53 protein-coding genes and 1 tRNA gene (1 of these 54 running past the window's edge) are annotated in these 56873 nt (G+C 70.9%); 15 read left to right on the forward strand and 39 right to left on the reverse strand.

Translation table 11 applies throughout. From position 1 onward, the window contains the following. Nucleotides 1-255: 255 nt before the first annotated feature. Both meaB and ACGFW5_RS32415 read right to left on the reverse strand, forming a co-directional pair. Nucleotides 256-1215 (reverse strand): methylmalonyl Co-A mutase-associated GTPase MeaB, encoded by a 960-nt coding sequence (meaB, locus tag ACGFW5_RS32410; protein ID WP_393837909.1) that lies wholly within the window; start codon nt 1213-1215, stop codon nt 256-258. A 72-nt stretch (nt 1216-1287) separates the two neighbouring features. Then, complete coding sequence (locus ACGFW5_RS32415) at nt 1288-2487, reverse strand: acetyl-CoA C-acetyltransferase (RefSeq protein WP_393837910.1); 1200 nt, start codon at nt 2485-2487, stop codon at nt 1288-1290. Between the two features lie 137 nt (nt 2488-2624). On the opposite strand from ACGFW5_RS32415, the gene mce reads away from it, so the two are divergent. The 7 genes from mce to ACGFW5_RS32450 all read left to right on the forward strand — a co-directional run bounded on the left by mce (nt 2625) and on the right by ACGFW5_RS32450 (nt 12883). Next, nucleotides 2625-3074: a methylmalonyl-CoA epimerase gene (gene mce, locus ACGFW5_RS32420; protein ID WP_393837911.1), complete on the forward strand. Its 450-nt coding sequence runs from the start codon at nt 2625-2627 to the stop codon at nt 3072-3074. Between the two features lie 199 nt (nt 3075-3273). Continuing rightward, nucleotides 3274-7464 (forward strand): polarized growth protein Scy, encoded by a 4191-nt coding sequence (scy, locus tag ACGFW5_RS32425; protein WP_393837912.1) that lies wholly within the window; start codon nt 3274-3276, stop codon nt 7462-7464. 114 nt (nt 7465-7578) lie between these two features. After that, nucleotides 7579-8517, forward strand: a complete 939-nt coding sequence (locus ACGFW5_RS32430) for a cellulose-binding protein (RefSeq protein WP_329462994.1) — start codon at nt 7579-7581, stop codon at nt 8515-8517. Between the two features lie 106 nt (nt 8518-8623). Then, nucleotides 8624-9625 carry an ABC transporter ATP-binding protein gene (locus ACGFW5_RS32435; protein ID WP_393837913.1) on the forward strand — a complete coding sequence of 334 codons (1002 nt, stop codon included), beginning with the start codon at nt 8624-8626 and terminating at the stop codon, nt 9623-9625. A gap of 3 nt (nt 9626-9628) precedes the next feature. Then, nucleotides 9629-10408: an ABC transporter permease gene (locus ACGFW5_RS32440; RefSeq protein ID WP_393837914.1), complete on the forward strand. Its 780-nt coding sequence runs from the start codon at nt 9629-9631 to the stop codon at nt 10406-10408. A gap of 394 nt (nt 10409-10802) precedes the next feature. Further along, nucleotides 10803-12005 (forward strand): ATP-binding cassette domain-containing protein, encoded by a 1203-nt coding sequence (locus ACGFW5_RS32445; RefSeq protein WP_393837915.1) that lies wholly within the window; start codon nt 10803-10805, stop codon nt 12003-12005. After that, a complete protein-coding gene (locus ACGFW5_RS32450) occupies nt 12002-12883 on the forward strand; it encodes an ABC transporter permease (RefSeq protein ID WP_393837916.1) in 882 nt (293 codons plus the stop codon). The genes ACGFW5_RS32445 and ACGFW5_RS32450 overlap by 4 nt, the downstream gene beginning before the upstream one ends. A gap of 77 nt (nt 12884-12960) precedes the next feature. Here ACGFW5_RS32450 and ACGFW5_RS32455 read toward each other — a convergent pair whose 3' ends face one another. Then, nucleotides 12961-13293 (reverse strand): ATP/GTP-binding protein, encoded by a 333-nt coding sequence (locus ACGFW5_RS32455; protein ID WP_393837917.1) that lies wholly within the window; start codon nt 13291-13293, stop codon nt 12961-12963. A 216-nt stretch (nt 13294-13509) separates the two neighbouring features. Between ACGFW5_RS32455 and ACGFW5_RS32460 the strand changes: the two genes are divergently transcribed. Then, nucleotides 13510-14547, forward strand: coding sequence for an LLM class flavin-dependent oxidoreductase (locus ACGFW5_RS32460; RefSeq protein WP_393837918.1), 1038 nt, complete (start codon nt 13510-13512; stop codon nt 14545-14547). 315 nt (nt 14548-14862) lie between these two features. On the opposite strand, the gene ACGFW5_RS32465 is transcribed toward ACGFW5_RS32460, so the two are convergent. Next, on the reverse strand, nt 14863-15255 hold the full coding sequence (locus ACGFW5_RS32465; protein WP_100577461.1) for an SCO5389 family protein: 393 nt from the start codon (nt 15253-15255) through the stop codon (nt 14863-14865). A 228-nt stretch (nt 15256-15483) separates the two neighbouring features. Here ACGFW5_RS32465 and nucS point away from each other — a divergent pair, with 228 nt between their 5' ends. Further along, on the forward strand, nt 15484-16155 hold the full coding sequence (nucS, locus tag ACGFW5_RS32470; RefSeq protein ID WP_393837919.1) for an endonuclease NucS: 672 nt from the start codon (nt 15484-15486) through the stop codon (nt 16153-16155). Between the two features lie 158 nt (nt 16156-16313). Here the strand turns inward: nucS and ACGFW5_RS32475 are convergent, their stop codons facing one another. The 4 genes from ACGFW5_RS32475 to ACGFW5_RS32490 form a co-directional block, all read right to left on the reverse strand. Further along, nucleotides 16314-18890, reverse strand: coding sequence for an ATP-binding protein (locus tag ACGFW5_RS32475; RefSeq protein ID WP_393837920.1), 2577 nt, complete (start codon nt 18888-18890; stop codon nt 16314-16316). Between the two features lie 330 nt (nt 18891-19220). Then, nucleotides 19221-19544, reverse strand: a complete 324-nt coding sequence (locus ACGFW5_RS32480) for an STAS domain-containing protein (protein ID WP_393837921.1) — start codon at nt 19542-19544, stop codon at nt 19221-19223. Between the two features lie 134 nt (nt 19545-19678). Then, the gene (locus tag ACGFW5_RS32485; RefSeq protein ID WP_393837922.1) at nt 19679-20527 is read right to left on the reverse strand and encodes a 3-hydroxyacyl-CoA dehydrogenase family protein; all 849 of its coding nucleotides are present in this window, start codon (nt 20525-20527) and stop codon (nt 19679-19681) included. Nucleotides 20528-20662: 135 nt separating this feature from the next. Continuing rightward, nucleotides 20663-21304, reverse strand: a complete 642-nt coding sequence (locus ACGFW5_RS32490; RefSeq protein WP_393837923.1) for a TetR/AcrR family transcriptional regulator — start codon at nt 21302-21304, stop codon at nt 20663-20665. 82 nt (nt 21305-21386) lie between these two features. Here ACGFW5_RS32490 and ACGFW5_RS32495 point away from each other — a divergent pair, with 82 nt between their 5' ends. The 3 genes from ACGFW5_RS32495 to ACGFW5_RS32505 are packed head-to-tail and all read left to right on the forward strand — an operon-like array spanning nt 21387 to nt 23537. After that, a complete protein-coding gene (locus ACGFW5_RS32495) occupies nt 21387-22169 on the forward strand; it encodes an ABC transporter ATP-binding protein (RefSeq protein WP_393837924.1) in 783 nt (260 codons plus the stop codon). 8 nt (nt 22170-22177) lie between these two features. Continuing rightward, nucleotides 22178-22951, forward strand: coding sequence for an ABC transporter permease (locus ACGFW5_RS32500; protein WP_393837925.1), 774 nt, complete (start codon nt 22178-22180; stop codon nt 22949-22951). Between the two features lie 13 nt (nt 22952-22964). Continuing rightward, nucleotides 22965-23537, forward strand: a complete 573-nt coding sequence (locus tag ACGFW5_RS32505; protein WP_393837926.1) for a cob(I)yrinic acid a,c-diamide adenosyltransferase — start codon at nt 22965-22967, stop codon at nt 23535-23537. Nucleotides 23538-24011: 474 nt separating this feature from the next. On the opposite strand, the gene ACGFW5_RS32510 is transcribed toward ACGFW5_RS32505, so the two are convergent. From ACGFW5_RS32510 to ACGFW5_RS32530, 5 genes are read right to left on the reverse strand one after another with little or no spacing between them, the layout of a single operon-like run. Then, on the reverse strand, nt 24012-24236 hold the full coding sequence (locus ACGFW5_RS32510) for a hypothetical protein (RefSeq protein WP_393837927.1): 225 nt from the start codon (nt 24234-24236) through the stop codon (nt 24012-24014). Then, the gene (locus ACGFW5_RS32515) at nt 24203-24619 is read right to left on the reverse strand and encodes a hypothetical protein (protein WP_393837928.1); all 417 of its coding nucleotides are present in this window, start codon (nt 24617-24619) and stop codon (nt 24203-24205) included. Before ACGFW5_RS32515 ends, ACGFW5_RS32510 begins: the two co-directional genes overlap by 34 nt. A 42-nt stretch (nt 24620-24661) precedes the next feature. After that, nucleotides 24662-26125, reverse strand: coding sequence for a sensor histidine kinase (locus tag ACGFW5_RS32520; protein ID WP_393837929.1), 1464 nt, complete (start codon nt 26123-26125; stop codon nt 24662-24664). After that, the gene (locus ACGFW5_RS32525) at nt 26122-26817 is read right to left on the reverse strand and encodes a response regulator transcription factor (RefSeq protein WP_393837930.1); all 696 of its coding nucleotides are present in this window, start codon (nt 26815-26817) and stop codon (nt 26122-26124) included. The genes ACGFW5_RS32520 and ACGFW5_RS32525 overlap by 4 nt, the downstream gene beginning before the upstream one ends. A 23-nt stretch (nt 26818-26840) precedes the next feature. Further along, nucleotides 26841-27071, reverse strand: a complete 231-nt coding sequence (locus tag ACGFW5_RS32530) for a hypothetical protein (protein ID WP_393837931.1) — start codon at nt 27069-27071, stop codon at nt 26841-26843. Between the two features lie 210 nt (nt 27072-27281). Here ACGFW5_RS32530 and ACGFW5_RS32535 point away from each other — a divergent pair, with 210 nt between their 5' ends. Continuing rightward, on the forward strand, nt 27282-29135 hold the full coding sequence (locus tag ACGFW5_RS32535; RefSeq protein ID WP_393837932.1) for a glycosyl hydrolase family 18 protein: 1854 nt from the start codon (nt 27282-27284) through the stop codon (nt 29133-29135). 95 nt (nt 29136-29230) lie between these two features. Next, nucleotides 29231-29371 (forward strand): hypothetical protein, encoded by a 141-nt coding sequence (locus ACGFW5_RS32540; RefSeq protein ID WP_393837933.1) that lies wholly within the window; start codon nt 29231-29233, stop codon nt 29369-29371. 482 nt (nt 29372-29853) lie between these two features. On the opposite strand, the gene ACGFW5_RS32545 is transcribed toward ACGFW5_RS32540, so the two are convergent. The 25 genes from ACGFW5_RS32545 to ACGFW5_RS32665 form a co-directional block, all read right to left on the reverse strand. Then, nucleotides 29854-30300, reverse strand: coding sequence for a DUF2550 domain-containing protein (locus ACGFW5_RS32545; protein ID WP_393837934.1), 447 nt, complete (start codon nt 30298-30300; stop codon nt 29854-29856). Between the two features lie 125 nt (nt 30301-30425). Beyond that, nucleotides 30426-30800 (reverse strand): F0F1 ATP synthase subunit epsilon, encoded by a 375-nt coding sequence (locus tag ACGFW5_RS32550; protein ID WP_356613137.1) that lies wholly within the window; start codon nt 30798-30800, stop codon nt 30426-30428. Between the two features lie 122 nt (nt 30801-30922). Continuing rightward, on the reverse strand, nt 30923-32365 hold the full coding sequence (atpD, locus tag ACGFW5_RS32555; protein ID WP_393837935.1) for a F0F1 ATP synthase subunit beta: 1443 nt from the start codon (nt 32363-32365) through the stop codon (nt 30923-30925). Continuing rightward, complete coding sequence (locus ACGFW5_RS32560) at nt 32365-33306, reverse strand: F0F1 ATP synthase subunit gamma (RefSeq protein WP_393837936.1); 942 nt, start codon at nt 33304-33306, stop codon at nt 32365-32367. Before ACGFW5_RS32560 ends, atpD begins: the two co-directional genes overlap by 1 nt. Nucleotides 33307-33329: 23 nt before the next feature. Then, complete coding sequence (atpA, locus tag ACGFW5_RS32565; RefSeq protein WP_393837937.1) at nt 33330-34922, reverse strand: F0F1 ATP synthase subunit alpha; 1593 nt, start codon at nt 34920-34922, stop codon at nt 33330-33332. Nucleotides 34923-35061: 139 nt separating this feature from the next. Then, on the reverse strand, nt 35062-35877 hold the full coding sequence (locus tag ACGFW5_RS32570; RefSeq protein ID WP_393837938.1) for a F0F1 ATP synthase subunit delta: 816 nt from the start codon (nt 35875-35877) through the stop codon (nt 35062-35064). Beyond that, nucleotides 35874-36419 (reverse strand): F0F1 ATP synthase subunit B, encoded by a 546-nt coding sequence (locus ACGFW5_RS32575; protein WP_393837939.1) that lies wholly within the window; start codon nt 36417-36419, stop codon nt 35874-35876. Before ACGFW5_RS32575 ends, ACGFW5_RS32570 begins: the two co-directional genes overlap by 4 nt. A gap of 41 nt (nt 36420-36460) precedes the next feature. Then, nucleotides 36461-36712 carry a F0F1 ATP synthase subunit C gene (locus ACGFW5_RS32580; protein WP_393837940.1) on the reverse strand — a complete coding sequence of 84 codons (252 nt, stop codon included), beginning with the start codon at nt 36710-36712 and terminating at the stop codon, nt 36461-36463. A 77-nt stretch (nt 36713-36789) separates the two neighbouring features. Further along, nucleotides 36790-37611, reverse strand: a complete 822-nt coding sequence (atpB, locus tag ACGFW5_RS32585; protein WP_393837941.1) for a F0F1 ATP synthase subunit A — start codon at nt 37609-37611, stop codon at nt 36790-36792. A gap of 225 nt (nt 37612-37836) precedes the next feature. After that, a complete protein-coding gene (locus ACGFW5_RS32590; protein ID WP_393837942.1) occupies nt 37837-38274 on the reverse strand; it encodes a hypothetical protein in 438 nt (145 codons plus the stop codon). Nucleotides 38275-38540: 266 nt separating this feature from the next. Then, nucleotides 38541-39881, reverse strand: coding sequence for an MraY family glycosyltransferase (locus tag ACGFW5_RS32595; protein ID WP_393837961.1), 1341 nt, complete (start codon nt 39879-39881; stop codon nt 38541-38543). A gap of 244 nt (nt 39882-40125) precedes the next feature. Continuing rightward, on the reverse strand, nt 40126-41367 hold the full coding sequence (gene glyA / locus ACGFW5_RS32600; protein WP_393837943.1) for a serine hydroxymethyltransferase: 1242 nt from the start codon (nt 41365-41367) through the stop codon (nt 40126-40128). A gap of 66 nt (nt 41368-41433) precedes the next feature. After that, the gene (locus ACGFW5_RS32605) at nt 41434-42084 is read right to left on the reverse strand and encodes a protein-tyrosine-phosphatase (protein WP_393837944.1); all 651 of its coding nucleotides are present in this window, start codon (nt 42082-42084) and stop codon (nt 41434-41436) included. After that, nucleotides 42081-42728, reverse strand: a complete 648-nt coding sequence (locus ACGFW5_RS32610; protein ID WP_393837945.1) for an L-threonylcarbamoyladenylate synthase — start codon at nt 42726-42728, stop codon at nt 42081-42083. Before ACGFW5_RS32610 ends, ACGFW5_RS32605 begins: the two co-directional genes overlap by 4 nt. 46 nt (nt 42729-42774) lie before the next feature. Further along, nucleotides 42775-43656, reverse strand: coding sequence for a peptide chain release factor N(5)-glutamine methyltransferase (gene prmC, locus ACGFW5_RS32615; RefSeq protein WP_393837946.1), 882 nt, complete (start codon nt 43654-43656; stop codon nt 42775-42777). A gap of 33 nt (nt 43657-43689) precedes the next feature. Then, nucleotides 43690-44769, reverse strand: a complete 1080-nt coding sequence (prfA, locus tag ACGFW5_RS32620; protein ID WP_393837947.1) for a peptide chain release factor 1 — start codon at nt 44767-44769, stop codon at nt 43690-43692. A gap of 105 nt (nt 44770-44874) precedes the next feature. After that, nucleotides 44875-45102 carry a 50S ribosomal protein L31 gene (gene rpmE, locus ACGFW5_RS32625; protein WP_053726981.1) on the reverse strand — a complete coding sequence of 76 codons (228 nt, stop codon included), beginning with the start codon at nt 45100-45102 and terminating at the stop codon, nt 44875-44877. 169 nt (nt 45103-45271) lie between these two features. Beyond that, complete coding sequence (locus ACGFW5_RS32630; RefSeq protein WP_393837948.1) at nt 45272-46384, reverse strand: LCP family protein; 1113 nt, start codon at nt 46382-46384, stop codon at nt 45272-45274. A 413-nt stretch (nt 46385-46797) separates the two neighbouring features. Further along, a complete protein-coding gene (gene rho / locus ACGFW5_RS32635) occupies nt 46798-48909 on the reverse strand; it encodes a transcription termination factor Rho (RefSeq protein ID WP_393837949.1) in 2112 nt (703 codons plus the stop codon). A 403-nt stretch (nt 48910-49312) separates the two neighbouring features. After that, entirely contained in the window at nt 49313-50230 is a 918-nt protein-coding gene (gene thrB / locus ACGFW5_RS32640) for a homoserine kinase (protein ID WP_393837950.1), read from the reverse strand. A 280-nt stretch (nt 50231-50510) separates the two neighbouring features. Beyond that, the gene (gene thrC, locus ACGFW5_RS32645; RefSeq protein ID WP_393837951.1) at nt 50511-51569 is read right to left on the reverse strand and encodes a threonine synthase; all 1059 of its coding nucleotides are present in this window, start codon (nt 51567-51569) and stop codon (nt 50511-50513) included. Between the two features lie 6 nt (nt 51570-51575). After that, complete coding sequence (locus tag ACGFW5_RS32650) at nt 51576-52868, reverse strand: homoserine dehydrogenase (protein WP_393837952.1); 1293 nt, start codon at nt 52866-52868, stop codon at nt 51576-51578. Between the two features lie 97 nt (nt 52869-52965). Continuing rightward, nucleotides 52966-54357, reverse strand: coding sequence for a diaminopimelate decarboxylase (lysA, locus tag ACGFW5_RS32655; protein WP_393837953.1), 1392 nt, complete (start codon nt 54355-54357; stop codon nt 52966-52968). A 93-nt stretch (nt 54358-54450) separates the two neighbouring features. Next, nucleotides 54451-55437, reverse strand: a complete 987-nt coding sequence (gene nrtL / locus ACGFW5_RS32660; RefSeq protein ID WP_393837954.1) for an ArgS-related anticodon-binding protein NrtL — start codon at nt 55435-55437, stop codon at nt 54451-54453. A gap of 213 nt (nt 55438-55650) precedes the next feature. Beyond that, nucleotides 55651-56085, reverse strand: coding sequence for a response regulator (locus ACGFW5_RS32665; RefSeq protein ID WP_393837955.1), 435 nt, complete (start codon nt 56083-56085; stop codon nt 55651-55653). Nucleotides 56086-56242: 157 nt separating this feature from the next. Here ACGFW5_RS32665 and ACGFW5_RS32670 point away from each other — a divergent pair. After that, a tRNA-Arg gene (locus tag ACGFW5_RS32670) sits at nt 56243-56314 on the forward strand. A 158-nt stretch (nt 56315-56472) separates the two neighbouring features. On the opposite strand, the gene ACGFW5_RS32675 is transcribed toward ACGFW5_RS32670, so the two are convergent. Beyond that, nucleotides 56473-56873 carry the 3' portion of an SDR family oxidoreductase gene (locus ACGFW5_RS32675; protein WP_393837956.1) on the reverse strand. It continues 325 nt past the right edge of the window, so only the last 401 of its 726 coding nucleotides appear in the window; the start codon falls outside the window, past its right edge — the gene reads right to left on this strand; the stop codon is at nt 56473-56475.

Raw genomic sequence — 56873 nt, forward strand, 5'->3', positions numbered from 1 at the left:
GCCGCCGCGATCTGGCACAACCACAAGACCCGCCAGCCCATCACGCGGTCACTGATCGCTTACGACCACTGATCACATCGGAATGACTCGTCTAGCGGCCGGGCGGCGCCGGCTCACGGCCCCGTTGGCCAGACCTCCCACCGCGCTGCCCACCGACAGCGCGGCGAGCGCCCACGCGGCGCCGAGGGCCTGTTGGAGCAGCAGGGCCCGTGCAGGAGCGGGGCCCGTGCAGGTGGGGCTGGTGGTGGGGTGGGGCTAGGTGGTTTCGGTCAGGCTTGTCACGAGTTCGTCGGCGGCGGCGTACGGGTCGAGTTCGCCGTCCACGATGCGCTGGGCCAGCGCATCGAGGCGGCGGTCGCCGTGCAGGGAGCCGATGCGCTCGCGCAGGGCGGTGACGGCGATGGTCTCGACCTCGCGGGCCGCGCGGGCGCGGCGGCGCTCCGCGAGGACGCCGTGCTCGGCCATCCACGCGTGGTGCTTCTCCAGGGCCTCCACGACCTCGTCGATGCCCTCGCCGCGGGCGGCGACCGTCTTGACGATGGGCGGGCGCCAGTCGCCGGGGCCGCGCGATTCGCCCAGGCCCAGCATGTGGTTGAGCTCGCGGGCGGTGGCGTCCGCGCCGTCCCGGTCCGCCTTGTTGACGACGTACAGGTCACCGATTTCGAGGATGCCCGCCTTGGCCGCCTGGATGCCGTCGCCCATGCCGGGGGCCAGCAGCACCACCGAGGTGTCGGCCTGCGAGGCGATCTCGACCTCGGACTGGCCCACGCCCACCGTCTCGACCAGGATCACCTCGCAGCCCGCCGCGTCCAGGACACGGATCGCCTGCGGCGCCGACCAGGCGAGGCCGCCGAGATGGCCCCGGGTCGCCATCGAGCGGATGTAGACGCCGGGGTCGGACGCGTGGTCGGACATCCGGACCCGGTCGCCGAGCAGGGCGCCGCCCGAGAAGGGCGACGACGGGTCGACGGCGAGCACGCCGACCCGCTTCCCGGCCCTGCGGTAGGCGGTGACGAGGGCGGACGTGGAGGTCGACTTGCCGACACCGGGCGAGCCGGTCAGACCCACGACGTACGCGTTGCCCGCGAGCGGGGCCAGCGCCGCCATCACCTCGCGCAGCTGCGGGGACGCCCCCTCGACCAGCGAGATCAGCCGGGCGACGGCCCTGGGCCGGCCTTCCCGGGCCTGGGCCACCAGTTCGGGGACGTCCACCATTGCCGCTCCGTTCACTCGCGTACGCACCGCAGGGTCAGGAATCGCTTCCGGGGTTGCTCGCCCGGACCGCGCTTACTTGGGAACGCGCACGATCAGGGCGTCGCCCTGGCCGCCGCCACCGCACAGGGCGGCCGCGCCGACGCCGCCGCCGCGGCGCTTCAGTTCGAGGGCGAGGTGCAGGACGACACGGGCGCCCGACATGCCGATGGGGTGGCCGAGCGCGATGGCGCCGCCGTTGACATTCACCTTTTCCGGGGACACCCCGAGGTCCTTCATTGACTGCACGGCGACCGCCGCGAAGGCCTCGTTGATCTCGATGAGGTCAAGGTCCTCGACCGTGATGCCCTCCTTGCCGACCGCGTGCTTGATCGCGTTGGAGGGCTGCGACTGGAGCGAGCTGTCGGGGCCCGCCACATTGCCGTGGGCGCCGATCTCGGCGATCCACTCAAGGCCCAGCTCCTCGGCCTTGGCCTTGGACATGACGACGACCGCGGCCGCGCCGTCCGAGATCTGCGAGGAGGTGCCGGCCGTGATCGTGCCGTCCTTGGCGAACGCGGGACGCAGCCTGCCCAGGGTCTCGACGGTCGTGTCGGCGCGGATGCCCTCGTCCTTGGCGAACAGGACCGGGCCGCCCTTGCGCTGCGGGATCTCGACCGGGGTGATCTCGGCCTCGAAGATGCCGTTCTTCTGGGCGGCCGCGGCGCGCTGGTGCGAGGCCGCGGCGATCTCGTCCTGCTCGGCGCGGGCGATGCCGAGGCGCGTGTTGTGCTTCTCGGTCGACTCCCCCATCGGGATGTTGTCGAAGGAGTCGGTCAGGCCGTCGTACGCCATCGAGTCGAGCATCTCGATCGCGCCGTACTTGAAGCCCTCGCGGGACTTGGGCAGCAGGTGCGGGGCGTTGGTCATGGACTCCTGGCCGCCCGCCACCACGATGTCGAACTCGCCGGCGCGGATCAGCTGGTCGGCGAGCGCGATCGCGTCCAGACCCGAAAGGCACACCTTGTTGACGGTGAGCGCGGGCACGTTCATCGGGATGCCGGCCTTCACGGCCGCCTGGCGCGCGGGGATCTGGCCGGCCCCGGCGGTGAGCACCTGCCCCATGATCACGTACTGCACCTGGTCGCCACCGATGCCGGCCCGGTCGAGGGCCGCCTTGATGGCGAAGCCGCCGAGGTCGGCGCCGGAGAAGGACGCGAGGGAGCCGAGCAGGCGGCCCATGGGCGTACGGGCGCCCGCGACGATCACTGAGGTGGTACCGGTCGTTCCAGACATGAGGCACGGCCCTTAGGGAGGTGATGTGAACGAGGGTTTACTTGAATGTACTGAGCGGTACTGCCCCACGTCACCGGTCGGCCGGTGTGATCGCGCGCACGTTGCGTAACCACCCCCGGTGGCGCTGCACTGAGTCCATGCTGACGCGAATCGACCACATCGGAATCGCCTGTCTCGACCTCGACAAGACCGTCGAGTTCTACCGTGCCACCTATGGCTTCGAGGTGTTCCACACCGAGGTCAATGAGGAACAGGGTGTGCGCGAGGCCATGCTCAAGATCAACGAGACCTCGGACGGCGGTGCCTCCTACCTCCAGCTCCTCGAACCCACCCGTGAGGACTCCGCGGTGGGCAAGTGGCTGGCCAAGAACGGCGAGGGCGTCCACCACATCGCCTTCGGCACCGGGGACGTCACCGCCGACTCCGAGGCCATCCGCGACAAGGGCGTACGGGTCCTCTACGACCAGCCGCGCACCGGTTCGATGGGTTCGCAGATCACCTTCCTGCACCCCAAGGACTGCCACGGCGTCCTCACCGAACTCGTCACTTCCGCCCCCAAGGACAGCACGGACACCGCCGCGCACTGAGCCCGCACACATGGAGGCCGGTCCTCCGGATTCTGGGCCCGGTACAGTGGGCGGTTCCGGGCCGGGGTCGGGTCGGGGCCTGGGACCCACGCCCCTGTTTTGATCTGACACCATTCACCGGGGGCCCCGTCCGTCGTGTGCGGTCGGACGGTGCTCGTACGGGCAGTGTTCGCGACCAGGGGACGGATGGGACCGCGCAGTGCGGGGCTACGAACGCCAGGAGACCCAGAGCCACCGGCCTGACGACCACCTCTCGCGGTTCGAGGCCGAGATGGACCGGCTGAAGACCGAGCGGGAGAAGGCCGTTCAGCACGCCGAGGATCTGGGTTACCAGGTCGAAGTGCTGCGCGCCAAGCTCCACGAGGCGCGCCGCAATCTCGCGACCCGTCCCGCCTACGACACGGCGAACGTCGGCTACCAGGCCGAACAGCTGCTCCGCAACGCCCAGATGCAGGCCGAGCAGCTGCGTACGGACGCCGAGCGCGAGCTGCGTGACGCCCGCGCCCAGACGCAGCGCATCCTCCAGGAGCACGCCGAACACCAGGCGCGCCTCCAGGCCGAGCTGCACGCCGAGGCCGTCAACCGCCGCCAGCGCCTCGACCAGGAGCTGGCCGAGCGCCGGGCCACCGTCGAGTCGCACGTCAACGAGAACGTGGCATGGGCCGAGCAACTGCGCGCCCGTACCGAGGCGCAGGCCCGCCGGCTCATGGAGGAGTCGCGCGCCGAGGCCGAGCAGTCCCTTGCCGCGGCCCGCGCGGAGGCGACCCGGATCGCCGAGGAGGCCCGCCAACGACTGGGCGCCGAGGCCGAGTCGGCCCGCGCCGAGGCGGAGGCGACGCTGCTGCGCGCCCGCAAGGACGCCGAGCGGCTGTTGAACGCGGCCTCCACGCAGGCCCAGGAGGCCACCTCCCACGCCGAGCAGCTGCGGACGACCACCACCGCCGAGGCCGACCAGGCGCGTCAGCAGGCGGCCGAGCTGAGCCGCGCCGCCGAACAGCGGATGCAGGAGGCGGAGGCCGCGCTGCGGGAGGCGCGGACCGAGGCCGAGCGGGCGGTCAGCGAGGCGAAGGAGGCCGCGGCCAAGCAGGTCGCGAGCGCCGAGTCCGCCAACGAGCAGCGCACCAGGACCGCGAAGACCGAGATCGCGCGTCTGGTCGCGGAGGCCACCAAGGAGGCCGAAACCCTCAAGGCCGAGGCCGAGCAGGCGCTCGCGGACGCGAAGGCACAGGCCGAGCGGCTGCGCACCGAGGCCGCCGAGTCGGCCCGCACGAGCGCCGCCGAGGACACCGCGGCCCAGCTCGCCAAGGCCGCGCGTACGGCGGAGGAGGTGTTGACCAAGGCGTCCGACGACGCCCGTGAGACCACCCGCAAGGCATCCGAGGAGGCCGAGCGGATCCGGCGCGAGGCGGACGCCGAGGCCGAGCGGCTGCGCGGCGAGGCCGCCGAGCAGGCCGACGAGCTCAAGGGCGCCGCCAAGGACGACACCAAGGAGTACCGGGCCAAGACGGTCGAGCTCCAGGAGGAGGCCCGCCGACTGCGCGGCGAGGCCGAGCAGTTGCGTGCCGAGGCGGTCGCCGAGGGCGAGCGGATCCGGGGCGAGGCGCGGCGCGAGGCCGTCCAGCAGATCGAGGAGGCGGCCAAGACCGCCGAAGAGCTGCTGGCCAAGGCGAAGGCGGACGCCGACGAACTGCGTACCACCGCGGGCAACGAGTCCGAGCGGGTACGCAATGAGGCCGTCGAGCGGGCCAACACCCTGCGCAAGCAGGCCGAGGAGACCCTGGAGCGCACCCGCGCCGAGGCCGAGCGGATGCGCGCCGAGTCCGAGGAGCAGGCGGAGCAGACCACGACGGACGCCGAGACGGCCGCCGTCCGGCTGCGCGAGGAGACCGAGCGGGCGATAGCGGCCCGTCAGGCCGAGGCCGCCGAGGAGCTGGCCCGGCTGCACACCGAGGCCGAGCAGCGCCACGCCGCCGCCGAGCAGGCCCTCGCCGAGGCCCGCGCCGAGGGCGAGCGGATCCGGCGCGAGGCCGCGGAGGAGACCGAGCGGATCCGCACCGAGGCCGCCGAGCGCATCCGTACGCTCCAGGCGCAGGCCGAGCAGGAGGCCGAGCGGCTGCGCGCCGAGGCGGCGGCCGATGCCTCGACCGCGCGTTCGGAGGCGGAGGGCGCGGCCGTCCGGCTGCGGGGCGAGGCGGCCGCGGAGGCCGAGCGGGTCAAGTACGAGGCGCAGGAGGCCGCCGACCGGATGCGCGCGGAGGCCGCGGCCGCCGCCGAGCGGGTGGGCGCCGAGGCGGCCGAAGCACTCGCCGCCGCGCAGGAGGAGGCCGTGCGGCGCCGCCGCGAGGCCGAGGAGACGCTGGGTTCGGCGCGCGCCGAAGCCGATTCGGAGCGTGCTCAGGCCCGCGAGCAGAGCGAGGAGCTGCTTGCCTCCGCGCGCAAGCGGGTCGAGGAGGCGCAGGCCGAGGCGCAGCGGCTCGGCGAGGAGGCCGACCGGCGCGCCACCGAGCTGGTGTCGACGGCCGAGCAGACCGCCAAGGACGTACGGGATTCGGTGTCGGGGCTCCGCGAGGAGGCCGAGGAGGAGATCGCCGGGCTGCGCAGCGCGGCGGAGCACGCGGCCGAGCGCACCACGAGCGAGGCGCAGGAGGAGGCGGACCGGGTCCGCGCCGACGCGCACGCCGAGCGGGAGCGCGCGAGCGAGGACGCGAGCCGGGTCCGGGCCCGCGCCCAGGAGGAGTCCGAGGCCGCGAAGGCGCTGGCCGAGCGGACCGTCACGGACGCCATGGCCGAGGCGGAGAAGGCCCGTTCGGATGCCGCCGAGTACGCGCAGCGCATGCGCACCGAGGCCTCCGACGCGCTCGCCTCCTCCGAGCAGGACGCGGCCCGCACCCGGGCCGAGGCCCGCGAGGACGCCAACCGGATCCGTTCCGACGCCGCGAGCCAGGCCGACCGCCTGGTGAGCGAGGCGACGGCGGAGGCCGAGCGTCTTGCCGCGGAGTCGACCGCCGAGGCCGAGCGCCTGGTCAGCGAGGCCCAGCGGGTACGGGTCGAGGGCCAGGCCGAGGCCGACGCGCTGCGCGCCGAGGCACGCGAGGAGGCCGAGCGGGTCACCACCGCGGCGCTCGCCGAGGCCGAGGCCGCGACGACGGCCGCCCACGAGCAGGCCGAGCGGGTCACGAGCCAGGCGCGGGCGGACGCCGAGCGCACCACCAACGAGGCGAACGCCTATGCCGAGTTGGTCACCACCGAGGCACGCTCGGACGCCGGTTCCACGCTCGGGGCGGCCAACGCCGAGGCCGAGCAGACCATAAGCGAGGCACGCGCCGAGGCCGAGCGGCTGCTCGACGAGGCACGCGGGGCCGCCGACAAGCGGCGCTCCGACGCGGCCACCCAGGCCGACCAGCTCATCGCGGAGGCGAGCGGCGAGGCCGAGCGGCTGCGCGCGGAGGCCGCCGACACGGTGGGCTCCGCCCAGCAGGCGGCCGAGCGGATCCGGGCCGAGGCCGAGAAGAACCGGGCCCGCGCCGAGGAGGCCGCGGAGAAGGCGCGTACCGAGGCCCGCGAGGAGGCGGACCGGCTGCTCGACGAGGCCCGCACCGCCGCGGCCAAGCGGCGCGCGGACGCCGCCGAGCAGGCCGACCAGCTCATCAACAAGGCGCAGGAGGAGGCGCTGCGCGCCGCCACCGAGGCCGAGGAGCAGGCCGACACGATGGTGGGCGCCGCCCGCAAGGAGGCCGAGCGGATCGTCGCGGAGTCGACGGTGGAGGGCAACTCCCTGGTGGAGAAGGCCCGTACGGACGCCGACGAGCTGCTGGCGGGGGCCCGCGCGGACGCCACCGCCATAAGGGAGCGCACCGAGGAGGTGCGTGCGCGTACCGAGGCGGAGATCGAGGAGCTGCACGACCGGGCCCGCCGCGAGAGCGCCGAGCAGATGAAGACGGCGGGCGAGCGCGTCGACAAGCTGGTGAAGGCCGCGACCGAGCAGGCAGCCGAGGCTCAGGCCAAGGCCAAGTCGCTGGTGGCGGACGCCGATTCGGAGGCGCACAAGGTCCGTATCGCCGCGGTCAAGAAGGCCGAGGCGCTGCTCAAGGAGGCCGAGACCAAGAAGGCCGAGCTGGTCCGCGAGGCCACCGCGCTGCGTGACGAGGCGGCGGCCGAGGCGCAGCGCACGGTGGAGGAGGGCAAGCGTGAACTGGACGTGCTGGTCCGGCGGCGCCAGGACATCAATGCCGAGATCTCCCGTGTCCAGGACGTACTTGAGGCGTTGGAATCATTCGAGGCACCGGCCGCGGGCGGCAAGTCCGGGTCCGGCGGAGGTTCATCCGCAGGTGTCAAGGCAGGTGCGGCGGCCGGGGCAACACGTTCGAGTGGCAAGTCTTCGGAGGGCTAGCCACTCAAAAGGCTGGACATTCTCCAGATCAAACGGGCATCCGCTCGATGACACGCCGCCTGGGCCCCTAGGATTCCCCCTATCACCTCACCGGTCTCATTCGACAGGAAACCCATGAGCGACACTTCCTCCCCCTTCGGCTTCGAGCTCGTGCGGCGTGGTTACGACCGCGGTCAGGTGGATGACCGCATTACCAAGCTCGTCGCCGACCGTGACAGCGCTCTGGCACGGATCACTTCTCTGGAAAAGCGCATCGAGGAGCTTCACCTCGAAACGCAGAACGCCCAGGCCCAGGTGAACGACGCGGAGCCGTCGTACGCGGGTCTCGGCGCGCGGGTCGAAAAGATCCTGCGGCTCGCCGAGGAAGAGGCGAAGGACCTGCGCGAGGAGGCCCGCCGGGCCGCCGAGCAGCACCGTGAACTCGCGGAGTCCGCCGCCCAGCAGGTGCGCAACGACGCCGAGTCGTTCGCCTCCGAGCGCAAGGCGAAGGCCGAGGACGAGGGCGTACGGATCGTCGAGAAGGCGAAGGGTGACGCCTCTCAGCTCCGTTCCGAGGCGCAGAAGGACGCGCAGTCCAAGCGCGAGGAGGCCGACGCGCTCTTCGAGGAGACCCGCGCCAAAGCCGCCCAGGCCGCCGCGGACTTCGAGACGAACCTCGCCAAGCGCCGCGAGCAGTCCGAGCGCGACCTGGCGTCGCGTCAGGCCAAGGCCGAGAAGCGCCTCGCGGAGATCGAGCACCGCGCGGAGCAGCTGCGCCTGGAGGCCGAGAAGCTGCGTACGGACGCGGAGCGCCGGGCGCGCCAGACGGTGGAGACGGCGCAGCGCCAGGCCGAGGACATCGTGGCCGACGCCAACGCCAAGGCGGACCGCATCCGTTCGGAATCCGAGCGGGAGCTCGCGGCCCTCACCAACCGCCGCGACTCGATCAACGCGCAGCTGACCAACGTCCGCGAGATGCTGGCGACGCTGACCGGTGCGGCCGTGGCCGCCGCCGGCTCCCCGGTCGACGACGAGCCCGTCTCGCGCGGCGTTCCGGCGCAGCAGACCCGCTAGTGCCCCGCAGCCCCTCCCCCGTGGGCTGCGGAAGGACGCGGAAAAAATCGCGAAGCCCCCTGCCATTCCGGTGGCGGGGGGCTTGGTTCACGTCTAGCGTAGCCGCATGATCGAGCTAGAGGGTCTCACCAAGCGCTATGGCACCAAGGTCGCGGTCGATCATCTCTCGTTCCAGGTCAGACCCGGTGTGGTGACCGGATTCCTGGGGCCCAACGGGGCCGGCAAGTCGACCACCATGCGCATGCTGCTCGATCTGGACAACCCGACCAGCGGCACCGTACGCATCGACGGCAAGCACTATCGCGAGCTCACCGAACCGCTGAAGTACATCGGGGCGCTGCTCGACGCCAAGGCGATGCACGGCGGTCGCACCGCGTACAACAACCTGCTGTGCCTGGCCCAGTCGAACCGGATCCCGGCGTCGCGGGTCTCCGAGGTCCTGGACACGGTGGGGCTGACCGCGGTGGCGAAGAAGAAGGCGAAGGGCTTCTCGCTGGGCATGGGGCAGCGGCTGGGAATCGCCTCCGCGCTGCTCGGCGATCCCGAGATCCTGATGTTCGACGAACCCGTCAATGGTCTGGACCCCGAGGGAATTCACTGGATCCGCAATCTCATGAAGCAGCTCGCGAGTGAAGGACGGACGATCTTCGTTTCGTCTCACCTGATGAGCGAAATGGCCCTGACGGCGGATCACTTGATCGTTATCGGGCAGGGCCGGCTCCTCGCCGATACCTCGATGGCGGATTTCATCCGGGAGAACTCCCGGAGTTTCGTGCGGCTGCGTTCACCGCAGTGGGAACGGCTCCTGGACGTGCTGGGACAGGCCGGCATCTCCTATGTGCAGACCGGCGACGGGGCCATCGAAATCGACAACGGCAGGATCGAGGCACTGGGTGAACTGGCCGCGCAGCACCAGCTCGTCCTGCACGAACTCTCCGGCCAGCAGGCCTCACTCGAAGAGGCGTTCATGCAGATGACGGCGGGCTCGGTCGAGTACCACGCGCACGGCGCCACCACCCCGGGCGGACCGCCCGCGGCGCCGCCCGACTGGGGCGGCGGACAGCCGGTGCCGAACTGGGGCGCGGGCGACCAGCGCAGGGGGGTCTGAGCCATGGCAGCGGTACCCGCGGTCCTCAAGTCCGAGTGGACGAAGATCCGTACGGTCTCCTCCACCGTCTGGACGCTGGCCAGTGCCCTGATCGCGACCGTGGCGATCGGCGCGGCGCTCTGCGCCCTGATGAAGTCGCAGTTCGACGATCTCAAGCCGGCCGAGCAGGCGACCTTCGACCCGACGCTCATCAGCTTCTCCGGGATGATCCTCGGTCAGCTGGCGATGGTCGTCTTCGGGGTGCTCGTGGTCGGCACCGAGTACAGCTCGGGCATGATCCGCTCCTCGCTCGCCGCCGTGCCGCGGCGTGCCACCTTCCTCTTCTCCAAGCTGGCCGTGGCCACCCTGCTCGCCCTGGTCGTCGGCATGGTGACCAGCTTCCTTGCCTTCTTCCTCGGCCAGGCGCTGCTCGGCGCGCACCACACCTCCATCGGCGAGCCCAATGTGCTGCGGGCCGTCTTCGGCGCCGGGCTCTACATGGCGCTGATCGCCCTGTTCTCGATGGGCGTGGCCACGATGCTGCGCAGCTCGATGCTGTCGCTCGGCATCCTGATGCCGTTCTTCTTCCTGATCTCGCAGATCCTGTCCGCCGTGCCGGGCGCCAAGAACGTGGCGCGCTATTTCCCGGACCGGGCGGGCTCGAAGATCATGCAGGTCGTTCCGGACGCCATGAACAGCGATCCGACGCCGTACGGGCCGTGGGGCGGCCTTGGCATCATGGTGCTGTGGGTGATCGCGGCGCTTGCGGGCGGCTACCTCGTCCTGAGGAAGCGGGACGCCTAGGGGGTGTCTGGTGGATCAGGGTCGGTCAGGGTGCGGCGCCTGGTGCGGTGCATCGCAAGGCGCCGGAACGTCGTGATAGCGGAGCTATCGGGGCGTTTCGGCAACGCCGCGAGGTGCCGTGCCAGGCGCCGCACCCCCGGCCCTGGCCCGCCGGACGCCCCTGAGGCCGGCCGTCGTGCGACGAACCTGTACGCCTGTGCCGTACGCCCGTGCCCTACGCCCGTGCCGTACGCCCGTGCCGTATCACCGCCCGGCGCGGGCGACCGGCGTGAGCAGGGCATGACGACTTAGCCGGAACCGTCAAGGCCTGGATAAGCTCCTCACTCATACGGGGGCATGCCGGCCGCGCGCCGGACACCGCCCCGACGACCCAAACCGTCGATGGGGCTGGAGAATGATCGAGGCAGTCGGCCTGACGAAGCGCTACGGCGCCAAGACAGCCGTGCACAACCTTTCCTTTCAGGTGCGACCGGGCATGGTCACCGGATTCCTGGGGCCCAACGGCTCGGGCAAGTCCACCACCATGCGCATGATCCTCGGCCTCGACCAGCCGACCGCCGGCCGTGTCACCATCGGCGGTCACCCCTTCCGTGATCTGCCCAACGCGCCGCGCCAGGTCGGCGCGCTGCTCGACGCCAAGGCCGTGCACGGCGGGCGCAGCGCCCGCAACCACCTCCTCTCGCTCGCCCAGCTCTCCGGCATCCCGGCCCGCAGGGTCGACGAGGTGCTGGGTGTGGTCGGCCTCCAGGACGTCGCCAAGCGCCGCTCCAACGGGTTCTCGCTCGGCATGGGCCAGCGGCTCGGCATCGCCGCCGCCCTGCTCGGCGACCCGCAGGTGCTGCTCTTCGACGAGCCGGTCAACGGCCTCGACCCCGAGGGCATCCTGTGGGTGCGCAATCTGATGAAGATGCTCGCCTCCGAGGGCCGCACCGTGTTCGTGTCCTCGCACCTGATGAGCGAGATGGCGCTGACCGCCGACCACCTCATCGTGATCGGCCGCGGGCAGCTCCTCGCGGACATGCGGATCGCCGACTTCATCTCCCACAACTCCGCGGACTTCGCACGGGTACGCACCCCGCACACCGAGCCCGCCCAGCGCGAGAAGCTGACGGCCGCGCTGACCGAGGCGGGCGGGCAGGTGCTTCCCGAGCCCGACGGCGCGCTGCGCGTCACCGGGCTCGCCCTGCCCCGCATCAGCGACGTGGCCCACGAGGCGGACGTACGGCTGTGGGAGCTGTCCCCGCACCAGGCCTCGCTGGAGGAGGCGTACATGCGGATGACGCAAGGCGTCGTCGACTACCGCTCGACGGCCGACCAGAAGGCCGGCCTCCAGCCCGCGATGCCGCCCGGGTACCTGCCGCCGCCGCAGGCGATCCCCGAGGTGCCGCAACAGGGCTGGTACGCCCCGCCGCCGCCCGGCCAGAACCCGTACGCGGGCGCGCCCGTGCCGCCCGTGCCGCCCGTGCCGCACGTGCCGCAGCAGCCGGTGCACCCGGTGCCACAGCCGCCCGCCGCTCCCCCGGTCCCGCAGGCCCCGCAGGCCCCGCAGGCCCCGGCCGTTCCTGCCGCCCCGACCACGCCCGAGGACGCCCGATGACCACCCCCTACCAGCAGCAGCCCGTCCAGCAGGCGCCGCTCCCGCAGGCGCCGGGCGGCCCGCTCGGCGCGTACACCTCGCCGATCGCCGTGCGGCACGCCACCTTCACCGACGCGCTCGCTTCCGAGTGGACCAAGATCCGGTCGGTGCGTTCCACGATGTGGACGCTGGGCGTGCTCATCGCGCTCATGCTCGGACTCGGCCTGCTCTTCGGCTTCCTGGTGCGGGCCAACGACGACGCGGACGTGAACGACGCTCCGGTGCTGGCGTTCGGTTCGTTCGGCGTGCTGCTCGGCTCGATCTGCGTCATCACGCTCGGCGTGCTGACCATCACCTCCGAGTACGGCACCGGCATGATCCGTACGACCTTGACGGCCTGCCCGAGCCGGGGGCGCATCCTGGCGGCGAAGGCGGTCGTCTTCTTCCTGCTGGCGTTCGTCGTCGTGACGGTCGGCGCCACGGTCGTCGCGTTGCTCCAGAGCGCCCTGCTGCCGGACGCGGCGACGGCGAGCGGCGGCGAGTGGCTGCGGGCCACCGTCGGCGTCGGCGCCTACGTCGCGATGCTGGGGCTGCTGTCACTCGCGGTCGGCGCGCTGATCCGGCACTCCGCGGGCGCGGTCACCATCATGATCGGTGTGGTGCTGCTCCCCCTGGTCCTCGCCCTGTTCATGTACACCGACTCGCTGAGCGGCCTGCGCACCTTCCTCATGGACTACTCGATCCCCAGCCAGCTGATCGGCTTCTACGGCAGCTCGGCCACGGGAGGGATGTCGGGTCCGGCCGGCTGGGACTCGCTGTGGATCATCACCGGACTGGCGGCGGCCGCGCTGGCCGGCGCGTTCCTCCTGCTCAAGAAGCGGGACGTCTGGGGCCGTTGAGCAACCGACGCCCTTGAGCGGCCGGCGCCACTGAGTGCCCCGCTGAGTGCCCCGCGCCCTTGAGCGGCCGGCGCCGTTCAGTACCGCGGCGCGTTCCTGGACCGCTGCACCCTCGTGGTGCGGCGGTCCTTCGCGTTCCAGCACGCCTTGTGCCAGTGCCGGCGCTCGTCCACGCCCGCGTACTCGGGCCAGGCGACCAGGTGCGGCGCGCCGGAGGGGATCTCCTGGTCGCAGCCGGGGCAGCGGTAGCGCTTGCCGGCGGCGCTGGCCCCCGCCACATGGCGTACCGACCACTCCTCGCCCTGCCAGGACTCGGTGCCCTGGAGGCCGAAGCGGTCACCGCCCGCACCCCGGCTCGCGGACTCGGTCGGCTTCTCGCCGCCCTTGGGGCGGTTGCGGCGCGGGGACACGTAGACACCTCACGGGGCGGGCGGACGTTTCTCTCCAGCCTAGGCCCCCACGGTCCGGGTACCCGCCCAGGGCAGGGAGGGCGGCCGTCACCCGTTAGAGGGGCTTTTAGCGGACAATCGCAAGAAGTTGGCGATGGGCCGTGCCCTTGGCACTTGTCAGACGTTCTTGCCAGTAAGAGGGGGAGAGCCGCGTCGGCCGCAAGGAGGCAGAAGGCGATGCGTGTGGGCACTTTTGTACTGGCAGCCCAGTTCCCGGGCCAGGGGCAGGGAGAAACGCTCCACCGGGCGGTCAGGTCCGCCGAGGTGGCCGAGGAGGCCGGGCTCGACTCGGTGTGGCTGGCCGAGCACCACTTCGTACCGTACGGCGTGTGCCCGTCCGCCGTGACGCTCGCGGCGTTATTGCTCGGGCGGACACGGCGGATCAGGGTCGGCACCGCGGTCACCGTGCTGCCGACGGGGCACCCGGTGACGATCGGCGAACAGGCCGCGTTGCTGCACCTCACCTCCGGCGGGCGGTTCTCGCTCGGGGTGGGCCGGGGCGGCCCCTGGGTCGACCTGGAGGTGTTCGGCTCGGGTCTGCCGGCGTACGAGCAGGGCTTCCCCGAAGCACTCGACCTGCTCCTGCGCTGGCTGCGCGAGCCCCGGGTGTCCGCGCTGGGGGAACGATTCACCTTCCGGGAGGTCGCGGTGGTGCCGCGGCCCGCCGAGATCCTGGACGGCGGCCCCGAGGACGCGAGCCCCGAGGTGGTCGTGGCCTGCACCTCCCCGAAGAGCGTGAAGCTGGCCGCGGAGCGCGGGCTCCCGATGCTGCTGGGGATGCACTGCGGGGACGAGGAGAAGGCGGAGATGGTCGCGCTGTGGCGCAGGGAGGCGCTGGCGGCGGGCCACGCGCCGGACCGGGTCGTGACGGCGGGCCATGTGTCGGCCGGCGTCGCCCAGATCGCCGACCGCAGGGCCGAAGCCGCCGAGACGCTTCTGAAGTCGATGCCGGGTTGGCTGAAGCAAGGGCTTGACGCCCATGTGACGGTCGACGGCCGTCGTCGCTCGATGCGCGACCCGGTCGCGTACACCGAACTTCTCTGCGGTCTCCACCCGGTGGGCACGCCCCGGCTGGCCGCGGACCGGCTGGCCGCCACATCCGAACGCACCGGGATCACCCGCTTCGCCCTCCTCGTCGAGGGCTCGGGCGATCTGGCCGCCACGGAGGAGAACGTGTGGAGGCTGGGCACGGAGGTACTGCCGCTGCTCACCTAGGGGGTGTCTGGTGGATCATGGCCGGGGGTGCGGCGCCTGGCACGGCACCTCGCGGCGTTGCCGGAACGCCCCGATAGCTCCGCTATCACGACGTTCCGGCGCCTTGCGATGCACCGCACCAGGCGCCGCACCCTGACCGACCCTGATCCACCAGACACCCCCTAGCGCGTGCCGTACGCGCCGGGCGGCCCGGGACCGAGCTAGCCGGGCCGGCGGCGGTTCGGGACGGGCCGGGCCGAGCGGGGCCGATCTTTCCAACTGGCCGCCGCCCCGCGTCAGTTGCACCTCCCGCGACGCGGAGCGGCGACGAAGCCGTCAGCAGTCCCGAAGCTCCGGAGACTGGTTCAGGAGCTGACCCCTGATCGAGGTGAAGCGGGCCAGCCGCTCATCGGAGGAGGGGTCCAGAGGGAACACCGCGACACGGTGGCAGTTCTGGAACGCCAGACGGACACCGAAGTGCCGCTGGAGCGCACCGCGGATGGCGTCACTCGCAAGAGCACGCAGCAGCTGGCCGCGTGCCTGCTCGTCCGGCGGAGGCGTCTGGTTGTCGGCGAAGGCTCCGCCGTCGACCTTCAGCTGGGCCACCAGAGAGCTGATCATCTCCCACGCGTAGGGCAGGGAGGTCCGGACGCAGTCGACGAAGGCGGCTTCGTCGACCTCGCCTCGCTCGGCCTGTTCGAGTAGGGCCGGTGAGACGTCGAGCGACATGGTTTCTCCTCTCGCGACCCCGGGGAGCGGGGCCTTACGGGCAGGGAAAGGGAGCATGACGGCCGTCTCTTTCGACAACGCAGCGTGCACGGCCGACAACCTCCCGCTTCCACGGTAGGCGCGAAGTCGGGCCCATGGCAGGTACTTGGCACATAACCGGCCAATAACGAACAGTGCACTCCTGGGCGAATCGCGTTCGAAGGGGGGAGTCGAGTAGCGTTGCGCCCCATGCGTCTCGTCATCGCCCGCTGCTCCGTCGACTACGCGGGCCGGCTCACCGCCCACCTCCCCTCCGCCCCCCGTCTCATCCTGGTGAAGGCGGACGGCAGCGTGTCCATCCACGCTGACGACCGGGCCTACAAGCCCCTCAACTGGATGTCTCCGCCGTGCACCCTCAAGGAGGGGACCGGGGAGACCGAGGGCGTCTGGACGGTCGTCAACAAGGCGGGCGAGAAGCTCATCATCACGATGGAGGAGATCCTTCACGATTCGTCGCACGAACTCGGCGTCGACCCCGGCCTGATCAAGGACGGCGTGGAAGCGCACCTCCAGGAGCTGCTCGCCGACCGCATCGACACCCTCGGAGACGGATACACCCTGATCCGCCGCGAATACCCGACGGCGATCGGCCCGGTGGACATCCTGTGCCGGGACGGCGACGGCAAGACCGTCGCGATCGAGATCAAGCGGCGCGGTGAGATCGACGGTGTCGAGCAACTGACCCGCTATCTGGAGCTCCTGAACCGCGACCCGCATTTGGCTCCGGTCCAGGGCGTCTTCGCGGCGCAGGAGATCAAGCCCCAGGCCCGTGTGCTCGCCACCGACCGCGGTATCGGCTGTGTGGTGCTCGACTACGACGCGCTGCGCGGCATCGAGGACGACAAGCTCCGCCTGTTCTGAGCCCGTTGGGTACGTGCCGTCCGCCTGGATGCGTACGGCGCCTGTCCGCCCGGCATGGAGAAGGGGCCCGCAGAGTGCTGCGGGCCCCTTCTCGCGCGCCGCGGGGATGTGCTGCCGCGGGCTCGGTCGTGCGCGGGCCCCGGGGAGACCGGTGAGGTCTACGGGGCGCTCGTGGTGGTCGACGTCGTGGGCGGCGTGGGTCCGGCCGGCACGGTGGACGTCGGGGAGCTGGATGCCGGGCTCACCGGCGGGGGTTTGTCGGAGGGCGAGGTGCCTCCGCCGCCGGACGGGGACGCCGGCGCGGAGGGTGTCGAGGGGGTGTCCGTCGGCGACTTCGACTGCGTCGGACTGCCCGCCGCAGGGCTCGACGGCGTACCCGGCCGGGTGGGCCTGCCCGGTGTGGAGGGCTTCGACGAGCCCGGCTTCGACGACCCGGGTGACGGGTGGCCCGAGGCGCCCGGCCCGCTCGGCGTGGCGCTGGTGCCCGGGAGCGGCTGCCCGGAGGCCCCCGGCTTTCCGGTGGCGCCCGGCCTGCTCGGGCTCACGGGGCCGCCGCTCTTGTGGTGGCCCGGCGCGGCGCTGCCGCTGGGGTCGTCGGGGTCGGCGTCCGGACCGCCGTCGCCGTCGCCGTCGGTGGCCGACTGCTGCTGCGTGACGTCGTCGCCCTGGCCGTCTCCGTCGTGGTTGGAGGTCGCGCCGAGCGTGACGACCGTGCCGAGCACCGCGGCGAGCAGCGCTCCCGCGCCGGCCGCGACGAGGTTGCGCTTGGCACCGCCGAACAGGGCGCGCCGCGCCTTGGGCATGGCGGCGCCCACCGGGATGTCCCGTCGGGTGATCAACGCGCCACCCGCGTCCGGGAGTTGAGCGGTCACCACGGCCGAGGGAGTGCCCATGGGGGGCGACTGGAGTTCCTCGTGACGAGGGCCGGGCGGCTCGTCGCCCATCGGGGTCAGGGGGGTCATGGGGGTCAGGGGGGTGCGCCCGCCCGGCAGGGGGCCGCCGGAGCGGTCCTCGACCAGGGCGAGGGCCCGGCGCCCCGCCACCGTGCCACGCTTGTCGGAGAGCGCGCCGCGCAGCCCGATGGAGGCCTCCAGCTCGGCGCGGGCCCGGTCGAGCCCGCCGTTGCAGAGCGCCAGGACACCCAACTCGTGGTGGAAGTACGCCTCTTCGGCGACCTCGCCGGTCAGCCGGGCCGCCTCGGAGCCGACCCTGAGGGCGCGCTCCCACGCCCCCCAGTGCAGCCCTGCGGCGAAGACGGGCGCGGCGGTGCGGGCCAGCTCGACGGCGGCCGCGGGGTGGTCGGGCCCGTCGCCGGGGAGCAGCGCGCTCATCGAGGCGAGCACCCCGTCCGCCTCCGTGGCCGCCCGTTCCGGGGTGACCGAGGGGTGGCCGGTCCACCAGGTGTAGTGGCGGGCCGCGGTGTGGGCGAGCTCGCCCGCCCCGGTGGCGTACCCGGAGTTCTCCAGCTGGGTGAGGACGCCCGCGGCGAGGCGGTAGCGGGCGCCGACCGGTGACAGGAGTCCGCTGTCGAGGAGTTCGCCGAGGCTGGCGTCCGCGTGGGTGTCGCCGACGAGGGCGGGCAGATGCGCCTGGTGCGGCACTTCGCCGCCGAGCGCGACGGCGAACCGCAGGGTGTCCCGTGCGGCCTCGCTCAGCCGGGAGGCGAGCAGGGCGGCAGGCGCCGCGCCCTCGCCGAGCGTGGGCAGCGCGATGTCGCGGCCCTCGCCCGAGAACACCGAGGCTTCGGCGGGCTCGTCGACCGGAAAACCGTACGGGTCGACGGAGGTGCCCTCGCCGCGCAGCCGGTCGCGCTGGCGCAGCAGGGCGCCCGCCTGGACGAAACGCAGCGGCAGCCCCTCGGATTCGAACCAGAGGTCGCCCGCCCAGTTGGCCTCCTCGTCGGTGAGCGGCCGGTCGACGGCCTGTTCGAGGAGTTCGAGCGACGCGCCGCGGCCGAGGCCGGAAAGGAAGACCTCTTCGACGTGCGAGTCGGTGTGCGGGGCCTGCACGTCCGGGGTGGCGGCGAGCAGATAGGCGCACTCGGGGGTGGCGAGGAGCAGTTCTTCGAGGGTGGCGCCGCCGAATTCGAGGTCGTCGAGCACCACGACGGCGCCGATCTCGTGGACGCGGTCGAGGAGCGTGGCGCGGTCGGGGCGGTGCAGGGGGGCGTCGAAGACCGTGGCGTACAGCTCGTGCAGCAGGTCCGTGGGGCTGCGCCGGTGGCCCGAGAGGCGTACGACGCCGTCGGGCGCGAGCTCGGCGCAGTCACCGGCGACGGTGTCGAGCAGGGCGCTGCGTCCGGAGCCCGCGGGCCCGGTGACCCGCACGGAGCGGCCGCGGCCGAGGAGGCGTACGAGCCTGGCGCGCTCCTCCTTGCGTTCGAGCAGGGCGGGGGCGGGCGTCATGAGGCCGGGCGGCAGGGGCGGCCGGGCGGCCCTTTCGTGCTCGGACCGCTCAACGGGGTCACGCCGCTCCGCGCGCGCGGGTATGCGGCCCGGGGGGCAGTTCTCGATCTCGCTGCCGTCGACCGGGTTGACGGTGAGCAGGAAGTCCCCCGCGACGAGTTGGACGGTGCGGGCGAGTCCCGCCGCGCGCTGTCCGAAGTCGGCGGTGGCGGGCTCCTTGTCCCGCGGCGGGCGCTGCGGTCCGGCGCCCGGTTCCGCGTGTGCGCCCGCAACGCCGACGGTGTCGTCGGCATGGCTGAACTCTTCCGGTCCCCGGCTCTTCGGGTCCATGGTGCAAGCCCCCAGATGCGTGGTGCGTAAGGAATGCCCCTCCCGGCCTTCGCACACTTCGCTCTTCGCTGTCGCTTCTGGTCCGGTGCCCGCCGTGTGGGTTCGTCGATCGGCGGGATGCCGAACCTTAGACCTGCGGACAGTATCCACGAACAGGCGGGGTGGCGCCCCGCCCCAAGACGTCACGATGTCGTGAGGATTGCGTGCGGAGTCCGTTTGTCGCACCCCTGTCACGACAACTCCCGTCTTGGGAGACGGTGGACCCGCTTTTGCCGGCCGTAACGCCTTGCGGGCCCGCGCGTTCACCGGGGCCTACACGCGCGGCAGGGCCTACACCCGCGGCAGGGCCTCCGCCACGATGCCGCCCTCGATCGCGAGGATGCGGTGCAGCCGGGTGGCGACGAGGAGCCGCTGCATCTGGGGCGGCACGCCGCGCAGCACGAGGCGCCGGCCGCACCGGCCGGCCCGGCGGTGGGCCCCCATGATCACGCCGAGCCCCGTGGCGTCCCAGGAGTCCAGTTCGGTGAGGTCGAGCACGAGGTCACCGGCTCCGTCGTCGACCGCCGAGTGCAGGGCCGTACGGGCGTCCGCCGCATTGCGGACGTCGAGGCGGCCCCCGACGACCAGCTCGACGTGGTCGCCCCTGATGTGCATATGCGCTCCCGAGAGTGCTCTGGACTTTCCAACCGACTCAACAACTGACTGCCACACGGCCACAGAAGTTGCCGCCCGTGAGCGAACCGATACCTAATTCACCCCATGGAGTGAGGTCCGGGGCGGTCGGCGGTTCAGTGCTTGTAGAAGCCCTGCCCGCTCTTGCGACCGATGTCACCGGCGTCCACCATCCGGCGCATCAGCTCCGGCGGGGCGAACTTCTCGTCCTGGGACTCCGTGTAGATGTTGCTGGTGGCGTGCAGCAGGATGTCCACGCCGGTGAGGTCGGCGGTGGCGAGCGGGCCCATGGCGTGCCCGAAGCCCAGCTTGCAGGCGAGGTCGATGTCCTCGGCGCTGGCCACGCCCGACTCGTACAGCTTGGCCGCCTCGACGACGAGCGCCGAGATGAGGCGGGTGGTGACGAAGCCGGCCACGTCGCGGTTGACGACGATGCAGGTCTTGCCGACCGACTCGGCGAACTCGCGCGCGGCGGCCAGGGTTTCGTCGCTGGTCTTGTAGCCGCGCACCAGCTCGCACAGCTTCATCATCGGGACCGGCGAGAAGAAGTGGACGCCGACGACCCGCTCGGGGTGCTCGGTGGCCGCCGCGATCTTGGTGATCGGGATGGCGGAGGTGTTGGAGGCGAGCACGGTGTCCGGGCGCACGATCTTGTCGAGCGTACGGAAGATCTCGTGCTTGACCTCCAGCTTCTCGAAGACGGCCTCGACGACGATGTCGGCGTCGGCGCAGGCGTCCAGATCGGTGGTGGTGGTGATGCGCGCGAGCGCCGCCTGGGCGTCCTCGGCGGCCAGCTTGCCCTTGCCCACGAACTTGTCGTACGAGGCCTTGATGCCGTCGGTGCCCCGGGTGAGGGCGTCGTCGGTGACGTCGCGCAGCACGACGTCCCAGCCCGCCTGTGCGGAGACCTGCGCGATACCGGACCCCATGAGTCCGGCTCCGATGACGGCGAGCTTCCTGGCCACGACACTTCCCTCCAACAGGTTTCCACCCAAGCCTTCTTGGCGGAGGCTATCGGCCGGGCGGCGTTCTGGGAGGGCGAAGAGATGCGCGTCACGTCTCAGATGACGGACATCACACCCGCCGGCGTGAGGTGGGTCTCAGCGGGCGCCCCGTACGGCGTAGTTGAGCACCTTGTCCCCCAGGAGCCCCTCCATTTCGTCGATCAGGACCAGCACCTCGCGGGAGACCGCCTTGGGGTCACGGCCGGCCATCATCTCGCGGCTGATCGCGGCCATGGCTGTCTGGTGGACCCAGTTGATCTGACCCGCGATCAGTGAGGGCAGCGGTTCATCGGGGGCCGCGCCGACCTCCTCGCGCAGGGTCGCGTCCAGGTTCTCCAGGACCTCCTGGCCCACCGCCCACAGCCGGGCCTTGAGGGCGGGCGAGTCGTGGATGACCGCCATGAACCGTTTGTACCCCTCCATCAGGCCGACCCGGGGTGACACCGACTCGACCTCGCCGCGCAGCTCACGCAGCACGGCTCCGGCAGCCGACTCCCCGTCGTCACGGCCACGCACCCAGCGCGAGAGCCGGTCGACGATGCCCTTGCTGCGGTCGAGGAACAGGTCCTCCTTGGCGGGGAAGTAGTTGTAGACGGTGTTCACCGAGACGTCCGCCTGCTCGGCGACCTCGGCGATCGTGACCGCCTCGAAGCCGCGCTCCAGGAAGAGCCCGGTGGCCAGATCCGAGATCCGCTGCCTGGTCTCCCGCTTCTTCCGCTCCCTGAGCCCTTCTGCCATGACTCGATTGTAGGCGGCCCGCTGCACTCCCTTAAAACTTGGGGCCATTGCAAATTTTAAGGGACTCTGTTTTTCTGGAGTCATGGCAATCATCAGTACGGCCGGGCTCGCCCGGACCTTCCGGGGCAGGACCGGGCCCGTCGAGGCGGTGCGCAGCGTCGACCTCACGGTGCGGGCCGGCGAGATCCTGGGCTTCCTCGGCCCCAACGGCGCGGGCAAGACCACCACCCTGCGCATGCTCACCACGCTGCTGCCGCCGACCGGCGGCGCCGCGACCGTGGCCGGGCACGACCTCGTGCGCGAGCCCGCCGCGGTCCGCCGGGCCTGCGGTTACGTGGCCCAGTCGGGCGGCACCGACCCGAACGTCTCGGTGCGCGAGGAGCTGGTGACCCAAGGCCGCCTCTACCGGCTCACCAGGCAACAAGCCGCCCTGCGCGCAGGGGAGTTGGCATCGGACCTCGGGCTCGACGACCTCCTGGACCGCAAGACGGCGACACTCTCCGGCGGCCAGCGCCGACGGCTCGACATCGCGATGGGCCTGATGCACCGACCCGCGGTGCTCTTCCTGGACGAGCCGACCACCGGCCTCGACCCGGGAAGCCGCGCCGACCTGTGGAACCTGGTCCGGCGGATCCGCGCCGACCATGGCACCACCGTTTTCCTCACCACGCACTACCTGGACGAGGCCGACGCGCTCGCCGACCGCCTGGTGATCGTCGACAAGGGAGCGGTCGTGGCCGAGGGCACCTCCACCGATCTCAAGACCCGGTACGCGGGCAGGCCCGACGCCTCGCTCCAGGACGCCTTCCTCGCCATCACCGGCCGCAGCGCCACCCCGCAGGAATCCACCCCCGTAGCCGTCTAGGACTCCCCATGGCCGCCTCACCCCAGCTCTCCGCACTGCTCTCCGACACCGCGCTGATCTTCGGCAGATACGCCCGCCAGACCCTGCGCTCGAAGTTCCAGATCCTCTTCGGCGTCCTGATGCCGCTGCTCTACCTGCTGTTCTTCGGACCGCTCCTGACCGGCATGCCGCTGGGCTCGCACGGCAGTTCCTGGCAGGTCCTCGTTCCCGGCCTGCTGCTCCAACTCGCCCTGTTCGGCGCCTCGTTCGCTGGTTTCGCGATCATCATCGAGAACAGCTGGGGCGTCGTGGAGCGGATGCGCGTCACCCCCGTCTCGCGCCTGGCCCTCCTGCTCGGCCGGGTCCTGCGGGATGCCGCGCTCTTCGTCTTCCAGGCGGTGCTGCTCGTGCTCGCCGCCCTGGTCATGGGCCTGCGCGCCCCGCCGGCCGGCGTCCTCATCGGCTTCGCGTTCGTGGCGCTCCTGTCCCTGTCGCTGGCCTCGCTCTCCTACGCCCTGGCCATGAAGGTGACCACTCCTCAGGGATTCGGCCCGGCGGTCAACGCCATCACCATGCCCTCCATGCTGCTCTCCGGCCTGATGCTGCCCATGACGCTCGCGCCCGCGTGGCTGAACGCGCTGTCCCACTTCATGCCGTTCCGCTACCTGGTGGACGCGGTACGGGACGCGTACCTCGGCTCGTACGCCACGCCGACCATGCTGTACGGGGGTCTCATGGCCGGGGGGTTCGCGGTCCTCGCCGTGACAGTGGGCACACGCGTCTTCCGGACGGCCGGGGCGTAACTACTCTGACGGCATGGTCAATCTGACACGCATCTACACCCGCACCGGCGACCAGGGCACGACGGCCCTCGGAGACATGAGCCGGACCGCCAAGACCGATCTGCGGATCTCGGCGTACGCCGACACCAACGAGGCCAATGCCGTCATCGGCACGGCGATCGCGCTCGGGCAGCTGTCCGAGGAGGTCGTGAAGGTGCTGGTCCGGGTCCAGAACGACCTGTTCGACGTGGGCGCGGACCTCGCCACGCCGGTCGTCGAGAAGCCGGAGTACCCGCCGCTGCGGGTGGAGCAGTCCTACATCGACAAGCTGGAGGCGGACTGCGACCGCTTCCTTGAGGACCTGGAGAAGCTGCGCAGCTTCATCCTGCCGGGCGGCACGCCGGGCGCGGCGCTGCTGCACCAGGCGTGCACGGTGGTGCGGCGGGCCGAGCGCTCCACGTGGTCCGCGCTTGAGGTGCATGGCGCGTCCATGAACACCCTGACCGCGACCTACCTCAACCGCCTCTCCGACCTCCTGTTCATCCTGGCCCGGGTGGCCAACAAGGAGGTGGGAGACGTGCTGTGGGTGCCGGGAGGCGAACGCTGAGCCTCCCCGACACCGGTGGCGCGGGCGCGCCGTGAGCGGGAGGTTGCTTGAGCGGGGGGCCTCCCCGCGCCCGCCCCCGAACCCGTCGTCCCCCGCGGACCGTGGCCGCTTCTCGCGCAGTTCCCCGCGCCCCTGGCAGGGTGCGAGCGGAGGCATCCTCAGGTGGAACGGGCGCGCCGTGCGCGGGAGCTCCGCCCCCGAACCCGTCGTCCCCCGCGGACCGTGGCCGCTGCTCGCGCAGTTCCCCGCGCCCCTGGCGGCGCTGGTGCAGGGGCCGTGCCGGCCTGCTCGGGCATCTTCAGCCTGTCCGGCGATTGAGGACGAGCGCCGTTCAGGCGCGTTACGGGGGTGCAGGGGGCGAAGCCCCCGCCCGGGGTCTGGGGCGGAGCCCCAGGGAGCCGCACCCCCAAGTAGCCGCACGGGCGGGAGGGCGGGCAAACCCCCCGGGGTCTGGGGCGCAGCCCACAGGCGGTCCTACTGGTCCGACTGGGCGTCCGCGTCCGCCGCCGCCGCCGCGGACTCCGCGTCGCTGACCTTCTGCTCCATCTGCCGCTCCGTCCCGGAGGACGACGCCCCGGACGGCGCGTGCGCATGGGCGCAGCCCGTGGCGAGCACGCCGGTGAGCGCCACGGCCGCCAAGCCGAAGCGCACCCGACGGCCCCGCATCACTTCGTCCCGTTGTTGTTCGCGGCGCACCACGCGGCCACGTCCTTGAGGTCCTTCTGGCGCTGCTGAAGGGTCGTCACTAGCCCCTTGCGGTACGTGAGCTTGTGGTCGAGCAGGGTGGCGATCGCGGTGTGGCCCTCCTTCTTCGCGTTGTCATCCCGCTGCTGCATGCGCGCCACCGAACCCACCGTGGTGACGCCCCCGTCGAGCCGGTTCAGGGCGCGCTCGACACGTTTGTCCGCCTTGGGCTCCCGCTTGCAGATGCCCTTGGCGCCGTCGGTCGTGGGCGCGGACGCCGTGGCGCCCTTCGAGGGCGTGGAGTCGGCGAAGGCGCTGGGCGCGGTGACGGTCAGCACGGCCGCGGCGGCGAGCGCGGCCGCAGCGACGCGGCGGCGGTTGAAGATCGGGTTGTTCATGACTACTGCCTCCCGGAGGTGGGGACTGGTACGCCCCGGAGGCTAGGAAGGCTCTTTGTGGGAACTCTGTGATCGCTCGGCCGTCACCGTCAACCAGTCCCGTCGCGCCGGGAGTCGGCCCGCGCGGGCCGGGTCCTCGGCGGGCAGCCGCACCGTGCACCGGGTGCCCCGCCCGCCCGGCCCTTCGCCGAGTTCGACGGTGCCCCGGTGCAGTGCGGCCTGCTGGGCGACCAGGGTGAGCCCGAGCCCCGAGCCGGTGCTTGCGGGGCCCCGGTGGAAGCGGCGGAACACCTCCTCGCGGGCGGCCGGCGCGATGCCCGGGCCCCGGTCGTCGACGGTGATCCGCACCTCTGTCCCGCCCCGTGCGACAGTGACCGCGATGTCGGCGTGGCCCTGCGCGTCCCTGCCGTGCGCGAGGGCGTTGCCCAGCAGGTTGTCGAGCAGGATGCGCAGGCCCGGCTCCCAGCCGTGCACCGGCGCGGGCCTCGCGTGCAGGGTGATCACGGCGTCCGGGGCGCGCCGTCGGGCTTCGGCGACGGCCGCGTCGGCGACCTCCGCCACGTCGAGCACCCGGAACGCGTCGGCCTCGACCAGGTCGCCGCGCCCCAGTTCGCGCAGCGCCACCAGCATGCCGAGCAGCCGCCCGTGCTCGCGGCGCAGGTCCTCGACGACCTCGGCGCGCTCGGCGTCCGCGAGGCCGGGGTGGGCCAGGACGTCCAGGTTGGTGCCGATGCTCATGAGCGGGTTGCGCAGCTCGTGCGAGGCGGCCGCGGAGAAGGAGCGGGCGGTGTCCAGGGCCTCGGCGGTGCGGACGGCCTGCTCGTCGTAGCGGGCGAGGACCGTCTGGAGGGTGGCGGCGAGATCGTCGACCTCGGCGACCCTGGTCCGCCGGTGTTCCAGGCGTACCGAAGTGGTCCGGGGATCGAGCCCGGCCGCCGCCCCGCGCAGCCGGCGCAGCGGGCGGGTCGCGCCGCTCGCGATCGCCCAGGCGAGCAGGGCGGACAGCGGCGCCGCGAGCAGCGCGGTCGTCACGACGCGCTTGCGGACGAGGGTGAGCTGGGCGCGGCTCGCGGTGTCCGGCGCGAACACCCACAGGGTGCCGGAGACCTGCGCCCCCTTGACGGGCAGCGCGTACGCCCGCCAGGTGCGGCCCCCGCCGCGCACGGTGACCGGGCTCTTCCCGGGCGCGGGCAGCGCCACCGAGGGGGCGGGCTGGGGTCCGCCGCTGAAGGTGCCGTCGGGGCCGGTGAGCCGTACGCCGACGTCCAACGCGGCGTTGAACAGCCTGCGTTGACGGTTCTCCTCGGCGGTCGGCCGACCGTTGGCGGCGGCTTGCAGCAGGGTGCGGGCGTCCTGGGCGATCGCGGTGGCCCGGGTCCGCAGATGACTGTCCTCGGCGCGGTGCAGATCGCGGGCGACCAGGGTGAGCAGCAGCCAGCCGCAGGCGAGGACCAGGAGCGGGACGGTGAGGCCGACGGCCAGCGCGATCCGGGTGGAGAGCTTCACGGCCGCTCCCGCAGGACGAAGCCGACGCCGCGCACGGTGTGCACGAGCCGGGGCGCGCCGCCGGCCTCCAGTTTGCGGCGCAGATAGCTGACGAAGGTGTCGACGGCGTCGGTGCGTACGTCGAAGTCGTACCCCCAGACCCGTTCGAGGAGCTGATCGCGGCTGAGGACGATCCCGGCGTTGCGGGCGAGCACTTCGAGCAGTTCGTACTCGCGCCGGGTGAGGTCGAGCAGGCGTCCCTCGCGGTGTGCGGTGCGGGCCGCCGGGTCGATGACCAGGCCGCAGGCGCGGACGACGTCGTGTCCGGCGGGCGGGCGGCGGCGCAGCAGGGCGTGCAGGCGCAGCACCAGTTCTTGCAGGGCGAAGGGTTTGACCAGGTAGTCGTCGCCGCCCGCCTGGAGGCCCGCGATCCGGTCGGCGGTCTCGTCGAGCGCGGAGAGCATCAGGACGGGCAGGTCGTGCCCCGACTCCCGGAGCGTCCTGCACACGTCGATGCCGCTCATGCCCGGCATGGACACGTCCAGGACAAGAACGTCCGGCGGTCCCTGGCGCATCGCGGCGAGCGCGGCAGGCCCGCCGTCGGCGGTGCGGACGTGGAACCCGTTGAGCCGCAGACCCCGGTCGAGCGAGCGGCGTACCGCGTCGTCGTCGTCCACGACCAGAACGTCTCCGGCACGGCTCGGCCCGCTCATCCGCGCTCCCTCACTTCATCCGGCTACCGCCGGGTCAGCGTACGGTCCTCGCCTGTGCGCTCCGAGGAACCTCGGTCCGGCGCGGGCCCGAGCAGCCGGCCGAGCACCGTTGGCCTGCCCCCGGCCTCCTCGATCCTCTGCGGGAACAGGGCGTGGCTCAGCGCGACGACCACGTTGTTGCCGATCACGTACAGCATCCGCTGCCGCCGCATCCGCGGCGGGTCGGCGCCCCGGGCGCCTCTCGCCCGCAACACCCGCCGAGCACAACCGGCGGCCCCGGTAAGGGAGTTGGGACGGGGAGCGACAGAACGCCGGAGGTCTGGACCTCTTGACGGTTGGTCCAGACCTTTCTACGCTCACCGCACACTGCTGTGGTGGGCATGCCATCCCCGACGCTCTGCGGCACGCTCACCGGACGGAGCAGGGCTCCACCCCCACCACCGTCGCACCATTCGGGAGCAGCCTTGAGTACCGCACGTCGCATCCGTACGGGCTTCAGATCAAGAGCCGCAGCGGCCCTGACCGCACTCGCCCTCCCTGTGGCCGCACTGGTCGGCCTCGCCTCCCCCGCCCAGGCCGCCACGTCGGCGACCGCCACCTACGCCAAGTCCTCGGACTGGGGCACCGGATTCGGAGCCGCCTGGACCATCAAGAACACCGGCACCACCGCGCTCAGTTCCTGGACCGTGGAATGGGACTACCCCTCGGGTACGTCCGTGACCTCGGCCTGGGACGCGGACGTCACCAATTCCGGCACCCACTGGACCGCCAAGAACAAGTCCTACAACGGCGCCATCGCCCCCGGCGCCAGCGTGAGCTTCGGCTTCAACGGCGCGGGCTCCGGCTCCCCCTCGGGCTGCAAGCTCAACGGCGGCTCCTGTGACGGGAGTTCGACGCCGCCGACCGGCGACACCCCGCCCTCGGCCCCCGGCACCCCGACCACGAGCAATATCACCGACACCGGTGTCTCGCTGTCCTGGTCGGCGGCCACCGACGACAAGGGCGTCAAGAACTACGACGTCTACCGGGGCTCGGCCAAGATCGCCACCGTCACCGGCACGACGTACGCCGACTCGGGCCTGACCAAGGGCACGACGTACACCTACAGCGTGACCGCGCGCGACACCGCTGACCAGACGGGTCCCTCGTCGGGATCGGTCACCGTCACGACCACCGGCGGTGGCGGCGGCCCCGCCCCCGGCGGCGACAAGGTGCGGCTCGGCTACTTCACCGACTGGGGCATCTACCAGCGCAACTACCAGGTGAAGAACATCGTCACCTCGGGCTCGGCGAGCAAGCTGACGCACATCAACTACGCGTTCGGCAACGTCACCAACGGCCAGTGCGCCATCGGTGACGCCTACGCCGACTACCAGAAGACGTATGACGCGTCCTCCAGCGTCGACGGCACCGCCGACACGTGGGACCAGCCGGTCGCGGGCAACATCAACCAGCTCCGCGAGCTGAAGAAGAAGTACCCGAACATCAAGATCCTCTGGTCCTTCGGCGGCTGGACCTGGTCCGGCGGCTTCGGCGCGGCCGCGGCCAACCCGGCGGCGTTCGCCGACTCCTGCTACTCCCTGGTCAAGGACCCGCGCTGGGCCGATGTCTTCGACGGCATCGACATCGACTGGGAGTACCCCAACGCGTGCGGCCTGTCCTGCGACACCAGCGGTCCGGCAGCCCTGAAGAACCTGCTCGCGGCGCTGCGTTCGAAGTTCGGCAGCTCGGCGCTCGTCACTGCGGCGGTCACCGCCGACGGTTCGGCGGGCGGCAAGATGGACGCGGCGGACTACGGGGGCGCGGCGAGCTACGTCGACTGGTACAACGTGATGACGTACGACTTCTTCGGCGCGTGGGACGCCAAGGGGCCGACCGCCCCGCACTCCCCGCTCACCTCGTACGACGGCATCCCGATCGCGGGCTTCAACACGGACGCGGCGATCCAGAAGTACCTGGGCAAGGGCGTCCCGGCGAGCAAGCTCAACCTGGGCATCGGGTTCTACGGGCGCGGCTGGACGGGCGTCACGCAGGACGCGCCGGGCGGCACGGCGACGGGGCCGGCGCCGGGTACGTACGAGCAGGGCATCGAGGACTACAAGGTCCTGAAGTCCGCCTGTCCCGTGACCGGCACGGTGGCGGGTACGGCGTACGCCCACTGCGGGTCCAACTGGTGGAGCTATGACACGCCGTCGACGATCTCCGGCAAGATGACGTACGTGAAGAACCTGGGTCTTCGGGGTGCGTTCTTCTGGGAGTTCAGCGGGGACACGTCGAACGGGGAGCTGCTGTCGGCGATGGACTCCGGGCTGAAGTAACCCCGGGTTCCTCCAGCACCCCGGCCGACGGGCCCGTCCCCCGCGACCGGGGTGCCGGCACGCTGGCGCCCCTTGGCTATCCGGTGCGGGCCCGCATGGCATCCCGGGTCTGGGGCGAAGCCCCCAGCAACCCCGCCTACTCCTGCGGACCGTGGACGCTGCTCGCGCAGTTCCCCGCGCCCCTTGACTACTCGATGCGGGCCCGCATACGCACCCTCAGCCCGTCCGGCGATTGAGGACGAGGGCCGTCCAGGCCCGAACGGGGTCTGGGGCGAAGCCCCAGCAACCCCGATTACCTCTGCGGACCGTGGACGCTGCTCGCGCAGTTCCCCGCGCCCCTTGGCTATCCGGTGCGGGCCCGTATGCGCATCCCCAGCCCGTCCGGCGATTGAGGACAAGGGCCGTCCAGGCCCGAACAGGGTCTGGGGCGAAGCCCCAGCAACCCCGCTTACCCCTGCGGACCGTGGACGCTGCCCGCGCAGTTCCCCGCGCCCCTTGGCTATCCGGTGCGGGCCCGCATGCGGCACCCTCAGCCCGTCCGGCGATTGAGGACGAGGGCCGTCCAGGCCCGAACGGGGTCTGGGGCGAAGCCCCAGCAACCCCGCCTACCTCTGCAGAGCACGGACGCTGCTCGCGCAGTTCCCCGCGCCCCTTGGCTATCCGATGCGGGCCCGCATGCGCACCCTCAGCCCGTCCGGCGATTGAGGACGAGGCGGGGCTACGCCACGTTGACGCGCTGGCCGGGCGGGGCCGCTTCCAGCCAGGCCAGGAAACCCGTCAACGCATCCTCGCTCATCGCGAGTTCGAGCCGCGTACCCCGATGCGTACAGCCCAGAATGATCGCGTCCGACAGGAGCGCCAGCTCCTCCTCGCCCTCGGGGAGGCGACGCGACACCACGTCGATGGCGGACCGCTCAAGGACGCGGCGCGGCCGAAGCGCGTACGAGAAGACGCGGAACCACTCGATCCGGTCGCCGTTGTAGCGGGCCACCCCGTACACCCAGCCCTTGCCGCTGGTGTCCGGCGTCTCCGGGAGCCCCCAGCGCAGACTGCAGTCGAACGTCCCGCCCGAGCGCTGGATCAGCCGCCGGCGCAGACCGAAGACGAAGAGTCCCACCAGTACCAGCGCGACGACCAGGCCACACACAAGCAGAGCGAGAGTCATCTACACCGACCTCCTCGCTCAACCAGTAATCCAGCAACGGAAAAATCTGCCTGCATCGCCTCAGCCGCGACCGGCTCCGGAAGGATCCGGAACGAGCCGCGGCTGAGGAAAATCTCCGGCGGGTGTCAGCCCTTCGCCACCGCACGCAGTCGCACGTCGGCGCGGCGCTCGGCCGCGGCGTCCGACTCCGACTTCGCACTCTCCAGCGCACGCTCGGCACGCTGGACGTCGATCTCGTCCGCCAGCTCGGCGATCTCGGCGAGCAGCGACAGCTTGTTGTCGGCGAAGGAAATGAATCCACCGTGCACCGCAGCGACGACGGTGCCGCCCTCGCTCGTACGGATCATCACCGGGCCCGACTCCAGCACACCAAGGAGCGGCTGGTGACCGGGCATGACGCCGATGTCGCCGGACGTGGTGCGCGCGACGACCAGGGTGGCCTCGCCGGACCACACACTGCGGTCCGCGGCGACGAGCTCGACGTGCAGCTCAGTAGCCATGGTTGGCTCCTCGGGTCACCACCCGGCGGTTCGGCCGGGTGTTGGGTCGATTCTAGTCAGTTCTTGAGTGGCGACCGCGTGGAGGGGCGGGACGCGCCCGCCCCTCCACGTGGCCGGGTGCGTCAGGAGACGCCCAGCTCCTTGGCGTTGGCCTTGAGGTCTTCCAGGCCACCGCACATGAAGAACGCCTGCTCGGGGAAGTGGTCGTACTCGCCGTCGCAGATCTGGTTGAACGCCGTGATCGACTCCTCCAGCGGGACGTCCGAACCGTCGACGCCGGTGAACTGCTTGGCGACGTGCGTGTTCTGCGACAGGAAGCGCTCCACGCGACGGGCGCGGTGCACGACCAGCTTGTCCTCTTCGCCGAGCTCGTCGATGCCGAGGATGGCGATGATGTCCTGGAGGTCCTTGTACTTCTGCAGGATCGTCTTGACGCGCATGGCGGCGTCGTAGTGCTCCTGCGCGATGTAGCGCGGGTCCAGGATGCGGGACGTGGAGTCCAGCGGGTCCACGGCCGGGTAGATGCCCTTCTCGGAGATCGGACGGGAGAGAACCGTCGTCGCATCCAGGTGGGCGAACGTGGTGGCCGGGGCCGGGTCGGTCAGGTCGTCCGCGGGGACGTAGATCGCCTGCATCGAGGTGATCGAGTGACCACGGGTCGAGGTGATGCGCTCCTGGAGGAGACCCATCTCGTCGGCCAGGTTCGGCTGGTAGCCCACCGCGGAGGGCATGCGGCCGAGCAGGGTCGACACCTCGGAACCCGCCTGGGTGTACCGGAAGATGTTGTCGATGAAGAAGAGGACGTCCTGCTTCTGGACGTCACGGAAGTACTCCGCCATCGTCAGGCCGGCGAGCGCCACACGCAGACGCGTGCCCGGCGGCTCGTCCATCTGGCCGAAGACAAGGGCGGTCTTGTCGATGACGCCCGAGTCCTGCATCTCCTCGATGAGGTCGTTGCCCTCACGGGTGCGCTCGCCGACACCGGCGAACACCGACACACCGTCGTGGTTGTTGGCCACGCGGTAGATCATTTCCTGGATGAGGACGGTCTTGCCGACACCGGCACCACCGAACAGGCCGATCTTTCCACCCTTGACGTACGGGGTGAGAAGGTCGATGACCTTGACGCCGGTCTCGAACATCTCGGTCTTGGACTCGAGCTGGTCGAAGCGGGGCGCCTTGCGGTGGATCGGCCAGCGCTCGCCGATGTTGGCGTTCTCCTCGGGCTTGTTCAGCACCTCGCCGAGGGTGTTGAACACCTTGCCCTTGGTGAAGTCGCCGACCGGCACCGTGATGCCGTCGCCCGTGTCGGTCACCGCGGCCTGGCGGACCAGGCCGTCGGTGGGCTGCATCGAGATCGCGCGGACGATGCCGTCACCCAGGTGCTGGGCGACTTCGAGCGTCAGCGTCTTGAGCTTGCCGTCCTCGGCCGGGTCGGCCACCTCGACGTGCAGCGCGTTGTAGATCTCCGGCATCGCGTCGACGGGGAACTCCACGTCGACGACCGGGCCGATGACCCGGGCGACGCGGCCCGTGGCAACGGCCGTCTCAACAGTGGTCGTCATTACTTGTCACTCCCCGCGGTCGCGTCGGCCAGCGCACTGGAGCCACCGACGATCTCGCTGATTTCCTGGGTGATTTCGGCCTGGCGGGCCGCGTTGGCAAGCCGGGACAGGCTCTTGACGAGCTCCCCGGCGTTGTCGGTGGCCGACTTCATCGCGCGGCGACGGGCGGCGTGCTCGGAAGCAGCCGACTGAAGCAGCGCGTTGTAGATGCGGCTTTCGACGTAGCGCGGCAGCAGGGCGTCGAGGACGTCCTCCGCCGACGGCTCGAAGTCGAAGAGCGGAAGGATTTCGTCCTTCGTGCTCCCCGCGGCGGATGCCGCTGATGTCTCAGACTCCTTGGCCTTCTCCAGCGACAGCGGCAGCATCCGGTTGTCGACCGGCGTCTGCGTCATCATCGACACGAACTCCGTGAAGACGATGTGCAGTTCGTCCGCACCGCCCTCGGCCGTCTCCGTCTGGACGGCCTCGATCAGCGGCGCGGCCACCTGCTTGGCGTCCGCGTAGGTCGGGCTGTCGGTGAAGCCGGTCCACGACTGTGAGACCTTGCGCTCACGGAAGCCGTAGTAGGCGACACCCTTGCGGCCGACGATGTACGTGTCGACCTCCTTGCCCTCGCCGCGCAGCCGCTCCGTCAGCCGCTCCGCCGCCTTGATGGCGTTGGAGGAGTAGCCGCCGGCCAGACCGCGGTCGCTCGTGATGAGCAGGACCGCGGCGCGGACCGGGGCCTCGGCCTCGGTGGTGAGCGGGTGCTTGGTGGTGGAGCCGGTCGCCACCGCGGTCACCGCACGGATGAGCTCGGTCGCGTACGGCGTGGAGGCCGCCACCTGGCGCTGCGCCTTGACGATGCGCGAGGCGGCGATCATCTCCATCGCCTTGGTGATCTTCTTGGTCGCGGTGACGGATCGGATGCGACGCTTGTAGACCCGGAGCTGCGCTCCCATGAGTCAGGTCCCTTCCGTCGTCGTCACTTGCTGGTGCTGACCGGTGCGTCGTCGCCCAGGAGCTTGCCGTCCGAGGTCTCGAACTGCCGCTTGAAGGTGGCGATGGCGTCGGCCACGGACTGCAGGGTGTCGTCCGACATCTTCGCGCCCTCGGCGATCGAGGTCAGGAGCTCCTTGCGCTCGCGGCGCAGGTACTCCAGAAGCTCGGCCTCGAAGCGGCGGATGTCCTCGACGGGCACGTCGTCCATCTTGCCGGTGGTGCCGGCCCAGATGGAGACGACCTGCTCCTCGACCGGGAACGGCGAGTACTGCGGCTGCTTCAGCAGCTCGACCATGCGCTTACCGCGCTCGAGGGAGGCCTTGGAAGCGGCGTCCAGGTCGGAACCGAAGGCGGCGAACGCCTCAAGCTCGCGGTACTGGGCCAGGTCGACACGGAGTCGGCCCGACACCTGGCGCATCGCCTTGTGCTGCGCGGAACCACCGACTCGCGAGACGGAGATGCCGACGTTCAGGGCGGGGCGCTGACCGGCGTTGAACAGGTCCGACTCCAGGAAGCACTGGCCGTCGGTGATGGAGATGACGTTGGTCGGGATGAACGCCGACACGTCGTTCGCCTTGGTCTCGACGATCGGCAGACCCGTCATCGAACCGGCGCCCATGTCGTCCGACAGCTTCGCGCAGCGCTCAAGCAGACGCGAGTGCAGGTAGAAGACGTCGCCCGGGTAGGCCTCGCGGCCCGGCGGACGGCGCAGCAGCAGGGACACGGCGCGGTAGGCGTCGGCCTGCTTCGACAGGTCGTCGAAGATGATGAGGACATGCTTGCCGTCGTACATCCAGTGCTGGCCGATGGCCGAACCGGTGTACGGGGCGAGGTACTTGAAGCCGGCCGGGTCGGACGCGGGAGCGGCGACGATCGTCGTGTACTCCAGCGCGCCGGCCTCTTCCAGGGCGCCACGCACGGAGGCGATGGTCGAGCCCTTCTGGCCGATGGCGACGTAGATGCAGCGGACCTGCTTCTTCGGGTCGCCCGAGCGCCAGTTGTCGCGCTGGTTGATGATCGTGTCGACGGCCAGAGCGGTCTTGCCGGTCTGACGGTCACCAATGATCAGCTGACGCTGGCCACGGCCGATCGGCACCATCGCGTCGACGGCCTTGTAACCGGTCGCCATCGGCTCGTGCACCGACTTACGGACCATGACGCCCGGAGCCTGGAGCTCCAGGGCGCGGCGGCCGTCGGTCTCGATCTCGCCGAGGCCGTCGATCGGGTTGCCGAGCGGGTCGACGACGCGGCCGAGGTAGCCCTCGCCCACGCCGACCGAGAGCACCTCACCGGTGCGCTGCACCGGCTGGCCCTCTTCGATGCCGCTGAACTCGCCGAGGACGATGGCACCGATCTCGCGCTCCTCAAGGTTGAGGGCAAGACCGAGCGTTCCGTCCTCGAAACGCAGCAGTTCGTTCGCCATGGCCGAGGGAAGACCCTCGACCTTCGCGATGCCGTCTCCGGCAACGCTGACCGTACCGACCTCCTCGCGCGAGGCCGCGTCCGGCTGGTACGACTGGACAAAGGTCTCCAGCGCGTCCCGGATCTCCTCCGGCCGGATCGTGAGCTCCGCCATCTGGGTTCCCTGCTCTCCTTGTTGGGCCCGAAGTTTCTAAGGGGGTCTGGGGGCCGACCCCCAGGAATCTTCTGCAATTTCTGCACGGCCCAACCGGGCCGCTGGTGTTGCTGAATTCAGTTGGTGCGCGACCCGGGGGTCAGCGCGCCAGCCGCCGGTTCGCCTCTTCGAGGCGTTCCGCGATGGTGCCTTCGATGACCTCGTCGCCGACGCGCACCGAGATCCCGCCAAGGACCTCGGGGTCCACGTCGAGGTTCAGGTGCATCCGGCGGCCGTAGATCTTCGCCAGAGCCGCGCCGAGGCGCGTCTTCTGGGTTTCCGTGAGCGGCACCGCCGACGTGACGACGGCGACCATCCGGTCCCGGCGGTGCGCGGCGAGCTTGGACAGGGACTCAAGGCCCGCTTCCAGGCTACGTCCACGCGGCCGGGTCACGAGACGGACGACCAGACGCTCGGTGACCGGGTTCGCCTTGCCGCCCAGCAGGCTGCGCAGCAGCTCGCTCTTGGCCGCGACCGTGGCGGTGCGGCTGGTGAGCGCGGAGCGCAGCCCGGCGTCGGAGGCGACGATGCGGCCGAACCGGAACAGCTCGTCCTCGACGTCGTCCAGCGCGCCCGACTGCTGCGCGGCCGTGAGGTCGGCGATGCTCGCCAGTTCCTCCAGCGAGTCCACCAGGTCACGGGACTGCGACCAGCGGGAGCGGACCATGCCGCCCACCAGGTCGGCGCACTCGGCGCCCACCTGACCGGAGAACAGGCGCGCAGCCAGCTCGGCGCGGGCCTCGCCGGCCTGCGCCGGGTCGGTCAGGACCCGGCGCAGCGAGACCTCACGGTCGAGCAGCGTGGTGACCGCGGCCAGCTCGTCGCCGAGCTTCGCCGCGTCGACGGACGTGTTGTCCATCAGCGCGTCGAGACGCTCGCGTGCGGTGGCCAGTGCCTCGCGGCTCGCGCCGTTCATCGGACGGCCTCGGCCTTCTCCTCGAGCTCGCCGAGGAAACGGTCGATGGTGCGGCTCTGGCGGGCGTGGTCCTCAAGGGACTCGCCGACCAGCTTGCCGGCCAGGTCGGTCGCCAGCTTGCCCACGTCCTGACGGAGCGAGTGCGCGGCGGCCTTGCGGTCGGCCTCGATCTGGGCGTGACCGGCAGCGATGATCTCCTCACGCTGCCGCTGGCCTTCCGCCCTCATCTCCTGGATGAGCGCGGTGCCCTGCTCGGTCGCCTCCTGACGCAGGCGCGCAGCCTCGTGACGGGCCTCGGCGAGCTGCGCCTTGTACTGCTCAAGGACGCTCTGCGCCTCGGTCTGAGCCGCTACCGCCTTCTCCATCCCGCCTTCGATGGCCTCGCGGCGCTCTTCCAGAACCTTGTTGATGTTCGGGAGGAGCTTCTTGGCGAGGAAGCCGAAGACGATGACGAAGGCGATGAGGCCGATGACGAGTTCAGGAATCGGCGGAACGAGGGGGTTTTCAGCCTCCTCGGCCGCCAATTGAATCAGCGGGCTCATATCAGTGCCTTTCGTCGAAAAGTGCGATCCGAGGGACTACGTCAGGAGGTCGGGTAAACGAACGGCATGACCAGACCGATGAGGGCAAGCGCCTCACAGAAGGCGAAGCCGAGGATCTGGTTGGCGCGGATGAGGCCGGCGGCCTCGGGCTGACGGGCCAGCGCCTGCGTGCCGTTACCGAAGATGATGCCGACGCCGACGCCGGGGCCGATGGCGGCGAGGCCGTAGCCGATGGAGCCCAGGTTGCCCTTGATTTCGACGCCAGCGGCGACGGTCTGCGCGAGAGCGGACATGCCGGTTCTTCCTTTTCTTTCATGGACCGGTGGGGGTTGGCCACCGGACGTCTGATGGCTTGGGGGGTGTGGCTGGGTCAGTGGCCCTCGGCGAGAGCGCCCTGAACGTAGCTGCAGGCCAGCAGCACGAAGACGTAGGCCTGGACAGCCTGGATGAAGAGCTCGAAGGCGGTCATGACGATGACCATCGTGAACGAGACCGCCGAGTACGCGATGCCGATGCCGTTGAGCATGTACCAGCTGGCGATCGTGAAGAGCAGCAGCAGCGTGTGGCCCGCGAACATGTTGGCGAACAGTCGCACGGTGTGCGTGAACGGCCGGACGATGAGGTTGGAGAAGAACTCGATCGTCATCGACAGCGGCAGGACCGGGCCGAGCGACTTGTCGTAGCCCGTGAAGTTCTTGAAGGCACCGACGAATCCGTGCCGCTTGAACGTCAGGCACACCCACATGATGTAGACGATCGCGGCGATGGCTGCCGGATAGGCGATGATCGCCGTCACCGGGAACTGGGCGAGCGGAACGATCGACCAGACGTTCATCATCCAGACGAAGAAGAACAGCGAGACCATGAAGGGCACATATTTCTCGCCCTCCTTCTTGCCGATCGTCTCGTACACAATGCCGCGGCGCACGAAGTCGTAGCCGGCCTCGGCGACCATCTGCAGCTTGCCGGGGACGAGCTTCGGCTTGCGGAAGGCCGCCCAGAAGAAGGCCACGATGACGACCGAGCCGAGCAGGGCCAGCAACATCGTCTTGTTGAAGTACAGGTTGCTGTCGCCGTCGCCCCAGAGGGGCTTGAACAGGAACGAGTGCAGGCCGGGAGCCGGGAAGCCACACCCGTCGAAAAGGTGGCAGTTGGTCTCGAAGGCGAGCACCTGCGTCGGATCAGCACTCACCGCGGGCTCCTTCAGCGTGGCGCATAGGTACGGCAACCTCGTTGTGTCGGCGCGGCGCGCAGCCGCGGTTCGGCACTGGACTGGTGTTTCGGATGATGGGGCGGCGGTCGGGCATCAAGCCTCGCGATTGAGCAGGCGTCAGCTCAGATGCCCGCGCCCGCAGTGCCGCAGTTGGCACCGGACGATAGCAGGGTCCAGAACTCGCACTTATCCCGCCCCTACCACTCACGATTTCGATCCCGGCGTTTCGGACTTTTCAGTCTTGGCGGAATCGGGTTCGACGTAAAGAATCTTAGCCTTCATGTGCGCACGCGCCTGCGCGCCGATCCATACGAGGGTCAGCGCAACCAGCGTGCAGGCAAAGGCCTTTGGATTGAACAGCGTCGTGTTCTTGAAGACCGCGACAAAGATGAACAGCAGCAGCAACTGAGCCGTGTACAGAGCCAGGCCCATGGCCTGGAACAGGTGCGGAAGCGATTTGGCAGTGCGCTGCAGAACGACGAGCCCGATACCCATGAAGAGGATCACGACCAGCGTCGCGACGATGGCACCCACCGCTCCCTTGCCGCCCGCGACCACGCCGCTGACGAGGGCCGCAACAGCGCCCGCGGCAGCGGTGGGTAGGGCGGTCTGGAGAAGAGTGCGTGCGTCGTTGGACGGCATGGCGGCAGCTCCGCTTGCTGGTGGGGGCAAAGTGGTGTCGTCATGGACGAGCGTAAGTCCCGGGCCGAGTTGGTCCACTCGGGCCAATGGACCGTCGCACTACGGTCCTTCGGCTCTGGCGCCGGGTCTCGTGAACCGTATCACAAACTATTTGATGAGGTCTTTACCATGGAAGTGTGATGGGCAGCACACTTGAGAGTGATGCCGCGCGTTTGTGCGCAACGGACGGCGACTTGTCTGGTATTGGGCGTCGGCGCGGCAATTCGTCAGCGTGACGCACCGGTCTTACGTCGGTCGGGGAAACGCGAACGGGGGCCGATCGCGGTCGCTCCGTTGACGCCGGAGACTCCGGTCACCACCGCGGGGCGTTCGCCACGCACCTCGTCGTCCTGCTCGTCCGCCGCCGCGGAGTGCTCCGGCTCCGGCTTGGTACGCCGGTAGCGCGGCGGCACGAACCGCTCGGCCCACCGCGGGGCCCGCGGGTCGAACCGCGGCAGCAGCAACAGGACGAGCCCGACCGCGCTCAGCGCGACGATCACCAGGACGATCCACATCGACGCCGAGTGCACCGAGTAGGCGACCGCGCCGAACGCGATGAGCGCCGACCAGAAGTACATGATCAGGACGGCCCGGCTGTGCGAGTGGCCGATCTCCAGGAGCCGGTGGTGCAGGTGCCCGCGGTCCGCGGCGAACGGCGACTGGCCGTTCCAGGTCCTGCGGACGATCGCGAGCACCAGGTCGGCCATCGGGATCGCGATGATCGACAGCGGCATCAGCAGCGGGATGAAGACGGGCAGCATCGCGTGGGTGGCGTCGCGGGTGCCGCCGAAGTTGAGCTTCATCGCGTCCGGGTCGACCTGGCCCGTGATGGAGATCGCGCCGGCCGCGAGGACGAGCCCGATCAGCATCGAGCCCGAGTCGCCCATGAAGATCCTGGCCGGGTGCATGTTGTGCGGCAGGAAGCCCAGGCACATGCCCATGAGGATGGCGGCGAACAGGGTGGCGGGCGCGGCCGCCTCGATCCCGTACCCGTACCAGAGCCGGTAGGCGTACATGAAGAACGCCGCCGACGCGATGCACACCATGCCGGCGGCCAGGCCGTCGAGGCCGTCCACGAAGTTCACCGCGTTGATGGTGATCACGACGAGCGCGACCGTCAGGAGGGTGCCCTGCCACGACGTGAGCGAGACCGAGCCGATGCCGGGGATCGGGAGCCACAGGATGGTCAGACCCTGCATGACCATGACGCCCGCGGCGATCATCTGGCCGCCGAGCTTGATCAGGGCGTCGATCTCGAACTTGTCGTCAAGGACGCCGATCAGCCAGATCAGCGCGGCGCCGGACAGCAGCGCCCGCGGTTCGTTGGACTGGCTGAAGACCGCGTTGAGCCCGTCGAGGTGGTCGGCGACCAGCAGTCCCGCGCACAGGCCGCCGAACATGGCGATGCCGCCGAGTCTCGGTGTCGGTTCCCGGTGCACGTCGCGCGCACGGATCGCCGGCATCGCGCCCACGGCGATGGCGAACTTCCGCACCGGCCCGGTGAGCAGGTAGGTCACCGCGGCCGTGACGCAGAGCGTCAGCAGGTATTCACGCACGGGCTGCCCCAGAGGTATCGCTGGCCTTCTCAGCCCCACACCCTAGCTTCGTGCGCATGTGGTTGAGGACATCCGGATCCGGCAGATGGTTGCGGGTACCCCCCTGAAGCGGGGATAAGCCTGCATTTCTCCCGTATGCGCACCCTGTGAGAATGCGCCGCGTCGTGAACTCCGGCCCCGGTCGGGCTCTCGCCCGGCCACTCGCCGGCCCCGGCCGGTTCCCCGTCCGTCCCCGGTCCGTCCCCTTCGGTGCGCCTTACGGAGGAGGGAACCTTTCGGCCAGTTCCCGTACTTCCGCCCGCGCCGTCGGGTCCTTGCGCATCGCCCTCGCGAACAGCGCCGCGATCCTGACCATCTCGGCCTCCCCCATGCCCTGGGTGGTGACGGCTGCGGTGCCGAGCCGGATGCCGCGGGCGTCCGCGTGCGGCAGGGCGCAGCTGTCCAGGACGATCCCGGCGCCCGCGAGGAGCCCGCGCGCGGTGCGGCCGTCGACGCCGAACCGCGCCGGGTCGGCGAGCACGAGGTGGGTGTCGGTGCCGCCGGTGGCCACCTCGAACCCCTCGGCGAGCAGCCCCTCGGCGAGGATGCGCGCGTTGGCGACCACGTCATGGGCGTACCCCGTGAACGCCGGGGTGGATGCCTCGCCGAAGGCGACGGCCTTGGCGGCGATCGTGTGCATCTGCGCGCCGCCCTGGGTGAACGGGAAGACGGCGCGGTCGATGCGGGCGGCGAGGTCGGCGCCGCACAGGATCAGGCCGCCGCGCGGTCCGCGCAGCACCTTGTGGGTGGTGGCGCACACGACGTCGGCGTACGGGACGGGGCTGGGCGCCGCTCCCCCGGCGATGAGGCCCATGGGGTGCGCGGCGTCGGCGATGAGGTAGGCGCCCACGTCGTCCGCGATCTCCCGGAAGGCCCGGTAGTCGGGGTGGCGGGGGTAGGCGATGGAGCCGCACACGATCGCCTTCGGCCGGTGCTCGACCGCCAGGTCCCACACCTCGCCGTAGTCGATGAGCCCGGTGTCCGGCTCGACGCCGTACCCGACGAAGTCGAACCAGCGTCCCGAGAAGTTGGCGGGCGAGCCGTGGGTGAGGTGGCCGCCGTACGGGAGCCCCATCGCCAGGACGGTGTCTCCGGGCTTCAGGAGCGCCGCGTAGGCCGCCAGCACCGCCGAAGTGCCCGAATGCGTCTGTACGTTGGCGTGGGCCGCCCCGAACAGGGCTTTGGCGCGGTCGACGGCGATGCGCTCCGCGACGTCGACGACCTCGCAGCCGCCGTGGTGGCGCGCGCCGGGGTAGCCCTCCGCGTACTTGTTGCCGAGCTGCGAGCCGAGGGCCGCGCGCACGGCCGGCGAGGTGAAGTTCTCGGCGGCGATCAGCTGGAGCGAGGCGGCCTGCCGCTCGGCCTCGCCGAGCAGCACGTCGGCCATTTCGGGGTCCTGGCGCCTTACGGCCTCGAACCCCGCGAGTTCAGTGCGGCTGTCTACGGAGGTGACCGGCATGCCCCCAGGGTAGGCCTCGGCCGCCGGGGGCGCCCGGCGTGCGCGGAAGCGGTACTCCGGGTGGCGTCAGTGGTGCGTGGGCACGCCGGTCAGGGCGGTGACGACCGGGTCGAGGGCCTGGTTGATCTCGTCGCCGATGGAGCGGAAGAACGTGATCGGGGCGCCGTAGGGGTCGTTCACCTCGTCGGCCTCGGCGCTCGGCGCGAGCAGCCAGCCACGCAGCGCGGCAGCGGCCCGCACCAGGGCCCTGGCCCGCTCCACCATGCCCTCCTGGAGCGGGTCGGGCAGCGTGGCGGGGTCTATGGCCCGTACGAGGCGGGTGAACTCCTTCAGGGTGAAGGTGCGCAGGCCCGCCGAGTGCCCCATCGAGATGACCTGGGCGCGGTGGTCGCGGGTCGCGGTGAGCACCAGGTCGGCGGTGATGACGTGCTCGTCGAGGAGTTCGCGCCCGGTGAATCCCGAGGCGTCCGCTCCGAAGTCGGCGAGCACGGCGGCGGCGTTGGCCTCCATCGGGGCGCCCTCGTGGCCCCAGGTGCCGGCGCTCTCCACGATGAGCCCACCCGTGAACGGGTCTCCGAGCCGGTCGCTCAGGGCATGGCGGGTCAGCCGCTCGGTGATCGGCGAGCGGCAGACGTTGCCGGTGCTGACGTGGAGGATGCGGAACGAGGTCCCCGCAGGGCGAACCGTGCCTATGCCACGCCCCTCAGGGGCGGTCAATTGGCCACCTCAAGGTCGGGTACCACCTTGCGCAGCTCGTCCGCGGTGAGGGCGCCGGCGCGCAGCAGCACGGGCACCTTGCCGGTCACGTCGACGATGGAGGACGGCACGATGCCCGGGGTCGGGCCGCCGTCGAGGTAGACCGAGACGGAGTCGCCGAGCATGCCCTGGGCGGCGTCGCAGTCCTCGGGCGCGGGATGGCCGGTGAGGTTGGCCGAGGACACGGCCATCGGGCCGACCTCGGTCAGCAGCTCGATGGCGACGGGGTGCAGCGGCATGCGGATCGCGACGGTGCCCCGGGTGTCGCCGAGGTCCCACTGGAGGGACGGCTGGTGGCGCGTGACCAGGGTGAGGGCGCCCGGCCAGAACGCGTCGACGAGCTCCCAGGCCTGCTCGGTGAAGTCGGTGACCAGGCCGTGCAGGGTGTTCGGCGAGCCGATGAGCACGGGGGTGGGCATGTTGCGGCCGCGGCCCTTGGCGTCGAGCAGGTCCATGCAGGCCTGTGAGCTGAACGCGTCGGCGCCGATTCCGTACACGGTGTCCGTCGGCAGCACCACGAGCTCACCGCGGCGGACGGCGGACGCGGCTTCGCGCAGACCGGTCGTGCGGTCCGTCGCGTCGTTGCAGTCGTATCGCCGAGCCATTAGCGGGCCTCCTCGTACACGTACACGGTCTGGATGTCGTAGCGGGTCACGGTGTGGCCTTGCGGGCCGTGGCGAAGCGCGGGCGGTTGTTCAGGTCGGGGTGGTCGGCCGCGTCCGCCCAGCCGGCCTCCTCGTTGAAGATCCACGGCACTTGGCCGCCCTGGGTGTCGGCGTGCTCGATGACGACGAGCCCGCCGGGCCGCAGGAGGCGGTGCGCGGTGCGTTCGATGCCCCGGATGGTGTCGAGACCGTCCTCACCGGAGAACAGCGCGAGCTCGGGGTCGTGGTCGCGCGCCTCGGGAGCGACGTACTCCCACTCGGTGAGCGGGATGTACGGCGGGTTGGAGATCACGAGATCGACCTGGCCGTCGAGCTCGGGCAGCGCGGTGAGCGCGTCGCCCTGGTGGAGAACGACGCGGGACCCCTCGACGTTCTTCCGCGTCCACTCCAGGGCGTCCTCGGACAGCTCGACGGCGTGCACGCGCGAGCGCGGCACCTCCTGCGCCATGGCGAGCGCGATGGCGCCCGAGCCGGTGCACAGGTCGACGATGAGCGGTTCGACGACGTCCATCGCACGGACGGCGTCTATGGCCCAGCCGACGACCGACTCGGTCTCCGGGCGCGGCACGAACACCCCTGGCCCGACGTGGAGTTCGAGGTAGCGGAAGAAGGCGCGGCCGGTGATGTGCTGAAGGGGCTCACGTGCCTCGCGGCGGGCGATGGCCTCCCAGTAGCGGGCGTCGAAGTCGACGTCCTTGACGTGGTGCAGCTCGCCCCGCTTGACGCCGTGGATGTGGGCGGCCAGCTCCTCCGCGTCGAAGCGCGGTGAGGGCACGCCGGCGTCGGCCAGCCGCTGGGTGGCCTGGGCCACCTCGGCAAGCAGCACGCTTCGGGGGCCTGGGGGTCGCCCCCCAGAGTTTTGCTGCACGCTGGTCCTCCGGCAGTCGTACGGGGGTGGGAATTACTGGGCGGCCGCGAGCTTGGCCGCGGAGTCCGCGTCGACACAGGCCTGGATCATCGCGTCCAGGTCGCCGTCGAGGACCTGGTCCAAGTTGTACGCCTTGAAGCCGACCCGGTGGTCCGAGATGCGGTTTTCCGGGAAGTTGTACGTCCGGATCTTCTCGGAGCGGTCGACGGTGCGCACCTGGCTGCGGCGGGCGTCGGCGGCCTCGGCCTCGGCCTTCTCCTGGGCCGCGGCAAGGAGCCGCGAGCGCAGGATGCGCATGGCCTGCTCCTTGTTCTGGAGCTGGCTCTTCTCGTTCTGGCAGGAGGCGACGACACCGGTCGGGATGTGCGTGATGCGGACGGCGGAGTCGGTCGTGTTGACGGACTGGCCGCCGGGGCCGGACGAGCGGTACACGTCGATGCGCAGCTCGTTCATGTTGATCTCGACGTCGACCTCCTCGGCCTCGGGCGTGACGAGCACGCCTGCGGCGGAGGTGTGGATGCGGCCGGCGGACTCGGTCGCGGGCACGCGCTGCACGCGGTGCACGCCGCCCTCGTACTTCATGCGTGCCCAGACGCCCTGGCCGGGCTCGGTCGCGCCGTTGCCGCCCTTGGTCTTCACGGCGACCTGGACGTCCTTGTAGCCGCCCTGGTCGGACTCGGTGGAGTCGATGATCTCGGTCTTCCAGCCGACCCGCTCGGCGTAGCGCAGGTACATGCGCAGGAGGTCGCCGGCGAACAGGGCCGACTCGTCGCCGCCCGCGCCCGCCTTGATCTCCAGGAGTACGTCCTTGTCGTCGCTCGGGTCGCGCGGGACCAGGAGCAGGCGCAGCTTCTCGGTGAGCTCTTCGCGCTGCGCCGTCAGGTCCTTGACCTCGGCGGCGAAGTCCGGGTCGTCGGCCGCGTACTCGCGGGCCGTCTCGATGTCCTCGCCCGTCTGCTTCCAGGCGCGGTAGGTCGCGACGATCGGCGTGAGCTCCGCGTAGCGCTTGTTCAGCTTGCGCGCGTTGGCCTGATCGGCGTGGACCGAAGGGTCGGCGAGCTTCGTCTCAAGACCGGCGTGCTCGCCGATCAGGTCCTCGACCGCTTCGAACATCGGTGGCTCCTGGGGTTCAAACGAAGGCGAAGTAGGGGTGGACGGCAAAGCGCCGGTCGCGGCGCCTCCGGGAAGGAGGCGCCGCGGACCGGCGCAGTTGGCTCGCTACTTCTGGGCGGAGCCGGCAGCGGCCTTGCCGAAGCGGGCCTCGAAGCGGGCCACGCGGCCGCCGGTGTCCATGATCTTCTGCTTGCCCGTGTAGAACGGGTGGCACTCGGAGCAGATTTCGGCGCGGATGGAGCCGCCGCCGATCGTGCTACGGGTGGTGAAAGCCGCGCCACAGGTGCAGCTGACCTGGGTCTCGACGTACTCGGGGTGGATGTCGCGCTTCAAGGTGTCTCCTAGGTTCGGGAGGGCGCCGGGTCGTAGGCACGGATTGCGCATACGTGAACCGGGGCCGACGTACCAGTCTGCCAGGACTGGCCGCATCTCCCAAAACCGGGGTGGACGCGGAACTATTCCCCGGCCGCCGCCGAGGCGCCTGCCGTACGTCCCGCCCGGTTCACCGGCCGGCCACGTAGCCGCCCGCGGTGCCCTTGTCGCCCGCCGAGCCCGCGGTCGCGGACGCCGGGATCGGCTGGTCCTTGGAGAGCGCGTCCCAGACCTGCCGGGACTGCTCCTCCAGGGGGCTGACGCGGTTGGGGTCCAGCTTGTCGTACTGCACCGGCAACGTGATCATCTTGACGTTCGAGGCGTCCAGGCCCTTGAGCCCGTCGGCGAAGCCGATCAGCGAGTTCACCGAGCTGAGGTCGGTGTCCGTGGTGATCGCCTTGGTGGCGGCGTCGGCGAGCCCGTAGAGCTTGGCGGGGTTGCCGAGCACGCCCACGCTCTTGACCTGGCTGATCAGGGCCTTGATGAAGGCCTGCTGGAGCTGGATGCGGCCGAGGTCGCTGCCGTCGCCGACCACGCCGTGCCGGGTCCGTACGAGGCCGAGGGCCTGCTCGCCGTTGAGGGTGTGCTTGCCGGCCGGCAGGTCGAGGTGGCTCTTGTCGTCCTTGATCGGCTTGTTGGTGGTGACGGGCACCCCGCCGAGCTGGTCGATCAGCTTCTTGAAGCCGGTGAAGTCGACCTCGACGTAGTGGTCCATGCGGATGCCGGACATCTGCTCGACCGTCTTGACGGCGCAGGCCGGCCCGCCGACCTCGTACGCCGTGTTGAACATCTGGCGCTTGGCGCCGGGGTCCGTCCTGCTGCCGTCCTGCGTGGTGCAGGAGGGGCGGGTGACCAGGGTGTCGCGCGGGATGGAGACCACGCTGGCGGTCTTGTGGCCCTGGTAGACGTGGATGATCATCGCGGTGTCGGACCGGGCGCCGCCCTCGTCCGCGCCGTACTCCTTGTTGGCGCCGGCCCGCGAGTCGGAGCCGAGGACCAGGATGTCCTCCGAGCCGTTGTCGACGTTCTGCGGGCGGTCGGTGCCGAGCTGGGCGTTGATGTCGACGCCCTTGAGGTTGCCGTTGAGCGTGAAGTACACGTAGCCGAGACCTGCCCCGCCGACGAGCACGACACCCGCCGCGCTCCAGGCGGCTATCCGCACGGCGCGACGGCGCGTGCTGGGCTGCTTGCGGCGCCTGCCCGCCCCGCGTATTCGGCTGCTGCGTGTGCCCTGCTCGGTCATGGTCTCCTCAGTTCTCGGTGCTCCTCCGATTACCCCCTGCCCCGGTGTTCAGGCACGGATTGTCGACACTCGTCAGACGTCGAAGCATCAAGAAGGGTTGCACAGGGTTCTAAGAACGCCCTAAGAGCGCGGTGCGCCCGGCGGCCCGCACGGGATGCCGTCCTCTGCCTCTCACCTGCGGCTTCGCGGACCCTGCGGGGGAGCGCCACGGTCCGGCGCCGCCGGGCGGCGTGTGTCGAATGCCTCAGCGGGGCCCGTGGCGGCCCGCCGCGTCCCGGGCGGCCCGGCACGAGCCGCCCGCGAGCGGGTCGCAGCGGGGCCGGGCGCGGGGTCGCCCGGCCGCGTACACAAGAGCGCCCCCGGCACCGAAGTGCCGGGGGCGCTCTCAACTGGTCCTGAACGAACCGGAGTTGCTAGTCGTTGCCGTTGCCCGGACCCGGAGTCGTCTTCTGGATCTGGAGCAGGAACTCGGCGTTCGACTTCGTCTGCTTCATCTTGTCGAGCAGCAGCTCGATGGCCTGCTGCTGGTCGAGCGCGTGCAGCACCCGGCGCAGCTTCCAGACGACCGCGAGCTCGTCGCTGCCGAGCAGGATCTCTTCCTTACGGGTGCCGGACGCGTCCACGTCCACCGCCGGGAAGATGCGCTTGTCGGCGAGCTTGCGGTCGAGCTTGAGCTCCATGTTGCCGGTGCCCTTGAACTCCTCGAAGATCACCTCGTCCATGCGCGAGCCGGTCTCCACGAGCGCGGTGGCGAGGATGGTCAGCGAGCCGCCGTCCTCGATGTTGCGCGCGGCACCGAAGAAGCGCTTCGGCGGGTAGAGCGCGGTCGAGTCGACACCACCGGACAGGATGCGCCCGGAGGCCGGGGCCGCCAGGTTGTACGCACGGCCCAGACGGGTGATCGAGTCGAGAAGGACGACCACGTCGTGGCCGAGCTCGACGAGACGCTTGGCGCGCTCGATGGCCAGCTCGGCGACGGTGGTGTGGTCCTCGGCGGGACGGTCGAAGGTCGAGGAGATGACCTCGCCCTTCACCGACCGCTGCATGTCGGTGACCTCTTCGGGACGCTCGTCGACCAGGACGACCATCAGGTGGCACTCGGGGTTGTTGTGGGTGATCGCGTTGGCGACCGCCTGCATGATCATGGTCTTGCCGGTCTTCGGCGGGGCCACGATCAGGCCTCGCTGGCCCTTGCCGATCGGCGACACGAGGTCGATGATCCGCGTGGTCAGGATGCCCGGGTCGGTCTCCAGACGGAGCCGGTCCTGGGGGTAGAGCGGGGTCAGCTTGTTGAACTCCGGGCGGCCGCGGCCGGAGTCGGCGGCCATGCCGTTGGAGGAGTCCAGACGCACCAGTGCGTTGAACTTCTCGCGGCGCTCGCCGTCCTTGGGCTGGCGCACCGCACCGGTGACGTGGTCACCCTTGCGCAGGCCGTTCTTGCGGACCTGGGCGAGCGAGACGTACACGTCGTTCGGGCCCGGCAGGTAGCCGGAGGTACGGATGAACGCGTAGTTGTCGAGGATGTCCAGGATGCCCGCGACGGGGATCAGGACGTCGTCGTCGGCGACCTGCGGCTCCGCGCCGAACTCCTCGCGGCCACCGCGGCGGCCACGGCGGTCGCGGTAGCGGCCACGGCGGCCACGGCGGCTGCCGTCGTCGTCGAAGTCGTCCTGCGGGCCGCTGTTCTGCTGCTGGCTCTGCTGGCCCTGCTGGCCCTGCTGGCCGCCCTGGCGCTCCTTGCGCTGGCCGCCCTGCTGGTCGTCGCCCTTGCCGCGGCGGTCACCGCGCTCGGCACGGTCACCACGCTCGGCACGGTCACCGCGCTCGGCACGGTCGCCACGCTCACCGCGGTCGCCGCCGCGCTCGCCGCGCTGACGGTCCCGGCGGTCGCCGCGGTCGCCCCGCTCACCACGGTCGCGGCGCTCACGACGGCCCTCGGCGCTGTCGACAGCCTCGGCTGCCTTCGCCTCCGGCTGGGCCTCGGTCTTCACCTCGGCCTTGGCCTCCGTCTTGGTGACGGTCTCGACGGCGGCCGAGGTGGACTCGGGGCTGCCGGACGGCGCGGTGGCACGGCGGCGGCGACGCTCGCCCGAGGGCTGCTCGTCGCCCGCGCCCTGGTCGGAGGCCTTGGCGGAGGGCTGGCCCGGGATGTCGATCTGCTGCTGCGCGGCCTGCTTCTCGGCGGCGGGAGCGGCGGCGTCGTCACCCGTACGTGCCTTGGAGGTGGCGCGGCGCTTCGGCTTGGCCTCGGCGCCGTCGGAGGCGGCACTCTTGGCCGGGGCGGAACCGCCCCCTGCCTGCGCCTCCTTGATGACCTCGATCAACTGGCTCTTGCGCATGCGCGCGGTGCCCCTGATGCCGAGGCCGGACGCGACCTGCTGCAGCTCGGCCAGGACCATGCCGTCGAGGCCGGTGCCGGAGCGGCGGCGCCGTGCGGTGGTGCCAGAGGCAGCACCTGCGGCGGGCGCGGCATTGTCGACAGAGCTGTCGGCAGTCACGCCCATCAGATCGGTGGTGTCGCTCACGAAGGGTCCTTCCCTGGAGCGGACGTCGGCCTGTCTGGCTCGGCGACCGGTTGTGCTGTCCGGCTGCGGCCCGTGATCTTGCTGACCACTGATCGTGCCGGGGCGGTGGTCCGCCGCGTGCGGCGGAGAGACAAAGTGCGTGGGTTCCGGCCCGAGATCCCCCTACTCGGCCCCTGCCGGGAAAAAGCGTGGGGTGTCGTGCCGGTTCCGGAGCGTGCTCGCAACTGCTCAGGCAGGCTGCACAGGCAGTTGGGGAGGCTCTCGGAAGAAAGGCGGTCCCTGAAGGGGACACGAAGCACCGCGCCACGAAGACGACCGATGCAGACTTGAGGTTAACACTACCGGATCCAACAAACATTCCCCCTCTCGTTCACCGGCAAGCCGTGCTCCCCGCCGCTCGCGCCTAGGACCCGAGCGGCAGGACGCTCGCACCCGCGGCGTCGAGACTGAGCCGGTCGGCGGCCCATCCCTCCCCCGCGAGGCGTGCGACCTTGTCGGCCGCACCGTCCTCGACCAGCGCGAGCACCGTGGGCCCGGCGCCGGAGATGACCGCGGGGACACCGTCCGCGCGCAGCCGGTTGACCAGTGCCACGCTCTCCGGCATCGCCGGCGCGCGGTACTCCTGGTGGAGCCGGTCCTCGGTGCCGGCGAGCAGCAGCTCGGGGCGCCTGGTCAGGGCCTCCACGAGCAGGGCGGCGCGGCCGGCGTTGGCCGCGGCGTCGACGTGCGGGACGGTGCGCGGGAGCAGCCCGCGTGCCGTCTCCGTCAGGACCGCCTTGCCGGGCACGAAGACCACCGGAACGATGGAATCCGCCGGGTCCATCCTGATCGCGCGGGCCGCGCCGCCGTCCATCCAGGACAGCGTGAACCCGCCGAGCAGACAGGCCGCGACGTTGTCGGGGTGGCCCTCGATCTCCGTCGCGAGTTCAAGCAGGGCCGCGTCGTCGAGCCGGGCGTCGCCGCCTATGGTCACGGCGCGCGCGGCGACGATGCCGGCGCAGATGGCGGCGGAGGACGAGCCGAGGCCGCGGCCGTGCGGGATGCGGTTGGCGCAGACGACCTCAAGGCCGCGCGGCTGTCCGCCGAGCAGGTCGAACGCGGTGCGCAGGGACCGTACGAGCAGGTGGCTCTCGTCGCGGGGCAGCGTCTCGGCGCCCTCACCCGCGATGTCGATGCCGAGGCCCGAGTCGGCGACGCGGACGACCACGTCGTCGTAGAGCCCCAGTGACAGGCCCAGGGAGTCGAAGCCCGGGCCGAGGTTGGCACTGGTGGCGGGGACGCGCACCCGTACGGCGGCGGCGCGGAATGCGGGACCGGCCATCGCTCTGATGACTCCTTGTGAGACTGCTGCTGGGGTCTGCTGCGAGGTTTTTCGAAGACGTACAAAACACCCGAGGGCCACGTGGGCAACTGCACCGCGGCATATGCGGCGGGGCGGGTTGGGTACAGCCTATCGAAGGAAGGTTCTGTGGCGACATAGGGCGCACAGGAGGCGCACGATGCGTGTCGCGAGCCCCCCGTGCCCCTCCGTGCGGGCCTGTCCGGTTCTGCGTACGCGTCCTCGCGGAACGGGACGCGTACGCGACCGTCGTGGCCAGGTGTTACGCGAGGCCGAGGCGCTCGGCGGCGGCCGCCGCGTCCACCGGCACGGTGACGGGCTGCGGGGCTCCGGCGACCGCCCAGTCGGGGTCCTTGAGGCCGTTTCCGGTCACCGTGCACACGATCTTCTGGCCCGGGTCGACGAGACCGCGCTCGGCGGCCTTGAGCAGTCCGGCCACCGATGCGGCGGAGGCGGGCTCGACGAAGACGCCCTCCTGCGCGGCGAGCAACCGGTACGCGCGCAGGATCTCACGGTCCGTCACCTCGTCGATGAAACCGCCGGATTCGTCCCGCGCGGCGAGCGCGAACTGCCACGAGGCCGGGTTGCCGATGCGGATCGCGGTGGCGATCGTCGAGGGGTCCTTGACGACCTCGCCGCGCACGATCGGCGCCGAACCGGACGCCTGGAAGCCCCACATGCGCGGGGTGTGCGTGGAGACACTGTCGGCGGCGTACTCCTTGTAGCCCTTCCAGTACGCCGTGATGTTGCCCGCGTTGCCGACCGGCAGGACGTGGATGTCGGGGGCGTCGCCCAGCGCGTCCACGATCTCGAACGCGGCGGTCTTCTGGCCCTCGATGCGCACCGGGTTGACCGAATTGACCAGCGCCACCGGGTAGTTGTCGGACAGCGAGCGGGCCAGCGTGAGGCAGTCGTCGAAGTTGCCGTCGACCTGGAGGATCTTGGCGCCGTGGACCAGGGCCTGGCCCATCTTGCCGAGCGCGATCTTGCCCTGCGGCACGAGGACCGCGCACACCATGCCGGCCCGCACCGCGTAGGCGGCGGCCGAGGCGGAGGTGTTGCCGGTGGAGGCGCAGATGACCGCCTTGGCGCCCTCCTCCTTGGCCCGGGTGATCGCCATCGTCATGCCGCGGTCCTTGAAGGACCCCGTCGGGTTCGCTCCCTCGACCTTGAGGTGGACCTCGCAGCCCGTGCGCTCGGAGAGCACCTGCGCGGGCACGAGGGGCGTACCACCCTCGCGGAGGCTGACGACCGGCGTCGTAGCGGAGACGGGGAGCCGGTCCCGGTACTCCTCGATGATTCCGCGCCACTGGTGGGTCATTGCTGGTTACTCCCCTTCAACACGCATGATGCTGGCGACACCACGCACGGTGTCGAGCTTGCGCAGGGCGTCCACGGTCCCGGTGAGGGCCGCGTCGGCCGCGCGGTGGGTGACGACGACGAGGGAGGCCTCGCCGTCCTTGCCGGACTGCCGCACGGTGTCGATGGACACCCCGTGCTCGGCGAAGACCGTCGCGACCTGGGCGAGCACGCCCGGCTTGTCGGCCACGTCGAGGCTGATGTGGTAACGCGTCACGACGTCGCCCATGGGGCTCACGGGCAGCCGCGTGTACGCCGAATCACCGGGCCCTGTCGAGCCGGCGAGCTTGTTGCGGCAGACCGCGACCAGGTCGCCGAGGACGGCGGAGGCGGTCGGCGCGCCGCCCGCGCCGGGCCCGTAGAACATCAGCTGCCCGGCGGCCTCCGCCTCGACGAACACCGCGTTGTAGGCGCCCCGCACGGAGGCCAGCGGATGGTCGAGCGGAATCATCGCGGGGTGGACGCGGGCGGTCACCGAGCCGCCGTCGGCGGCCCGCTCGCAGATCGCGAGCAGCTTGATGGTGCAGCCCATCTGGCGCGCCGACGCGAAGTCGGCGGAGGTCACCTCGGTCATGCCCTCGCGGTACACGTCGTCGAGGCGGACCCGGGTGTGGAAGGCGATCCCGGCCAGGATGGCGGCCTTGGCGGCGGCGTCGAAGCCCTCCACGTCGGCGGTCGGGTCGGCCTCGGCGTAGCCGAGCGCGGTGGCCTCGTCCAGGGCTTCCTGGTAGCCGGCGCCCGTCGAGTCCATCTTGTCGAGGATGAAGTTGGTCGTGCCGTTCACGATGCCCAGCACCCGGTTGACCTTGTCCCCCGCAAGCGACTCGCGCAGCGGCCTGATCAGCGGGATGGCTCCGGCGACGGCGGCCTCGTAGTACAGGTCACGGCCGTGCTCGACGGCGGCGGCGTGCAGCGCCGCGCCGTCCTGGGCCAGCAGCGCCTTGTTCGCGGAGACGACGGACGCGCCGTGCTCGAACGCGGTGGTGATGAGCGCCCGGGCGGGCTCGATGCCTCCGATGACCTCGACGACGACGTCGATGTCGCCGCGTTTGACGAGGGCGGTGGCGTCGGTGGTGACGAGGGCGGGGTCGATGCCCTCGCGCACCTTGGAGGGACGGCGGACGGCGACTCCGGCGAGCTCCACGGGAGCGCCGATGCGCGCCGCGAGGTCGTCGGCGTGCGTCGTCATGATGCGCGCCACCTCTGAGCCGACCACTCCGCAGCCCAGCAGCGCCACCTTCAGCGGACGCGTACGCATCATCCGACCTCGTTTCCTCTTCAAACCTGGAATAGGAACCAGTCTCACTCACCGGACGGGGGTTTCTGCCCGTCGTCCGGATCCTGAGACAACTATTTCATTACCCGACATCGAGACGCAGGAGATCCTCCTCCGTCTCACGCCGCACGATCACGCGCGCCGATCCGTCGCGCACCGCGACGACCGGCGGGCGCAGCGCGTGGTTGTAATTGCTGGCCATGGAGCGGCAGTAGGCACCCGTGGCCGGCACCGCAATCAGATCACCCGGCGCGAGGTCGGCGGGCAGGAACGCGTCACGCACCACGATGTCACCGCTCTCGCAGTGCTTGCCCACCACCCTGACCAGCATCGGCTCGGCGTCGGACGTGCGCGAGACGAGGGCGACGGAGTACTCGGCGTCGTACAGGGCGGTGCGGATGTTGTCGGACATGCCGCCGTCGACGCTCACATACGTCCGCAGGCCTTCGAGCGGCTTGATCGTGCCGACCTCGTACAGCGTGAACGCGGTCGGGCCGACGATGGCGCGGCCCGGCTCGACGGAGATGCGGGGCACGCGGAGCCCGGCGGAGTCGCACTCGCGCGTGACGATCTCGGCCAGGGACTTGGCGATCTCGTGCGGCTCGGCCGGGTCGTCGTCGGAGGTGTACGCGATGCCGAGGCCGCCGCCGAGGTCGATCTCGGGCAGCTCGACGCCGTGCTCGTCACGCACCTGGGCCAGCAGCTGCACGATGCGGCGCGCGGACACCTCGAAGCCGGCCATGTCGAAGATCTGCGAGCCGATGTGGGAGTGGACGCCGACCAGTTCGAGCCCGTCCAGCTTGAGGGCGCGGCGCACCGCCTCGGCGGCCAGGCCGTCCGCCAGCGCGATGCCGAACTTCTGGTCCTCGTGCGCGGTGGCGATGAACTCGTGGGTGTGGGCCTCGACGCCGACGGTGACGCGGATGAAGGCCTTCTGCACCGTCCCCAGCTCCTGGGCGATGTGCGCGACGCGCACGATCTCCTGGAAGGAGTCGAGCACGATCCGTCCGACCCCGGCCTCGACGGCGCGGCGGATCTCGGCCTCGCTCTTGTTGTTGCCGTGGAAGGCGATGCGCTCGGGGGGCATCCCCGCGTCGAGCGCGGTGGCGAGTTCGGTGCCGGAGCAGACGTCGAGGTTGAGCCCTTCCTCGTTGAGCCAGCGCACCACGGCCCGCGAGAGGAAGGCCTTCCCGGCGTAGAACACGTCGGCGTCGCGGCCGAATGCCTCGGCCCAGGCCCGGCACCTGGCGCGGAAGTCGGACTCGTCGAGAATGTAGGCGGGTGTGCCGAACTCCTCGGCCAGGCGCGACACTTCGAGCCCGCCGACGCTGACCTCGCCGTCGGCGGTGCGCGTGACGGTGCGCGACCAGACCTTCGCGTCAAGGGCGTTGAGGTCGGCGGGCGGCGCGGAGTAGTGGCCTTCGGTCAGCACGTCGGCGTGGCGGGGGCCGGCGGGGTGCGCGGATCGGCTCATGTTCTGTACGTCTCTTCTCTTGCACGTCTGCGGTCATGACTGCGGCTGACGGTCCGCGTCCGCGGTGGGTGCGCAGGTCGTCGGGTGCTCATGTCACAGAAACTCGGGGGCGTCGATGCCGAGCAGGGACAGGCCGCCGGCCAGCACCGTCCCGGCGGCCTCGGCGAGGGCCAGCCGGCAGCGGTGGGCGGCCGAGGGTTTCTCGTCGCCGCGCGGCAGCACCTGGTGGTGGAAGCGCAGCAGCTCGTCGGCCACCGCTTCGAGATGCCGTGCCAGCCGGTCGGGCGCGTGGTGGCGTGCGGCGCCTTCGAGCACGGCGGGGTGGTCCCCGACGAGCCCGAGCAGGGCCTCCGCCTCGGGCACGGGCCCGGCCTCGGCCCCGAACCCGAGCTCGTGGGCGTTGCGCGTGAGGGCCCGGCTGCGGGAGTGCGCGTACCGCACCCGGAAGAAGGGGTTGCTCTCGCGCTGGGCGAGCAGGTCCTCGACGTCGGTACGGGGCCGGTCGTGCCGGGCGGCCCTCAGCATGGCCCAGCGGGCGGCGTCGTCACCGACGAGCTCGGCGAGGCGCGGCACCGGACAGGCCACGACGGCGAGCCGGACCCCTCCCCGCTCCACGACGCGGACGAGGGCGCCCTGGGCGCCGAGCAGCCTCGCCACGACCTCCGTGACGATCCGCGCGCGCTCCTCGGGGACCGCCGCGAACTCCAGGGTCTGCCCGCCGAGCGCGTCCCCGTACCCGTACCGCCGGCCCGCTTCGCGCACCTGCCGTACGACATCGTCCTGGGCGGCGCGGTCGAGGGTGATGTTGAGGAATCCGGGCCCGCTGATCTCGACGAGGGCGATGCCCGGCTGGCCCGCGATGCGCTTCCGGAGCTCTTCGGCGACCCGGCGGGGCGGCAGCCCGGCCGCGGCGGCGAGCTTGAGTGCGATCCCGCTGGCGTAGTCGCCCCCGCCGCCCGGCCGGGGCCGCTCGACCTTGACGACCTCGGGCACCACGAGCCCCACCCGCCCCAGGGCACCCTCGTCGACCGCGGTGCGCACGACGCGCACGACGGTACGGGAGAGCTCGGAGGGGGTCACGTGACCAGCGTAGGCGAGAAGGGGGGGCCCTTCGCGAACCGGTTTCGCCATACGGGCAGAGCGGGTTCGCGGACGGGTCGCGGAGGGGGTTCGCGGAGGGGGTTCGCGGATGCGTGGCGGAGCGGGGCCCAGTCTCCGGGGGTTCAACTCCCGGGGCTCAGCTCCCGGGGCTCAGCTCCGGGGGTTCAACTCCCGGGGTTCAGTCTCCGGGGCTCAGCTCCGGGTGCTGCCGGCCCGCCCGGGCTCCCTGCTGCCGTCGGCAGACGGCGGAGCCTCCCGGTGCAGCAGCTGCCGTACGACCCGGACCAGCTCCGCGGGCTCGAACGGCTTGGCGAGGAAGGCGTCGACCCCGGCTGCGAGCCCGGTCTCCACCTCGTACTGGTTGCAGGCACTGATGATCGCCACGGGCAGCCGGCTCGTCCGGGGATCGGAGCGCAGCCGCTCAGCCGTACGCAGTCCGTCGAGCCGGGGCATCATCACATCCAGGGTGATCACGTCGGGGCTGACCTGGTGTACGACTTCCAGGCACTCGGCACCATCGGCCGCGGTCACGACCTCGAAGCCCTCCAGCTCAAGGTTGACCCTGATCAGCTGCCGGATGACCTTGTTGTCGTCCACAACAAGAACCCGGCCGGACGCGCCTGACACACCTTGAGGTTAGGTCCGAGGAGGGCACCGCGTCCGGGTTTTCCCCACTTCCACCCCGCCCGGGGGACACAGCCCGCGAAAGAGCCGGAAATACCTGTTCACAGCCACCCCGAGAGAGCTGGTAGGGTTCAACCCGTCGCCGCCGAACGCGGCGCACGCCCCCGTAGCTCAGGGGATAGAGCAACGGCCTCCGGAGCCGTGTGCGCAGGTTCGAATCCTGCCGGGGGCACAGAAAGCCGGAACAGCGTAGTCAGTCCGCTGACCGGCCGAAGTGCCGGACTTCAAGAGCCGGACCCAGTCTCACTGGGTCCGGCTCTTTGTCGTTGCGGGTGCGCATCCCGTCGTGATGCCGGTCAGAATCTGGCGGGCGGGCGGGTCACCCGTGCGTCACCACGGCACCTCTCCCGCGTCGTCGAAGAAGTGGCCGGTCGGGCCGTCGTCGGGCAGGGAGGCGAGCCGGATCGCGATTGCCGCGCCCTGTTGCGCGGTGCGGACGCCGCGGAAGCCGTTCAGGTCGGTCGCGCAGTAGCCAGGGCAGCCCAGGTTGATCAGGATGTTGGTGTCGGAAAGCTCCTTGGCGTACTGGACGGTGACGGCGTTGAGGAACGTCTTCGAGGGTGAGTAGGCCACGGACGTCGGGCCGACTTCGGCGCCGGGTGTGGTCTGCCGGGTGAGCGAGCCGACGGTGCTGGACATGTTCACGATGCGCGGGGACGACGAACGGCGCAGCAGCGGCAGCATCGCGTTGGTGACCCGGATGACACCAATGACGTTGGTCTCCACGGCAG

Origin of the sequence: Streptomyces sp. NPDC048416, from assembly GCF_043200435.1 — a bacterium.
Classification (GTDB): domain Bacteria; phylum Actinomycetota; class Actinomycetes; order Streptomycetales; family Streptomycetaceae; genus Streptomyces.

Excerpts from the sequence above, each read along its gene's own strand:
- meaB (WP_393837909.1), bottom strand. The coding sequence starts at position 1,215 with ATGGTGGACGTCCCCGAACTGGTGGCCCAGGCCCGGGAAGGCCGGCCC.
- ACGFW5_RS32415 (WP_393837910.1), bottom strand. The coding sequence starts at position 2,487 with ATGTCTGGAACGACCGGTACCACCTCAGTGATCGTCGCGGGCGCCCGT.
- mce (WP_393837911.1), top strand. The coding sequence starts at position 2,625 with ATGCTGACGCGAATCGACCACATCGGAATCGCCTGTCTCGACCTCGAC.
- ACGFW5_RS32430 (WP_329462994.1), top strand. The coding sequence starts at position 7,579 with ATGAGCGACACTTCCTCCCCCTTCGGCTTCGAGCTCGTGCGGCGTGGT.
- ACGFW5_RS32435 (WP_393837913.1), top strand. The coding sequence starts at position 8,624 with ATGATCGAGCTAGAGGGTCTCACCAAGCGCTATGGCACCAAGGTCGCG.
- ACGFW5_RS32440 (WP_393837914.1), top strand. The coding sequence starts at position 9,629 with ATGGCAGCGGTACCCGCGGTCCTCAAGTCCGAGTGGACGAAGATCCGT.
- ACGFW5_RS32445 (WP_393837915.1), top strand. The coding sequence starts at position 10,803 with ATGATCGAGGCAGTCGGCCTGACGAAGCGCTACGGCGCCAAGACAGCC.
- ACGFW5_RS32450 (WP_393837916.1), top strand. The coding sequence starts at position 12,002 with ATGACCACCCCCTACCAGCAGCAGCCCGTCCAGCAGGCGCCGCTCCCG.
- ACGFW5_RS32460 (WP_393837918.1), top strand. The coding sequence starts at position 13,510 with ATGCGTGTGGGCACTTTTGTACTGGCAGCCCAGTTCCCGGGCCAGGGG.
- ACGFW5_RS32465 (WP_100577461.1), bottom strand. The coding sequence starts at position 15,255 with ATGTCGCTCGACGTCTCACCGGCCCTACTCGAACAGGCCGAGCGAGGC.
- nucS (WP_393837919.1), top strand. The coding sequence starts at position 15,484 with ATGCGTCTCGTCATCGCCCGCTGCTCCGTCGACTACGCGGGCCGGCTC.
- ACGFW5_RS32475 (WP_393837920.1), bottom strand. The coding sequence starts at position 18,890 with ATGGACCCGAAGAGCCGGGGACCGGAAGAGTTCAGCCATGCCGACGAC.
- ACGFW5_RS32480 (WP_393837921.1), bottom strand. The coding sequence starts at position 19,544 with ATGCACATCAGGGGCGACCACGTCGAGCTGGTCGTCGGGGGCCGCCTC.
- ACGFW5_RS32490 (WP_393837923.1), bottom strand. The coding sequence starts at position 21,304 with ATGGCAGAAGGGCTCAGGGAGCGGAAGAAGCGGGAGACCAGGCAGCGG.
- ACGFW5_RS32495 (WP_393837924.1), top strand. The coding sequence starts at position 21,387 with ATGGCAATCATCAGTACGGCCGGGCTCGCCCGGACCTTCCGGGGCAGG.
- ACGFW5_RS32500 (WP_393837925.1), top strand. The coding sequence starts at position 22,178 with ATGGCCGCCTCACCCCAGCTCTCCGCACTGCTCTCCGACACCGCGCTG.
- ACGFW5_RS32505 (WP_393837926.1), top strand. The coding sequence starts at position 22,965 with ATGGTCAATCTGACACGCATCTACACCCGCACCGGCGACCAGGGCACG.
- ACGFW5_RS32515 (WP_393837928.1), bottom strand. The coding sequence starts at position 24,619 with ATGAACAACCCGATCTTCAACCGCCGCCGCGTCGCTGCGGCCGCGCTC.
- ACGFW5_RS32525 (WP_393837930.1), bottom strand. The coding sequence starts at position 26,817 with ATGAGCGGGCCGAGCCGTGCCGGAGACGTTCTGGTCGTGGACGACGAC.
- ACGFW5_RS32540 (WP_393837933.1), top strand. The coding sequence starts at position 29,231 with ATGGCATCCCGGGTCTGGGGCGAAGCCCCCAGCAACCCCGCCTACTCC.
- ACGFW5_RS32545 (WP_393837934.1), bottom strand. The coding sequence starts at position 30,300 with ATGACTCTCGCTCTGCTTGTGTGTGGCCTGGTCGTCGCGCTGGTACTG.
- ACGFW5_RS32550 (WP_356613137.1), bottom strand. The coding sequence starts at position 30,800 with ATGGCTACTGAGCTGCACGTCGAGCTCGTCGCCGCGGACCGCAGTGTG.
- atpD (WP_393837935.1), bottom strand. The coding sequence starts at position 32,365 with ATGACGACCACTGTTGAGACGGCCGTTGCCACGGGCCGCGTCGCCCGG.
- ACGFW5_RS32560 (WP_393837936.1), bottom strand. The coding sequence starts at position 33,306 with ATGGGAGCGCAGCTCCGGGTCTACAAGCGTCGCATCCGATCCGTCACC.
- atpA (WP_393837937.1), bottom strand. The coding sequence starts at position 34,922 with ATGGCGGAGCTCACGATCCGGCCGGAGGAGATCCGGGACGCGCTGGAG.
- ACGFW5_RS32570 (WP_393837938.1), bottom strand. The coding sequence starts at position 35,877 with ATGAACGGCGCGAGCCGCGAGGCACTGGCCACCGCACGCGAGCGTCTC.
- ACGFW5_RS32575 (WP_393837939.1), bottom strand. The coding sequence starts at position 36,419 with ATGAGCCCGCTGATTCAATTGGCGGCCGAGGAGGCTGAAAACCCCCTC.
- ACGFW5_RS32580 (WP_393837940.1), bottom strand. The coding sequence starts at position 36,712 with ATGTCCGCTCTCGCGCAGACCGTCGCCGCTGGCGTCGAAATCAAGGGC.
- ACGFW5_RS32590 (WP_393837942.1), bottom strand. The coding sequence starts at position 38,274 with ATGCCGTCCAACGACGCACGCACTCTTCTCCAGACCGCCCTACCCACC.
- glyA (WP_393837943.1), bottom strand. The coding sequence starts at position 41,367 with ATGCCGGTCACCTCCGTAGACAGCCGCACTGAACTCGCGGGGTTCGAG.
- ACGFW5_RS32610 (WP_393837945.1), bottom strand. The coding sequence starts at position 42,728 with ATGGCTCGGCGATACGACTGCAACGACGCGACGGACCGCACGACCGGT.
- prfA (WP_393837947.1), bottom strand. The coding sequence starts at position 44,769 with ATGTTCGAAGCGGTCGAGGACCTGATCGGCGAGCACGCCGGTCTTGAG.
- ACGFW5_RS32630 (WP_393837948.1), bottom strand. The coding sequence starts at position 46,384 with ATGACCGAGCAGGGCACACGCAGCAGCCGAATACGCGGGGCGGGCAGG.
- thrB (WP_393837950.1), bottom strand. The coding sequence starts at position 50,230 with ATGGCCGGTCCCGCATTCCGCGCCGCCGCCGTACGGGTGCGCGTCCCC.
- thrC (WP_393837951.1), bottom strand. The coding sequence starts at position 51,569 with ATGACCCACCAGTGGCGCGGAATCATCGAGGAGTACCGGGACCGGCTC.
- ACGFW5_RS32650 (WP_393837952.1), bottom strand. The coding sequence starts at position 52,868 with ATGATGCGTACGCGTCCGCTGAAGGTGGCGCTGCTGGGCTGCGGAGTG.
- lysA (WP_393837953.1), bottom strand. The coding sequence starts at position 54,357 with ATGAGCCGATCCGCGCACCCCGCCGGCCCCCGCCACGCCGACGTGCTG.